Origin of the sequence: Microbulbifer marinus (genome assembly GCF_900107725.1) — a bacterium.
In the GTDB taxonomy this organism is placed as follows: domain Bacteria; phylum Pseudomonadota; class Gammaproteobacteria; order Pseudomonadales; family Cellvibrionaceae; genus Microbulbifer; species Microbulbifer marinus.
Genome location: NZ_FNQO01000007.1, coordinates 1 through 57,671 on the forward strand (window position 1 = coordinate 1; position 57,671 = coordinate 57,671).

The window sequence follows — 57,671 nt, forward strand, 5'->3', positions numbered from 1 at the left end:
CAGTTTAAAGAGTCGCCTTTCATAAGAACCGGAATATGGTCCCTAATCAGGCTTAAGTCTTGCTCGGAATTAAAACGTAATTCATTGACATGAGTTACTTACTTCCGATAAATCGTTTTCTGGCCGAAGCCAGATGTATCGATTCATCGCCCCGTAAGCACCCACACATATTGCTTGATCGAATTTTTAAACAACTCAGTTGAGCGCTAGGCCCTAACTGCGGGACGCGTATTCTACACATCCGGGCTGCTGAAGCAAGTGCTTTTTTGCAGCTTTTTTCGAGGTTTTCGCAGCGGCTCGAGAGCCTCTTTCCAACCTCGCGAAACCGCTTCCGGTTCCGCTTGAAGTGGCGCGCATTATAGCGACCTCTTCGACCCTGACAAGCTCTTTTTCAGAACTTTTTCGCCACCAAAAAACACTGTAAATATAGGGTTTTTGGAGCGGCGAATCCGTTGCCGGCTTCGCTCAAGGTGGCGCGCATTATAGCGAGCTCTTCTGTCCCCGCAAGCACTTTCTCAACTATTTTTGAGAGCCGCTTTCGAGGCAGTTTGCAGAGCATTTTTTCAGCTCCGCGACCCTAGGCAACAGTGCCGAGAGTCAAAAAAAACACCCTCTCAAGAGAGGGTGTTTCTTAGATGGCGGTGAGAGAGGGATTAGCTTCGCCCGGCTCGCTGGTCTACGGTGCTGCGCACCTTCGACTCGAACCAGCGGGTTCTCACCCTCTCCGACCCTTCCAAATCAAAAGGCCCTGCCAGCAGGGCCTTTTGATTTTGTATGGCGGTGAGAGAGGGATTCGAACCCTCGATGAGTGTTAACCCATACGCCCTTAGCAGGGGCGCGCCTTCAGCCACTCGGCCATCTCACCTTGTAATCTTTTGCCCTGCACCGGACTCCGGTTCCCCAGGGCGACCTCTCTGCGAGGCCTTCTGTCAGCCGCCATCTCACTGAGTGGTGACCGCTGAAAGTGGACGGCATCATACCAACGGCGAGACAAAAATCAATGGGGAATCAATAACTTTTTGACACCCAAAGGCCGATCGGTCACTAATTGAACAACTGGCAAATGGCGGTCGAGACTACCGTTGGCTGGAGCAAACATCGACGGCCTTTCGGCACCAACAAAAAAGGCCGGGAGCCCCGGCCTTTTTCCATCGCACAGCGCGTTTACTCGTTGCCACCCTCCTCGGAGGATTGCTTTTCGCGCTGAATACGCTGGTAGATCTCTTCACGGTGCACGGCGACCTCTTTAGGTGCATTTACACCAATGCGCACCTGATTGCCCTTCACCCCCAGCACGGTAACCGTCACATTGTCACCAACCATCAGCGTTTCGCCAATCCGGCGGGTTAAAATCAACATTACCTACTTCTCCTTGATCATCCTGTGATAGAGCGCAGCGGGATGCTCCCTGGAGCTGCGCTTATGGTCATCATAACCGGACGGCGGCGCAAAAGGTCGAAAACAGCCCATCACCTTATTCAGTATTGACCAGTCGATCAAAATCTCAACAGGTTGGACTCTACGCCAAATGACCAAATTGCTATGGAAGGGTCGCGGCCGCCTTCACTCTGGTTATAGCTTCTCGCTCGCGTCCCTCGGTTCCGACAGCTCAAATTCGCTGTGCAATGCCCGCACCGCCAGCTCAAGATAGCGCTCATCGATAATCACCGAGATCTTGATCTCAGAAGTGGTGATCATCTGAATGTTGATATTGTCTTCACCCAGGGCACTGAACATACGGCTCGCGACGTTGGCGTGTGAGCGCATCCCCACACCGACGATGGAAACCTTGGCGATCTTGTCGTCGGTGACCACTTCTCTCGCACCCAGCTCTGACGCGACCCGCTCGAGCACTTCTCGCGCTTTGCTGAGGTCATTCCTGTGTACCGTGAAAGTGAAGTCCGTAGTGCCATCGACAGAACTGATGTTCTGGACGATCACATCCACCTCGATATTCTCGGCTCCTACAGGAGCCAGGATGCGGCAGGCCACGCCGGGAGTATCCGGCACACCGCGAATTGTCAGCTTGGCTTCGTCGCGGTTAAAAGCTATGCCGGAAACGACTGGCTGTTCCATCTCGTTGTCTTCCTCATCCAGACTGATCAGTGTGCCCTCACCCTCTTCAAAGGTGGAGAGGACACGCAGGGGTACTTTGTATTTGCCGGCGAATTCCACCGCCCGGATCTGCAGCACCTTCGATCCGAGGCTGGCCATCTCCAGCATTTCTTCAAAGGTGATCCGATCCAGTCGACGCGCGCTGTCAACGACGCGCGGATCGGTGGTATAGACGCCGTCCACATCGGTATAGATCTGGCATTCGGTGGCATCCAGCGCTGCCGCCAGCGCCACACCGGTGGTATCGGAGCCGCCGCGGCCGAGAGTCGTGATATTGCCCTCTTCATCGACACCCTGGAAACCGGCCACTACGATCACCTTGCCGGCATCCAGGTCCCGGCGCATGCGCTCGACGTCGATACGCTGAATACGGGCCTTGGTGTGGGCATTGTCGGTGAGAATCTTGACCTGCCCCCCGGTGTAGGAACAGGCGTCATAGCCGCGTTTTTTCAGCGCCATGCTGAGCAGCGCAATGGTGACCTGCTCGCCGGTGGAGACCAGCACATCCAGCTCCCGCGGATCCGGTTTTTCCTGGATCTGGTAAGCGAGATCGATAAGACGGTTGGTCTCGCCGCTCATTGCGGAGAGCACCACCACCATCTCGTGACCCTTGGCGCGAAACGCGGCCACCTTATCGGCGACTGCCTCGATGCGCTCGATCGAGCCCACCGAAGTACCACCGTATTTCTGCACGAACAAACTCATAGGTTCCAGTCTTTCCTTACCACTGCCGTGTATTGCGCTCGCAGTACCAATTCGCGCAAGCCGCGCACTAAATCACCAAATATCGGCGAAATCAACTTGATATTTGGCAGATGGTGCCAATTTGGCCGAAATTAACTAGTTCAGGTGTTCTTCCACCCAGCCCGGCACTTCTTTCAGCATGGCCGGCAGTGCAGCGACATCGGTACCGCCGCCCTGGGCCATGTCCGGACGGCCGCCGCCCTTGCCGCCGAGCTTGGCCGCCGCAAACCGCATCAGGTCACCCGCGGACACGCGACCGGTCAGATCCTTGGTCACTGCGGCGACCAGCGCCACCTTGTCGTCCCCGGGCGCGGCCAGCAGGACCACGCCACTGCCGAGCTTGTTCTTCATCTGGTCGGCCAGGTCGCGCAGGGACTTGGGATCGGCGCCTTCGATGGACACCGCCAGCAGTTTCAGCCCGGCCACTTCCACCGCCTGACTGGAGAGATCGCCACCGGCACCACTGGCCAGCTTGGTCTTCAGTTGCGCGATTTCTTTTTCCAGCCTGCGATTGTTGGTCAGCAACTGCTCGACCTTGTCGGCCAGGTTATCGGGGCGCGCCTTGAGCAGAGTGGCCACATGCTCCAGTCGCTGCTGAGCCTGGTCGAACAATGCCAGCGCGTGGGCGCCGGTTACCGCTTCGATACGGCGCTGGCCGGAAGCGATACCGCTTTCACCGACAATGCGCAGCAGGCCGATATCACCGGTGCGCTTGACATGGGTACCACCACAGAGCTCTACCGAGAAGGCACTGCCGTCATCGATTTCACCCATGGATAGCACGCGCACTGTATCGCCGTACTTCTCGCCGAACAGCGCCATGGCGCCCTTCTGCTTGGCGGTTTCAATATCGGTTTCCTCGGTGTGCACCGGCGTGTTGGCACGGATCTGCGCATTTACCAGTGCTTCGATGGCATGCAGCTGCTTGGTCGTCACCGCTTCCGGGTGAGAGAAGTCAAAGCGCAGCCGCTCGGAATCCACCAGGGAGCCCTTCTGCGTCACATGCTCACCGAGCACCTTGCGCAGCGCCGCGTGCAGCAGGTGGGTCGCGGAGTGATTGAGCGCGGTGGACTGGCGCACATCGGCGGACACGTCTGCAGTCACCGCATCGCCTACGGCAATTGCACCCTGCAATACCTTGCCGACGTGCAGGTGATGGGCGCCCTGCTTGGTGCAGTCGCTCACTTCAAACCGGTTGGAGCCGGCACTCAGGTAGCCACTGTCGCCAACCTGGCCCCCGGACTCCGCATAAAACGGGGTGCGATCCAGGACCACGGCGCCCTCGTCGCCCTCTTCCAGGCGCTCAACCTGTTCGCCGTCTTTGACGATGGCGACGACCCGTCCATCGGCCTCGGTCGTCTCATAGCCTAGGAACTCGGTCGCGCCTTCCAGATCCAGGGTACCGGTGTAATCCTGCTTGAATTTACCCGCGGCGCGCGCACGCTGCCGCTGCGCTTCCATCGCCTGTTCATAACCGGCCATATCCAGGGTCAAGCCGCGCTCGCGGGCGATATCCTGGGTGAGGTCGGTGGGGAAGCCGTAGGTGTCGTGCAAGGTGAATACCAGCTCACCGGGAATCTCACTGCCCTCGAGTGAAGACAGCGCCTCCTCCAGCAGTGCCATGCCCTTGTCCAGGGTCTTGGCGAACTGCTCTTCCTCCTTGCGCAGCGCATTTTCGATAATCTGCTGCTTCTCGCGCAGCTCGGGGTAGGCATCGCCCATCTGCTCCGCCAGCGCCTCGACCAGCCTGTAGAAGAAGATGTCCTTGTGGCCCAGCTTATGGCCGTGGCGCACCGCGCGGCGGATGATGCGGCGCAGCACGAAACCGCGCCCCTCGTTGGAGGGCATAACGCCGTCGGCGATCAGGAAGGAGCAGGAACGGATATGGTCGGCGATCACCCGCAGAGACTTCTCTTCCAGGTCGTCACAGCCGACGGTCTCAGCGGCGGATTTCAGCAGCGCCTGGAACAGGTCGATCTCGTAGTTGGAGTGCACGCCCTGCATAACGGCAGCGATACGCTCCAGCCCCATGCCGGTGTCCACCGAGGGCTTGGGCAGTGGGTACAGCTCACCGTCGGCGGTGCGCTCGAACTGCATGAATACCAGGTTCCAGATCTCGATGTAGCGGTCGAGGTCGTCGTTGTCCGACCCGGGCGGGCCGCCGGGTACATCGGCGCCATGGTCATAGAAGATCTCGGAACTGGGTCCGCAGGGGCCGGTGTCGCCCATCTGCCAGAAGTTGTCCTCGTCGAGGCGCGAAAAGCGCTCGGCGCTGACGCCCACTTCCTTCAGCCAGATATCCGCGGCTTCATCATCGCTGATATGAACGGTCACCCACAGGCGCTCTTCCGGCAGGTTCAGTACCTTGGTCAGGAACTCCCAGGCGAACTGGATGGCCTCACGCTTGAAGTAGTCGCCGAAGCTGAAATTGCCCAGCATCTCGAAGAAGGTGTGGTGACGCGCGGTATAGCCGACGTTCTCCAGGTCATTGTGCTTGCCACCGGCGCGCACGCAGCGCTGCGAGCTGACCGCGCGGGAATAGGGGCGCTGCTCCTGGCCGAGAAAGGTGTCCTTGAACTGCACCATGCCGGCATTGGTGAACAACAGGGTCGGGTCATTGCCCGGCACCAGGGAGCTGGAGGGCACAATGGTGTGGCCCTGCTCGGCAAAGTAATTCAGAAAGGCGTCGCGAATCTGTGCGCTTTTCATCCGGCGTAATTCCACTTCGTTAATTGAGATTGGTTCGGTCGGCATCGCCAGGGCGATGCTTCGGCAATTCGGTTATTCGGCCAGCCCCTGTTCCGGCATCTTCTTCTGCGCCAGCAGGTGAATGTGCAGATGAAATACCGTCTGGCCCGCGCTGCGGCCGTTATTGACCACCAGGCGATAGCCCTCCAGGCCCAGCTTTCTGCCCAGCTCCGCCGCCACCCACAGCAGGTGCCCCAGCAGTGGCTTGTCACCGGCCTCTGCATCGGCCAGATTGGTCAGCGGTTTGCGCGGGATAATCAGCAGGTGGGTCGGAGCCTGTGGCGAGCGGTCCCTGATGACGATGCACTGATCGTCCTCGAAGACACGCTCGACGGGAATTTCTCCGGAGATGATTCGGCTGAAGACGCTGGGCTCGGTCATCGGACTACTTTTTTTCCAGCTTTTCCTCGGCGGTCAGCTGACGCGCCTCGGATTCGAGCATCACCGGAATACCGTCGCGCACCGGGTAGGCCAGGCCGCTGGCCTTACATACCAGTTCCTGGGTGTCCTCGCGGTACTCCAGTGGCGCCTTGCTCACCGGACACACCAACAGACTCAGCAACTTTTTATCCATGTTCCACCCCACAAAACGGCCGCAGCCCTGTGCCCGCAGCTCAAAAATGACCGCGTATAGTACAACGGTTGATGGGGTTTTTCACCGTATCCGCAGCAGCTTCTGCGGCTCCGGGCCGCCGCACTCAGGTGAGCGCGGCGGCCACCGGTGTCGGCAACAGGGAATGGAGGTGCTGCAACAGCAGTTCGCGGGCGCGCACGCCCTCCTCAACTTCGTTGAATACCTCGTGGTAGGCGCCCGGGAAGACATGCAACTGCTTGGCCCGACTGCCGAGGCGGTCAAACCAGGCACGACTGGTGGCCACATCCACCAGACGGTCGCCCTCCGGCAACAGCATCAGGCAGGGTTCGGTGATCTGCGATAGGCGCGGGTAGAGGAATTCCCGCTCGCGCAAAAACGTGCTGAACCACTGTAGCGACACCCGGTCGTGCACCAGCTCATCAGCCTGATAAGCCGCGATTACGGCTTCATCGCGACATATCCCGCGAATATCGAGTCGATTCGGCAGAGCCAGGCTCGGCAACAGCTTCACCAGCCGCTGCAGCAGCCACAGCTCCAGGCCGCCGGGCTCGGTGGCGCCGCGAAAGCCGGGGGCCGACAATACCAGGCTGTCGATACCGCCATGCCGGACGGCGCAGCCAGTGGCGATGACGCCACCCATACTATGTCCCAGCAGGTGCAGGCCGCAGCCCGGGTTGTCCTGTTTTACCAGGCGGATAAAGTTGTGCAGGTCTGCGCTGTAATGGGCGAAGTCGTCGATATGGCCCCGCTTGCCGTCCGACAGTCCGTGGCCATAGTGATCCAACGCATAGACACTGTATCCCGAACGGTTCAGATCGCGTGCCAGCTGACGATAGCGACCGCTGTGCTCGCCGAGGCCGTGGGAAATCACCACGACACCGAGCGCCCTTTCCACCCACCAGCGCCGGAAGTGCAGGCGGTTCCCGCGTGTGACAAATTCCATCGCTTTCTCCGATCAAGTGCTTGTTATTCTTACCAACCGAATTCGCGTTATTCGCGCTCCATGCTCTCCTTGTAATCGCCCAGCATCGCCAGGTGATTCAGCCGCGCGCGCTTGAGGAGCGCTTGCTGCAAGGCCGGGCGATTCTCGGACTTACCCTGCCAGGCCTTCAGCGCCGGCTCCTGCAGGGCGCGGCCATAGGAGAAGCTCAGCTGCCACGGTGCCTGCCACAACTGGTTGAGCGCATTCAGGTTGGCGGTGGCCTCCTCCGGCCCCTGCCCGCCAGACAGGAAGTTGATACTCGGCACCGCCGCCGGCACGGCGCGGCGCAGGCTGCGCATGGTGTATTCCGCCACTTGCTCCGGCGGCGCCGGGTCGCGATCCTTGCCCGGCGTCACCATGCTCGGCTTCAGCAACATCTGCTCCAGCACGACACCATGCCGGTGCAGCGCGTGGAAGACTTCGTGCCATACCTGCTCGTTGACTTCGGCACTGCGCTCGATGCTGTGATCGCCGTCCATCAATACCTCGGGTTCCACGATGGGCACGACGCCGTGGGACTGACAGACCGCCGCGTAGCGCGCCAGCATTTCGGCGTTGGCGGTCAGACCGAGTCGCGTCGGGTTATCGGGGCTGATCGGATAGACTTCGCGCCACTTGGCGAAACGCGCCCCCTGCTCCTTGTAGCCCGCCAGTCGCTCGGCGAGCCCGTCCAGGCCGTAGGTGATCATGTCGCCGCTGGCGCCGGGCAACGGCCCCTTGCCCTTATCCACCTTGATACCGGGAACTATCTTTTGCGCCGCCGCCAGCTCGGGCAGCGGTGTGCCTGCGTCATCGACCTGGCCAAGTGTCTCCTCGAACAGGATGACACCACTGACATACTCGCCCAGCCCCTCGGCGGACAACAGCGCGGCGCGGTAGAAACGCCGGTTTTCCTCGGTGGACTCAACGCCGATCGAATCGAACCGCTTGGCGATGGTGCCGCTGCTCTCGTCAGCGGCCAGGATGCCCCGCCGGCCATCCACCATATCGGCGATAGTCTGTTGCAGCTCTTCGTTAACGGACATGTTATTCACCTCCTTTGCTTAGAGGATAGGTCGTCCCACGGATAGGCCGCCCCACGGATGGCCGCCCCCTTAAAACGCCCGACAGGCAGTCACCGCCCTGCGCCAGCCACTGAGCAATTCCTCCCGTTTCTCCGCGGACATCTGCGGCAGGAAATCCCGCTCTATCTCCAGCAGGCTCTCGGGTAAATCACCCGGAGACCAGATACCGGCACCGATACCGGCCAGTAACGCCGCGCCGACGGCCGTGGATTCAATTTGCCTGGGCCGCTCCACACGCAGCGCGGAGATATCGGCCTGGAACTGCATCAGGAAATTATTGGCGCTGGCACCACCATCGACGCGCATATGGCTGATCGACAGCCCCAGCGCCTCACTCATCAGCTGTGCCAGCTCGTCGCTCTGGTAGGCGATGGACTCCAGCGTGGCGCGCACCAACTCCGCGCGGCCGGCACCGCGGCTCAGGCCACAAATAGTCCCGCGCGCGGATGGATCCCAGTGCGGCGCGCCGAGGCCGCTGAACGCGGGCACCAGATAGACACCGCGGGTACTCGGCACGCTCTGCGCGATCATTTCCGTCTCCGCTGCCTGCTGGATCAGCCCCATCTCGTCGCGCAACCACTGCACCGCGGAACCTCCGGTGAAGACCGCCCCCTCGACCGCATAGGCGGGAGCGCCGCTGGTATCACAGGCGATGGTCGCCAGCAGCCCCCGGGGCAATTGCGGTCGCTCGGCACCAGCATAGGCCAACATAAAGCAGCCGGTACCATAGGTATTCTTGATATCCCCGGGACGGGTACAGCCCTGGCCGAACAGCGATGCCTGCTGGTCGCCGGCCACACCGCAGATAGGCGCCGTCGCGCCGAGGAATGCCGCCGGATCCGTGTCGGCGAAGTGGCCGGCGGACGGCATGATTTCCGGCAGCAGCGACTCCGGGCAGCCAAACAACTCCAGCAGCTCGGGATCCCAACCGCGCTGCTCCAGGTTGTACAACAGCGTGCGGCTGGCATTGGTGTGATCGGTGAGATGGGCGCGACCGCCGCTCATATTCCAGATCAGCCAGCTGTCCACGGTACCGAAACACAGCTCGCCGGCACGGGCGCGGTCCAGCAGTTCCGGGCGATCGCGAAACAGCCACTGCAATTTGCTGGCGGAGAAATAGGCATCCAGCACCAGACCGGTCCGCTCGCGCAGCCAGTCGCCCTGACCGGCGCGGGCCAGTTCAGTACAGATATCCGCCGAGCGGCGACACTGCCAGACAATGGCCGGGCACACTGGCTCGCCGGTCTTGCGGTCCCACAGGATGGTGGTCTCCCGCTGGTTGGTGATGCCGATCGCGGTCAGGTCGGTCGCGCTGATGCCGGCGCGCTCCAGCGCCGCGGCGCAGACGCGCAGCGTGACCTGCCAGATCTCATCGGCCTGCTGTTCGACCCAACCGGGCCGGGGATAGTAGTTCGGAAGTTCGGAGTAGCTGCGGCCGATCAGGGCGCCGCTGGTATCGAAGACAAAGGCGGTGGTGCCGGTGGTGCCCTGGTCGATGGACAGGATCATAGGACGTCTCGCGCTTATTATTTTTGCTCTCATCATCCGCGGGAGGGCCCCTGCCGCAATCGAGTGCGCACTGCTCCGATCGCTGCCGGCCGCTCCTACAGGTCAGAGTATAAGTCGGATTCGTCTGCGTCCAGCGCCCAGTTGATGGCATCGGCGGGAAAACCGCGGTAAGCGAGATAGCGGCTCCGCCGCGCACGCTCCTTCAGCTGCCGCTCACGCGGCAGGGCGGCGCTGACCGGCGAGCGGAACTTGCGCTGCAACTGCTCGGCGGCGAGCGCAAACCAGTCGGCCTCGACCTGCTCCAGCGCAGCGGCGATCAGCTGATTGTCGATGCCGCGCTGTTGCAGCTCGCGGCGGACGCGCAGCGGCCCTTGGCCGCGCTGCACCCGCGAGCGGGCGAAGACCTCGGCGAAACGCTGGTCGGACTGGTAGTTGAGTTCGCGCAGGCGCTCGAAAAGCGCGTCGAAGTCGGCGTTGGGGAATTTGTCCGCGAGCTTCCGCCTCAGTTCGAGGCGCGAGTGCTCGCGACGGGTAAGCAGCTCAAGCGCCGCGCCAAACAGCGCCTGAGCATTCTCGGTCGCGGGGGAACTGTCAGAAAAAGACACTTATCCTTCCGGGCCTGTTATTCCGGTATTGCTCTACCGGGCTTACTCTTCCGGGGATTCCAGGGCCGCTTCAGGCTTGGCCGGCACCAGATCGCCCAGCAGCTGCGCGCGCAGTTGCCCCTCGATCTCGTCGCGGATCTCCTGGTTTTCCTTCAGGAACTTGACCGCATTGGCCTTACCCTGGCCGATCTTGTCGCCCTTGTAGCTGTACCAGGCGCCGGCCTTGTCGATCAGGCCCAGCTTGACGCCGTAGTCGATGATCTCGCCGAGCAGATTGATACCCTGGCCGTACATGATCTGGAACTCGGTCTGCTTGAACGGCGGCGCCACCTTGTTCTTGACCACTTTCACGCGGGTCTCGTTGCCCACCACTTCATCGCCCTCTTTGACCGAGCCGATACGGCGGATATCCAGACGCACGGAGGAGTAGAACTTGAGTGCATTGCCGCCGGTGGTGGTCTCCGGGGAACCGAACATCACGCCGATTTTCATGCGGATCTGGTTAATGAACACACACAGGGTGTTGGTGTTCTTGATGTTACCGGTCAGCTTGCGCAGCGCCTGGGACATCAGGCGTGCCTGCAGGCCCACGTGGGAGTCACCCATCTCGCCCTCGATCTCGGCACGCGGAGTCAGTGCGGCCACCGAGTCGACCACGAGCACATCCACGGCACCGGAACGTACCAGCATGTCGGCCACTTCCAGTGCCTGCTCACCGGTGTCCGGCTGGGACACGATCAGTTCATCCACATTCACGCCCAGCTTTTCCGCGTAGATCGGGTCCAGCGCGTGCTCGGCGTCGACGAAGGCACAGGTGCCGCCCTTGCGCTGGGCTTCGGCAATCACCTGCAGGGTCAGGGTGGTTTTACCAGAGGATTCCGGGCCGTAGATCTCGACGATACGGCCGCGCGGCAGGCCGCCGATACCGAGTGCCACATCAAGGCCCAGGGAGCCGGTGGAGATCGCGGGAATACGCTCGCGCTCCTTGTCCCCCATACGCATGACGGTACCTTTACCGAACTGGCGCTCGATCTGTGACAGCGCCGCCTGCAGTGCCTTGTCTTTGTTGGAATCCATGACCCTTCCCGTGTATTTGAATGTTGTTAGTTGCGGGCAAGCTTAACGAAGGATTACTGTATAAGCAACCAGTAATCGGCTATGCCGGATGTGCCTGCACCAGCGCCAGCATCCCCCGCAGCGCCTCGGCTATCGTCTGCGCCTGCACCCGGGCGCGATCGCCGGAAAAATGGAAACATTTCGCGTCGATATCCACCGGTTCCTGCCCCTCGGCGTGGGCCCAGGCGATCCACACGGTGCCCACCGGCTTCTCGTCACTGCCCCCTTCGGGGCCCGCGATACCGCTGACCGCCACCGCCACATTGGCGTCCATCAGCGCCAGTGCACCGCTGGCCATCTGCCTGGCCACCTGTTCGCTCACGGCGCCGAAGGTTTCCAGATCCTCCGCGCACACCGACAGCAGGTCGCACTTGATGCGATTGGCATAGCTGACCACCGCCCCTTCAAACCAGTTGGAAGCCCCTGCCACCGCAGTGATCGCCGCGGCAATGCCGCCCCCGGTGCAGGACTCGGCCGTAGTACAGAACCAATTCCGCTTCTGCAATTCCTCGCCGAGCGACTGCGCCAGCGCGGGTACATCCAGTTCACCACCCATCTACCTGCCTCCGTCAAAGCGAATGGCAAGGATAGCGCCTTCGGCAGAGGTCGGGCAAAGCCGCCCGGCCACTGGGCCGCAATGCTGTTGAGGCGCTCCCAGCCAGGAGCACAGATAATCACTGAAAATAATGACGCATCACCCTAATAAATTACAGAAATACCAATACAGGCCTTATTCTCGCCTTCATCAGGGGTTCTCCGACCAGGTCCATAGACCAGCAATGGCTGCCTGACACCGGTTCGGAGCCCCACCTTGAATTGCAAATTAAGGAGCCAGGCCATGAGAGAAGCTGTCATCGTATCCACCGCGCGTACCGGTATGGGCAAAGCGTTTCGTGGATCTCTCAACAACACCAAGTCCCCGACCATGCTCGGCCACTGTATCAAACACGCCGTTGCTCGTGCCGGCGTCGACGGTGCCGAGATCGATGACGCGGTGATGGGCTCCGTGCTCTGCGCCGGCACCGCCGGCATGAACGTCGCTCGCAATGCAGTCATTGCCGCCGGCCTGCCGAATACCGTTTCCGCCCAGACCATCGACCGCCAGTGCTCGTCCGGCCTGATGGCCATCGGTATGGCGGCCAAGCAGATCATCGTCGACCAGCAAAACATCGTGTTGGCCGGTGGCCAGGAAAACATCACCGCGGTGCAACCGGACTACTTCAAGTGGGTGGGCGAAGCCAGCGATGAAAACGTGATCCGTCAAGAAAAGCACGCCTATATGCCGATGCTGATGACGGCGGAAAATGTCGCCAAGGCCTACAACATCAGCCGTGAAGCCCAGGACGAATTTGCACTGCTGTCACAACAGCGCACCGCGGCGGCACAGCAGGCCGGCAAGTTCGACGACGAAATTGTCCCGTTCACCACCACCATGGCGGTGCAGGACCGCGAGACCAAAGAGGTCTCCTATCGCGAGGTCACCCTCGATCGCGATGAGGGCAACCGCCCGTCCACCACACTGGAAAGCCTGCAGAGCCTGAATCCGGTGATCGACGGCGGCGTGATTACCGCCGGCAACGCCAGCCAGCTGTCAGACGGCGCCTCCGCCTGCGTGGTCATGGAGCGCAAGCTGGCCGAGCAGCGCGGCCTCGAGCCGCTGGGCATCTACCGCGGTATCGCCGTGGCCGGCAATGCCCCCGAGGAGATGGGTATCGCACCGATCTACGCGATTCCGAAGCTGCTCAAGCAGCACGGCCTGCGCATCAACGACATCGGCCTGTGGGAGCTGAACGAAGCCTTCGCGGTACAGGCGCTGTACTGCCGCGACCACCTCGGCATCGATCCGGAAATCTACAATGTCAACGGCGGCGGCATCTCCGTCGGCCACCCCTACGGCATGACGGGTTCACGTCTCGTCGGCCACGCGCTAATCGAGGGCAAGCGCCGCGGCGCCAAATTCGTGGTGGTCAGTATGTGTATTGGCGGCGGCATGGGTGCGGCCGGCCTGTTCGAGGTCGCCTGACGGCGCCTCTCACTAGGTTAATCGAACGGCGGGGCTTCCCATGGCAGAGCTTTACCTTGTCCGGCACGGGCAGGCCTCGTTCGGCAGCCCCAACTACGATCAGCTGTCGGAACTGGGCTTTCAGCAGTGTCGCTGGCTCGGGGAGTATTTCCGGCAGCGCGATATCACTTTCGACCGTGTTATCTGCGGCGAGATGGTGCGTCATCACCAGACCGCCGAGACAATCTGCGCGGCGCTCGAGCAGCCGCCGCAGCTCGAAACCCACGTCGGTTTCAACGAGTTCGACTTCAAGGCGCTGCTGCAACGCTTTGGTGACGCCCACCCGGATCAGGCGGTCGATGACTGGGGTGACCTGCGGCAGGTCTATCGCTGCCTGCGCGCGGCGATGCTGGCCTGGGCCGAGGATCGCCTGCCGCCCTGCGACTCGCAGGAGAGCTGGCACGAGTTCCGGCAACGGGTCGCCGAAGCGCTCGACTTCGCCCGCCGGGGCGGTCGCACGCTGGTCTCAACTTCGGGCGGCGCCATCAGCATGGCGCTCAGCCAACTGATGGGGTTCGGTGCCGAAACGCTCGTCAACCTCAACATGCAGAGCCGCAATGCGGCGATCACGCACTGTTTTTATACCGCAAGCGAAACTTATGTGACCGGCTTCAATCAGGTTCCGCATCTGGACACACCGGAGCGCCTGCAGTCGATCACGCACAGTTAAACCGACCCTTTGAGGAGCTCGTGATGGATTTTGATTTTTCCCCAAAAGTACAAGAGCTGCGCCAACGTCTGCTGGATTTCATGGATGAGAACATCTACCCCAACGAAGCGCTGTGGGATCAGCAGGTTGCGGAGGGCGATCGCTGGGAGCCGCCGGCGCTGCTGGCCGAACTGAAAGAAAAAGCCAAGGCCGCCGGCCTGTGGAACCTGTTTCTGCCGCAGAGTTACGGCAAGTTCAGCCCCGGCCTGACCAACCTCGAGTACGCGCCGCTGGCCGAAATCATGGGTCGGGTCTACTGGGCTTCCGAAGTCTTCAACTGTAACGCGCCGGACACCGGCAATATGGAAGTACTGGCCAAGTACGGCAACGAGGAACAGCAGCAACAGTGGCTGACGCCGCTGTTGAACGGCGAAATCCGTTCCGCCTTTGCAATGACCGAGCCGGAACTGGCGTCCTCCGACGCCACCAACGTCGCCACCTCGATCGTGCGCGACGGCGATGACTATGTAATCAACGGTCGCAAGTGGTACATCTCCGGAGCCTGCAATAACCACACGAAGATCTACATCGTGATGGGCAAGACCGATCCGGACAATAGCAACAAGTACATCCAGCAATCGATGATTCTGGTTCCCGCCGACACCCCGGGAGTGACCGTCGTTCGGCCGATGAAAGTGTTCGGTTATGACGACGCTCCCGAGGGCCATGCGGAGATGGTTTTTGACAACGTGCGCGTGCCGGCCAGTAACCTGCTGCTGGGCGAGGGCCGCGGCTTCGAGATTGCCCAGGGCCGTCTCGGCCCGGGCCGCATCCATCACTGCATGCGCACCATCGGCCTGGCGCAGCGCGCGCTGGAACTGATGTGCACCCGCGCCGAGAACCGGGTCGCCTTCGGCCGCCCGCTGATCAAGCAGCAGTCCGTACGCGAAGACATCGCCCAGTCCGCCTGCGACATCGAACAGGCCCGCCTGCTGACCCTCAAGGCGGCGGCAAAAATGGATCAGGGTGGCAACAAGGCGGCCAAGGACCTGATTGCGATGATCAAGATTGTCGCCCCGAATATGGGCTGCCGGGTGATCGACCGCGCGATCCAGATCTACGGCGCCGCCGGTGTCAGCCAGGATACCTTCCTCGCCCGCGCCTATACCCTGGCCCGCTCGATCCGCCTGGCCGATGGCCCGGACCAGGTGCACATGATGCAGCTGGGTCGCAACCTGTCCCGCGATATCTGTGAACGCAACGAATCCGGAGAACAAGCATGACCCGCGCCGTTGAAAACCTGGATCTGGCCGCGCTGCAGCCCTATCTGGAAGCACATATCGAGGGCTTCAAGGGACCGATCAGCGCGGAGAAATTCTCCGGTGGGCAATCCAACCCCACGTTCAAGATTACCGCCGCATCCGGCGTCTACGTATTGCGCCGCCAGCCTCCGGGCAAGCTGCTGAAGTCCGCCCACGCGGTGGACCGGGAGTACCGGGTACTGAAGGCACTGGCGGATACCGATGTACCGGTCGCCAAGGTGTATCACCTGTGCGAGGACCGCGACATCATCGGTTCCATGTTCTACGTGATGGAATTCCTGGAGGGCCGCATTTTCTGGGACGCGGCGCTGCCGGAAGTGAGCAAGGAGGAGCGCACTGCCATCTACGACGAACTGAACCGCGTACTCGCCGCGCTGCACCTGGTCGACGTCGACAAGGTCGGGCTCGCTGACTACGGCCGGCCCGGCAATTATTTCCAGCGCCAGTTCGATCGCTGGAGCAGCCAGTATCGCGCCTCCGAGCTGGAGCGTGTCGAGCCGATGGAACAATTGATGACCTGGCTCGCCGACAACATTCCCGAAGACGACGGCCGCGTCTCCCTGGTACACGGCGACTACCGCCTCGACAACCTGATGCTGCATCCGACCGAGCCGCGCGCCATCGCCCTGCTCGACTGGGAGCTGTCCACCCTCGGCCACCCTTTCGCCGACGTCGGCTACCTGTGCATGCAGATGCGCATGCCGGCGATCGGTAAGGTATCGGGCCTGCTCGGCAAGGATCTGGACGCGCTCGGTATTCCGTCCGAGCAGGAGTATGTCGCGACTTACTGCAAGCGGATGGGCATCGAGAAGATCGACAACTTCAGCTTCTATGTGGCGTTCAGCTTCTTCCGCCTGGCGGCAATCATACAGGGCGTCGCCAAGCGTGCAGTCGACGGCAACGCGTCCAACAAGAACGCCGCCGAGATGGGCAAATATGTCGGCCCACTGGCCGAGCTCGCCCTCGAAGCGATCGCCGAGCAGCAATAACGGCCTGAACCGCGGGCCAGTGTCGGATGCCCTGCCGGGCCTCACCGCAGGTTGCTGTTCGAGCTGGCCCCGAAAAGAAACCGGCTACTCAGGACGAGATGGTCGATGTATCGCTGCGGGAGTTCGCGCCGGGTAACCCTGTTATCCGGACGAAGCTCACGCGCGCAGTATCGGTGCCCCGGCAGCAGCCGGCACACCCGATCAGACAGTAGTGAATGCAGTACCATGAGTAACGCCTCCCTGTATCAGATCCGCGGCCGGACCGCGGTAATCACGCTCAACCAGCCGCCGGTCAACGGCCTCGGCCAGGCTCTGCGTCAGAGCCTGCTGACTAACTTGCAGCGCGCCATCGATGACGACGGGGTCGATACCATTGTGCTGGCTTCCAGCGGCAAGGTTTTCTGCGGCGGCGCCGATATCACCGAATTTGCCACCGGCGGTGCCCTGCGCGAGCCCGACCTGCCACAGGTGTGCAATGCCATCGAAGCCGCACCCAAACTCGTCATCGCCGCCATCAACGGCTTAGCACTCGGCGGTGGCTTCGAGCTGGCGCTGGCCAGTGATTACCGCATTGCGCTCCCGACTGCCAAGCTCGGCCTGCCGGAGGTCAATCTCGGCCTGCTACCGGGTGCCGGCGGCACCCAGCGTCTGCCGCGCCTTACCGGCGTGCCGCTGGCGTTGGAAATGATCACCAGTGGTCGCCCTTACAGGGCCGCGAAGCTGCGCGACGCCGGCGTGATCGACCGTCTGCACGATGCCGAAACCGATTTTGTCGAGGCGGCCGCAACCTATGCCGGGCAACTGTTTGCCGAGTCCGCACCCAAGCGCCGCTGCGCGGACATGGCCGTCGATACCAGCGAGCTGGCGGACAACTATTTCGCCGAATACCGCGCTTCAATCGCGCCCCGGATCCGCGGCTACTACGCGCCCGAACGCTGCATTCAGGCGGTAGAAGCGGCCTGCGAATTGCCACTGGCGGAAGGACTGCAACGGGAAAACGCGCTGTTTATGCAGTGCCTCGACACGCCCCAGGCCCGCGCGCAGCAGCATCTGTTTTTCGCCGAGCGCAGCGTCGGCAAGGTCCCCGGTATCGATGCCAACAGCACGCCGGTGCGCGATATCCGCAAGGTAGCGGTGATCGGTTCCGGTACCATGGGTGGCGGTATCGCGATGAATTTCCTCAATGCCGGTATCCCGACGATCATCCTCGATCTGAACGCAGAAGCACTGCAACGCGGCATCGGCGTTATCCGCAAGAATTACGAACACACCGTGAAGAAGGGGCGCCTGTCGAGCGAACAGCTGGACCAACGCATGGCACTGCTGCAGACCACCACCGATTACGCCGACCTGGGCGATGCCGATCTGGTGATCGAGGCGGTATTCGAGAACATGGACATCAAGAAAAAGGTATTCCGGGCACTGGAGCAAAGCTGCAAGCCCGGCGCGATCCTCGCCACCAATACCTCGACGCTGGATGTGGACGAAATTGCAGCCGTCACCAATCGCCCACAGGATGTCATCGGCCTGCACTTCTTCAGTCCCGCCAATGTCATGAAACTGCTGGAAATCGTCCGTGGTGACCAGACCGCGGACGATGCGCTACTGACCGCCGTGCAGCTGGCGCAACGAATCAAAAAAGTGCCGGTAGTCTCCGGCGTGTGCTGGGGCTTTATCGGCAACCGCGCCACCGAACCCTACGTGCGCGAATCCATGGCGCTACTGCTCGAGGGCGCCACACCGGCGCAGATCGACCGGGTGCACACCGACTTCGGCATGCCGATGGGCCTGCCATCGGTGGTCGACCTGGCCGGGATCGATATCGTCGTGCAGACCCGCGCCGACCGCAAAGCGCACACCGTCGATCTGGATCCGACTTACTGTGCGGTGCCGCGCAAGCTGTTCGAGCTGGAGCGCTTCGGACAGAAAAGCGGTCGCGGCCTGTATCTCTACGAGGGACGGTCTCGGCATGAAGATCCGGAAGTGCTGCAGATCGCCGCCGCTGCCGCCGAAGAATTTGCTATCGAACAGCGCGAACTGGGTGACGAAGAAATTCTCGAGCGCACCATCTATCCGATCATCAATGAGGGCGCCCGCATTCTCGAGGAAGGCATCGCCGCGCGCTCCGGCGATATCGATGTGGTGCTCGCCTACGGTTTCGGCTTCCCGCTGTATCACGGCGGCCCGATGCAGTACGCCGACGAAATCGGCCTGGACAGAGTACTGGCGGGTCTGAACAAGTACCGCGAACAGCTGCGCTATGGCGAGACCTGGTTCAAGCCCGCACCGCTGCTGGAAAAATTAGCCACTGAAGGCAAAAAGTTTCGGGACTATCGGCCGTAGGTTCGGCCCCTTGCCCGAAAAGGCGTGCCTGGGCACGCCTTTCTTAACAACCCAACCCTGATTCCCACTTTCCCAAAGCATAAAAAAGAGGTGTTCTATGGGAGTTTTCGGACTAGTCATCGCCCTGCTGGCGCTGATCCTGATGGCCCTGCGCGGCGTCAACATTATCGTCGCCGGCTTGATCAGTACGCTGATCGTTCTGGTCACCAACAACATCGATGTCGCCACGGGGCTGAATGAATATTTCGCCTTCGGCAAGCTGGGTGCCTTCACCTTCTTCGGGCGATTTTTCCTGCTGTTTGTCGCCGGAGCAGTGTTCGGTGCGCTGATGTCGCACAGCGGCGCTGCATCCAGTATCGCGCACACGCTGGCAGAAAAACTAGGCGCACACCGCTCGCTGTGGATCATCGCACTGGCCTGCGCCGTGCTGACCTACGGTGGCGTTTCCGCGTTCGTGGTACTGTTTTCCGTCAACGCCCTGGGCCAGCAGCTGATCCAGCGCGCCGGGATCCCGAAGCACCTGATGGTCGGCGCAGTGGCGCTGGGGGCCGGCACCTTTACCCTGACTGCCATGCCGGGCACGCCGTCGCTCAATAACGTGCTGGCCGCCGCGGCGCTCGAAACTGACCTGTATGCCGCACCGGTCATTGGCTTTATCGGCAGCCTGGTCATGTTTGGACTCGGCATGTGGTATCTGGAAAGCCAGCGCAAGCGCCTGGCGCTGAGCGGTGGCGGTATTGGGGCAGACCTGGCGCCGCAGGACGACCAGGTGCCGCACGATGATCGCCTGCCGCACTGGCTGCCGTCATCACTGCCACTGCTCGTGGTACTCGGGTTGATCGCACTGCCAACCGTGCTCGGCAAGTTTGTCGATCCGCAGTCCGGCTCGCTGGTCGCCAGCGTGGTCACCTATGCCAAACAACAGCCGATTTTCTGGCCGGTAATCTGCCTGGTGGTGGGCTGGTTCGCCATCATCCTGCTGCTGCCGAAGGCGCGCCAGTCTGTGGTCAGCGTGATCGGCGAAGGTGCCAACAATGCGGTAATGCCGGTACTCAATACCGCGATCGTGATCGGCTTCGGCAGCGTCGTGTCGCAGACCGAGAGTTTCCAGTGGTTCGTCGACACCATGCTCAATCTGGATATGTCGCCGCTGCTGTCACTGTTGAGTTCGGTCAGTGTGATTGCCGGTATCACCGGTTCCTCTTCCGGCGGCCTGCAGATCTTCCTGCAGACGATGGGGCAGTCCTACCTGGAGCTGGGCATCCCCGCCGACGTACTGCACCGGCTGGCGGCAATGGCTTCCGGCGGCCTGGATTCACTGCCGCACTGTGGTGGCGTGATCGCCTTCCTGACCATTATGGGCTCCAACCATAAGGAGTCTTACAAGGAGATCTTCATCGTATCGGTGTTGATCCCGATCTTCGCCGCACTGATCGGCATCGCCATGGCCGGTGCATTCTATCTGTAACCGGCCACCGCGGCCGGCGCGCGACGCGACACCAAGCGTCGCGTGTCGGCATCGCTTTATCAGGCGTCGGCAGCAACGGTAACCGGCTGGGGTTCGAAGCCCCGGCACAGCACCTCGACCACCTCATCGTAACTTTTCTTGAATCCCTCCGCCGTGGCCTGCTCGTCCGGCAGCGCCAGCCACCGCTGCACGACATCGACACGCAGCCAATCGTACATGTCACACACCAGCTCGGCGGAAATATCGGGGCGGATGATTCCCAGTGACTGGGCTTTCTGCACCCGCTCCATCCTCGGTTTGCGATACGACGGCGGGAACAACAGGTTTTTGCCCGCAGGGGCATCGCCGGAAAAATAGACTGAAGAGAACAGGTCCGTGTGATACATGATCATCTGCAATATGCGGCGGTGCTTGACTATCCAGTCCTGAATCTCATCAATGTTCGGCGGCACTATGGCCGATTTCAGGTTGAGTTCCAGTTCGCTTTCGTGGCTCCAGACGTTGACTTCCCGCAACCAGTTCAACAGCAGCTCTTCGAGCAGGTAAGCCTTGCTCGGAAAGTAATTGAAAAAGGTCTTCTGGCTGATATCGGCCCTGGCCACGATCTCGTCGATCATCACCTCTTCATACGGCAGCTCTGAAAACAGCTGTTCGGCTATTTCCAGCAATCGCATCCGGGTCTGCTGCTTCTTGCGCTCGCGTAAATTCATTGCCCCAACCTAAAAATAAATGACCTGAAGCCTGTGCGGATTCACTTTTATTGCAATTCTGACCACGACCCCGACTCCAGTCACCATTATTGACGGAACCGCACACAGTGCGCGAGAGACTTAGCCAAAAAATCAATAATAAGGCGCCGCGCGCAAAGGTTAAAAGCCGTGTCAGCCATTTTTAGTCTAAAGCAGTCACGGCCCACTTACACCAGGCACAGAATTCCTGTTGACACATATTTACAGTAACTGTACTTTTAGGCCGTGTAATAGCCTTGCGCACCAGTGTCAGCGCCAGATTCTACCTCTGGTCTCCCCTGCTATCGGGCGGGATATCCGACCCTGGGGCGCAATGCGTTTAAACCACCGAACGACGGGACCACTAACGTCCTTCCACATTCAGGTACTTCCCCCCAGATCGGAAAGTACTGCGAGACGGCTAATAGGCAATGGAGGGCTTACAGTCCATAAAGTGAGGTTAACTGCAATGAAGATCCAACTTCAGCGCATATAAATAAGAAGAGGCCGATGATGAACGAACAAGCCTACCTGCAACAGGTCCGTGAACTGCACCAGGCCAACTGGCCGCAAGGCGCCCCCCAGACTCCGCTGTACCCGCACGGCGAAAAGCCGGTTACCGAATACCTGGCGGAATGGGCCAGGGTAAACCCGAACAAGCCCGCCATCCATTTCTACGGCTACGATCTCAGCTACGCCGAACTGGATGAGCTCAGCACCCGCTTCGCCAATCTACTGCGCAGCTACGGCATTCAGCCCGGTGACGGCGTGACCGTATTCATGCCCAATTGCCCGCAATTCCATATCGCCTACTTCGGCATCCTCAAATGCGGCGCCGTGCACATTCCGGTCAGCCCGCTGTCAAAGGAAATGGAGCTGCTGCACCAACTGGGCGATAGCCAGCCGAAAGTCGCGCTCTGTCTCGATGCGCTGCTGCCGATCATGCAGCCGGTGTGCGAAAAGCTGGGTATCGAACACCTGCTCGCCACCAGTTATGCCGAGCTGACCCCGGAGAACCCGACCGCCACCCTGCCGGACCTGTTCCTGGCGCCGAAAGTGGAACTCGTTGACCCGATCGTCGATTTCCTGCCGGCCGTAAAAGCCGCTCCGGCCGAGCCGCTCGATTACACCCCGGGCCTCGATGACCTGGCCGCGCTGAACTACACCAGCGGCACCACCGGCCTGCCGAAAGGCGTCATGCACACCCAACGCAACATGATCGGCACCATGGCCGCCTTCTACCCGATTGTGTTCGGCGAGGTCGGCCCCGAAGGCACCGATCAGGTGATGCTGAATTTCCTGCCGGAATTCTGGATTGCCGGCGAGAACACCGGGCTGCTGATGCCGATCTATAGCGGCGCCACCCTCGTGCTGATGGCCCGCTGGGATGCAGTGGCATTTATGGAGCTGGTGCAGCACTACAAGGTCAATCTCTCCTGCGTGCTGGTCGACAGTGTCGACGAGATCCTGAATCACCCGGATCACGACAAGTACGACCTGAGTTCACTGAACACCACGCCTTGTATTTCGTTCATCAAGAAGCTAAACCACGACTACCGGCAGCGCTGGCGCGCACTGACGGGGGCAACCCTGTTCGAAACCGCGTACGGCATGACCGAAACCCACACCTGCGACACCTTCACCGCCGGGTTCCAGGACGACGACTTCGACCTGTCGATCGAGCCCGCCTTCCTCGGCCTGCCGGTCCCGGGCAACGAGATCAAGATCTGCGATTTCGAGACCGGCGAGCTGCTGCCGCTGGGCAGCGAGGGCGAGATCCTGGTGCGCACGCCGACGATGATGAAGGGTTACTGGAACAAGCCCGACGTCAATGAAACCCTGTTCCTCGACGGCGGCTGGTACCGCACCGGCGACCTCGGCATGCTGACCGAGCAGGGCTACTTCCGCTATCTCGGCCGCCGCAAGGAGATGCTCAAGGTGAACGGGATGAGCGTGTTTCCGACCGAGGTCGAGGCTATGCTGGGTCAACACCCAGCGGTGGGCGCCTGCGGCGTCGTCGGCCGCCCGGACGAGAAAAAGGGCCAGGTGCCGGTTGCCTTCCTTACCCTCAAGCCCGGCTTCGAGGAGACCGAAGAGTCACTGCGCGATTGGTGTAAAGACGCCATGGCAATCTTCAAGGTGCCGGAAATCCGCATCAAGGACCAGCTGCCGATGACCCCGACCGGCAAAATCCGCAAGGTGGAGTTAGAGCAAGAAGTATGAGTAAAGTTTTCGAAAGGATCCTGATCGCCAACCGCGGCGAAATCGCGATCCGCATCGCTCAGACCTGTGCCGATATGGGGATCGCCAGCCTGGCGGTCTTCGCTGAAGACGACAGCCAGTCGCTGCACACCAAGAAAGCCGATCAGGCGGTGCAGCTGAGTGGCCGTGGCGTAAAGGCCTATCTGGATATCGAGCAGCTGATCGCCGTCGCCAAACAGCACGGCTGTGATGCGGTCCATCCCGGCTATGGATTCCTGTCCGAAAACAGCGCCTTTTCGCGCCGCTGTGCCGATGAGGGTATCACCTTCATCGGCGCGTCCGCCGAATTGCTGGACCAGCTCGGCAACAAGGCGATCGCGCGCGAAATGGCGATTCGCTCCGATACACCGCTGACCAGCGGCATCAACAAGAGCTGTTCCCTCGCAGAGGTACAGGCTTTCTTCAAGTCGCTCGGTGACGGTGCCGCGGTGATGATCAAGGCGCTCGCCGGCGGCGGCGGTCGCGGCATGCGCCCGGTCACCGACTACGAGCAGCTGGAAACCGCCTACAACCAGTGCCGCGAAGAGGCGACCATCGCCTTTGGCAGCGGCGAGCTGTATGTCGAACAGTTGGTACAGCACGCCCGCCATATCGAGGTGCAGATCCTCGGCGACGGCACCGGCGAGGTGATCCACGCCTGGGAGCGCGAATGCACCCTGCAGCGACGCAACCAGAAGCTGCTGGAAATTGCCCCCAGCCCGAGCCTCGACGACGACACGCGCATGCCGATCATCGAGGCGGCACTGCGCCTGGCCAGCGACGTGAAGTACCAGGGGCTCGGCACCTTCGAGTTCCTGCTCGACGCCGACGACCACAGCAATTTTTATTTCATGGAGGTCAATCCGCGGATTCAGGTGGAGCACACCATTACCGAGGAGATCACCGGACTCAACCTGGTCAAATACCAGATACTGCTGGCTGCCGGCAGGACCCTGTCAGAGCTGGGACTTACCCAGGCGCCGCCGAAGCTCGGCTGTGCCATCCAAGCGCGTATCAACCTGGAAAAAATGCTGCCCGACGGCAGCGCCAAGCCCGCCTCCGGCGTCATCAAGTCTTACCAGGTGCCGAACGGCCACAATATCCGCGTCGACGACTATCTCTACGCCGGCTACAAAGTGAGCCCCAGCTACGATTCACTCGGCGCCAAGATAATTGCCAAAGGCGAAGATTACGGCGCGGCGCTGAACAAGGTCTATCGCAGCCTGCAGGCGCTCAATATTGACGGCGTCAGCAGCAACAAGACGCTGCTGATGAACCTGCTGCTGCGCGACGAGGTGCAGGGCAACCGGGTCAACACCAAATTCGTCGAAGCCCATATCGCCGAGCTGTTGAGCGAGGGTGCGCACGACGAGCATTTCTTCGAAGCCGCCAGTGGCGCCGACGAAGAAGTACAGGCTGTGACGATTCCGGCCGGCTGTGAAGCGCTCAAATCGCCGACCGCCGGCACCCTGGTCTGCGTCAACGTCAGCGCCGGCGACGAGGTGCTGGCCGGCCAGGAAATCGCCGTCATCGAGGCGATGAAGATGGAGATCCCGGTCAAGTCCGAGCACGACGGCGTTATCACCGAAGTGCTGGTGCACGAAGCCGGCGATATCATCGACGAACATCAGCTGCTGGCGATCATCCAGCCGGGCGATGTATCTCTCGAGCGCGTCCACTCCGAGATGGAGATCGACCTCGACCATATTCGCGACGACCTGGCCGCGTTCTTCAAACGCCGCGACAAGACCCTCGATGCCAGCCGCCCGGAAGCGGTGGCCAAGCGCCACGATGTCGGCAAGCGCACCGCGCGCGAGAACGTCGATGATCTGGTCGATGAAGGCAGCTTCAATGAATACGGTCAGCTGGCCGTGGCGGCACAGCGGAAGAAGCACGGCGACGATCTCGACAAGCTGATCGAACTCAGTCCCGCCGATGGCAAGATTACCGGCGTCGGTACCGTCAATGCCGAACAGTTTGGCAGCGAAGCCGCCCGCTGTGCGGTGATGGCCTACGACTACTCCGTGATGGCCGGCTCCCAGGGCTTCGTCAACCACAAGAAAACCGACCGCCTGCTGGAAGTGGCGAAGAAGTGGCGTTTGCCGCTGGTGTTGTTCGCCGAAGGTGCCGGTGGCCGTCCGTCCGATACCGACTACCCCGGTGTTGGCTACCTGAACATCCACACCTTCACTGCCCTGGGGGAACTCAGCGGCCTGGTGCCCACCGTCAGCATCGTCGCGGGCAACTGCTTCGCCGGTAACGCCGCACTGTTCGGTGTCTGCGACCTGACCATCGCCACCAAACAGGCCAGCATCGGCATGGCCGGCCCGGCGATGATCGAAGGCGGTGGCCTGGGTAAATGCACCCCGGAAGAGGTGGGCCCGGTATCGGTGCAGAGCCCCAACGGCGTGATCGACGTGCTGGTGGAAGACGAAGCCGAAGCCGTGGCAGTGGCCAAACAGTACCTGTCCTACTTCCAGGGCGACCTGGACAGCTGGGAAAGCCAAGACCAACGCAAGCTGCGCCACCTGATCCCGGAAAACCGCATGGCGGTCTACGACATCCGCGAAGTGATCGAGACGCTGTGCGATGTGGGTTCGGTACTGGAACTGCGCAAAGATTTCGCCAAGAACATGATCACCGCGCTGGTGCGCATTGAAGGCAAGCCCTACGGCCTGTTCTGTAACGATTCGCGCATTATCGGTGGCGCCATCGATGCCCCGGCCGGCGACAAGTTGGCGCGTTTCATTCAGCTGTGCGATGCCCACGATATCCCGATGATTTCCCTGGTGGACACGCCCGGATTCATGGTGGGACCGGAATCGGAGAAAAACGCCACCGTGCGCCATATCTCCCGCATCTTCGTCCACGCAGCCAATATGACCGTACCGCTGTTTACCGTCGTTCTGCGCAAGTGTTACGGCCTCGGCGCCCAGGCGATGGCCGGTGGCGGTTACTCCGCGCCGGTATTCTCCGCCTCCTGGCCGAATGGCGAGTACGGCGCCATGGGCATCGAAGGTGCGGTGCGCATCAGCGCCAAGAAGATGCTGGACGCGATCGAAGATCCGGAAGAGCGCGAAGCCACCTTCCGCTCGATGGTCGACAAGATGTACCAGAACGGCAACGCAATGAACGCGGCCAGCCACCTGGAGATCGACGCCGTGATCGACCCGCTGGAGACCCGCGACTGGATCGCGCGTGGCCGGGCCTGCACGCCCACACCGTCCCGCCGCGATGGCAAGAAGCGCCCCTGTATCGATACCTGGTAAACGGAAAGTCCCAACCGGATTACAGTCCGTGCCGCTCCCATCGGTAATGGGATCTGAAACGCGCGATGCCACGGATGGCATCGCCGGCGGCAATTTCATGCCAAACCGCCGCCACCTCCTGCGCTATCTGCTGCGCCGCGTCTCTCCCCTAATCCCAACCCTAAAAACCTCGCTCGCAGTTTTTTAATCAGGCGGCAGGATAGTTACGCCCCGGAATCACCAAAACCCGACGCTATTCATGTCGAACCGGCGTCAGAACAAGCATCGCGACAATCGTGGCGACAATAAAAAGCCAGGTGCCGAGTGCCCAGTTTGCGTGGCTGCGGGAACACAGGATGATCAACAGGATCACCGCCAGTACCAGGTCCTCCAGGTTGCCGATAAACCAGTAGTCGACGCCGTAAAGACGGTGATTAATGACGATGGCCAACAGAAAAAAAAGCGCAAGAAACAGCAGCGCCCAGCGCCCGTCCCGTTGAAACTGTTCGAACAGACCGAGATTCTGATCCAGTGTCCGGGGCACCACGGTACAGGCCGCCGCAAACAGGAACAGGACGCCCAACAGCTGAATAACGAAATCGACGATATCCCAGCTCGACTCGAACTCCCTGAGCCCATAAATCGCCCACAGTGTCTGTACCAGCCACACCAACACCAGCAGTGCCCACGCCAGCGGCACCCAGTGCAGGCGCGAAGTGTGGCGATGGAGAAAAGCGCCCGCCACATCGCTGACGATTCGGGTCACGCCCAGCACGAGAATCAATACGAAGGTGATGGAGAGGTGTTCAAATGTATTCACGCTTTCAATAGCCCCCTGCCGGCCCAGCGGCTCAGCCAAGGCCGCGCCCCGGATTGTTCGGACATTGGACAAGCATAGCGCCTGCGGCCCGTAACAGATTGTGCAGCGCGTAACTGCAGTTACCTGGCGCAAAGTGAGTGCAACTCGAACAAATACTCAGGCAGTCTTTTCCCGACACCTGGCTCACGCGGAAGGCCGGCCGCGCCGATACCCGCTAGCCGCTCGTAAAACTATCCAGCCCGGCAATAGCATGAATTACAACGTCTGCGCGACGGGCTGCAGTCGCGCAGTAATGATCGGAGCTGTGTCGCGCTGATCCTTTGCTGCGCGAGCCCCGCACAATTTTTCTATCGCGGCGCTCCTTTGCCAAATAAACAGCTGAGACAATGGCGCTCTTCACGGCTCTCGATCGTATGATTCCTCTTCACTTCGCATCCTGCACATGGATCAGATCCCCGCAGAACAAACCGATTTGACAGGCTGCACGGCCAAAACTAGGTTGATTAGTCAATGTGCAGAACATCTTCCCACGGACGGGTTTCCGATGAGTCATTTTCTCGATCGTCTTACATTCTTTCAGCAGCGCAGCGAAAAATTCTCTGACGGGCACGGCATCGCCACCGACGAATCGCGCGACTGGGAAGACGCTTATCGCAAGCGTTGGGCCGCCGATAAAATTGTGCGTTCAACCCACGGCGTGAATTGCACCGGATCTTGTTCCTGGAAAATTTATGTCAAAGGCGGCATCGTCACCTGGGAAACACAACAGACCGATTACCCGCGCACGCGTCCGGACCTCCCCAATCATGAACCGCGCGGTTGCCCGCGCGGCGCCAGCTACAGCTGGTACCTCTATTCGGGCACCCGGGTGAAATACCCGCTGGTGCGCGCGCGACTGGTCGAAGCCTGGCGCGCCGCTCGCGCGACACAATCACCGGTTGCGGCTTGGCGTACCATCGTCGAACAAGCGTCCACCCGCGACAGCTGGGTATCGCGCCGGGGCCGCGGTGGTTTCGTGCGCATCGACTGGGATGAAGTGACCGAGCTGATTGCCGCAGCCAACGCCTACACGATTGAAAAATACGGGCCGGACCGGGTGGCCGGCTTCTCGCCAATTCCGGCGATGTCGATGGTTTCCTACGCCGCCGGCGGCCGCTACCTGTCGTTGATCGGCGGCGCGCTGTTGAGTTTTTACGACTGGTACTGCGACCTCCCGCCCTCGTCACCCCAGACCTGGGGCGAACAGACTGACGTTCCCGAAAGTGCCGACTGGTATAACTCCGGCTACCTGCTTGTCTGGGGTTCCAACATTCCCCAGACACGCTCCCCGGACGCGCACTTTTACAGCGAGGTGCGCTACAAGGGCACCAAGAGTGTGGTCGTCTCCCCGGACTACAGTGAAGCCTGCAAGTTTGCCGACCTGTGGCTGCATCCCAAACAGGGAACAGATGCCGCACTGGCACTCGCCCTCGGCCATGTAGTGCTGACCGAATTCTATGTGAAACGGCAGGTGCCCTACTTTATCGACTATGCGCGGCGCTACTCCGACCTGCCCTTCTTAGTGAAACTGGCTGAACGCGACGGTCGCCTGGTACCGGACCGCCTGTTGCGAGCCGCCGACTTTGCCGATGCACTGGGCGAAAGTAACAACCCGGATTGGAAGCCCGTTGCCTTCGACGAAAACAGCGGCGGAGTCGTTTGTCCCGCGGGCAGCGCCGGGTTCCGCTGGGGGCAACAGGGCAAGTGGAACCTGGAAGAAAAAGACGGCCAAGGCCGCGATACCAAACTGCTGCTGAGCCTTGAAGGGATCACCGACAGCAGAGAGGCCGTCGCCTTCCCCTACTTCGGTGCCGACGCACCGGAAACTTTTGTGGCGACGAATCACGATACGATTCTCAACCGCAATGTGCCGGTAGCAACCATCGACCTGAAAGATGGCCCTTGTCGTGTCGCCTCGACGTTCGATCTGTTCCTCGCCAACTATGGCGTGGATAGAGGCTTTGGCGGCGACAATGTCGCACAGAGTTTCGATGATGATGTGCCATTCACCCCCGCCTGGGCCGAGACAGTCTGCGGTGTCAAGCGCGACGCGATCATTCATGTCGCCCGCGAGTTCGCCGACAACGCGGAGAAAACCGAAGGCCGTTCGATGGTGATTGTGGGCGCCGGCCTGAATCACTGGTACCACATGGACATGAATTATCGCGGCATCATCTCCCTGCTGGTGATGTGCGGCTGCTGTGGTAAGTCCGGCGGCGGTTGGGCACATTATGTCGGCCAGGAAAAGCTGCGCCCGCAAACCGGCTGGTTGCCACTGGCGTTCGGTCTGGACTGGACGCGCCCGCCTCGCCATATGAACGGCACGTCCTTTTTCTATGCCCACACAGACCAATGGCGCTACGAATCGCTGAAGGTTTCCGACATCCTGTCGCCGCTCGCCCCCGAGGGTGACTGGGATCATGCGATGATCGACTACAACGTGCGCGCAGAGCGCATGGGGTGGCTGCCCTCTGCCCCACAGCTGCAGGCCAACCCGTTACAGGTCGGCAAAAAACTGCAGGAATCCGGCGTATCTGCGAAAGAGGCCATCCCGGATATGTTGAAATCCGGAGAGCTTACTTTTGCCTGCGAGGATCCTGACAATCCGCAGAACTGGCCGCGCAACATGTTCTTCTGGCGCTCCAATGTGCTGGGGGCCAGCGGCAAGGGACACGAGTATTTTCTCAAGCATTTTGTCGGCTCGCTGCACGGCGTCGTCGGCACCGAGGAGAGCAACGAGGTTGTGCGGCCCACGGAGGTGGCATGGCACGATGAAGCGCCCACCGGCAAACTGGATCTGATGGTCAATATCGATTTCAGGATGTCGACCACCAGCCTTTACTGCGACATAGTGCTGCCGACAGCGACCTGGTACGAGAAGCACGACCTGAACACCTCGGACATGCACCCGTTCATTCACCCCCTGACCGCCGCGGTGGACCCGGTCTGGGAGTGCCGCAGCGACTGGGATATTTTCAAGAGCATTGCGCAGAAATTCTCCGAAGTCTGCCCGGAGGTCCTCGGTGTCGAGCAGGATCTGGTGATGACGCCGATCCAACACGACGCCCCCGCAGAGATAGCACAACCCTATGAACCGCAGGACTGGAAGCGCGGCGACTGCGAACCCATACCCGGCCGCACCATGCCCGATGTCGCGGTGGTAGAGAGAAACTATCCCGCCACTTACCAGCGTTTTATCTCCCTGGGTCCGGCGCTTGAGGAAAAAGGCAACGGCGGCAAGGGACTCAACTGGAATACCGACACCGAGATCGCCAATCTTGGCAGTCTCAATGGAACCATCAAGGACGGCGAATGCGCTGGCCGCCCCAAAATCGAAACCGACATCGAAGCCTGTGAAGCCATCCTGATGCTGGCGCCGGAAACCAACGGCGAAGTGGCCGTCAAAGCCTGGCAGGCGCTGGGCAAGAGTACCGGCCGCGACCACCACCACCTGGCCGAGGGCAAGGAAGAAGAAAAAATTCGCTTCCGCGATGTCGTCTCCCAGCCGCGCAAGATTATCTCTTCACCCACCTGGTCCGGCATCGAGAGCGAGCATGTCTCCTATACGTCCAACTGGACCAACGTACACGAGTTGATTCCCTGGCGCACACTGACCGGACGCCAGCATCTCTATCAGGACCACACCTGGATGCGCGCGTTTGGCGAGGGCTTTGTCACCTGGCGGCCGCCTATCGACACCCGCTCGGTCAAGCAGGTACTGGGGAAAATCCCCAATGGCAACCCGGAAATTCAGCTGAACATCCTGACACCACATCAGAAGTGGGGTATTCACTCCACTTACACGGAAAACCTGATCCTGCTGAGCCTTAACCGCGGCGGGCCGGTGGTCTGGATTAGTGAGGTCGATGCCGAAAAGGCGGGTATCGAAGACAATGACTGGATTGAAGCGTTCAATATCAATGGCGCTTTGACTGCTCGCGCCATTGTCTCCCAGCGCATCATGCCCGGCTCCGCCATCATGTATCACGCCCAGGAAAAAATTGTGAATACCGTTGGCTCGGAGATTACCAGCCAACGCGGCGGCATCCACAACTCCGTGACACGGATCAACGTGAAACCGACCCACATGATCGGCGGCTATTGCCAGCTGGCTTACGGCTTCAATTACTACGGTACCGTTGGCGCCAACCGGGACCAGTTTGTCGTCGTGCGCAAAATGAATGAGGTCAACTGGTTCGACAAGGAAGTACACACCTAGCAGACCCAGACTCTACGCGGCAGGTGCCCCGGCACCTGATGGATTATCACTGCCGTCAAACGACATGAGAACCGCTCTTGAACGGCAGCAGTACAGGGACATGAGATGAAAATCCGAGCGCAGATCGGCATGGTATTGAACCTCGACAAGTGCATTGGCTGCCACACCTGTTCGATTACCTGCAAGAACGTATGGACCAACCGCGAGGGGGTCGAGTATGCGTGGTTCAATAACGTCGAGTCGAAGCCAGGTATCGGCTACCCGAAGGATTGGGAAAACCAGGAGCGCTGGAACGGCGGCTGGATCCGCAAGAAAAATGGCAAGCTGCAGCCCCGCGCAGGTTCCAAGTGGCGACTTCTCGCCAACATTTTTGCCAACCCGGATCTTCCGGAAATCGACGATTTCTATGAGCCTTACACCTTTGAATATGATTGGCTGCAGAAAGCGCCGGAACTGCAGGCGCAGCCCTCGGCAAAACCCCGCTCACTGGTGACCGGTGAAGCTTTGACCAAAATCGAGTGGAGCGGCAACTGGGAAGATGACCTGAGTGGCGAATTCAGCAAGCGCTCCAGGGACTACAATTTTTCCGGCGTGGAAAAAGAAATCTACGGCCAGTTTGAAGAAACTTTCCTGATGTATCTTCCGCGGCTGTGCGAACACTGCCTCAATCCCTCCTGTGTCGCCTCCTGCCCTTCGGGGGCCATTTACAAGCGGGAGGAGGACGGCATTGTCCTGATTGACCAGGATAAATGTCGCGGCTGGCGCATGTGTGTGTCCGGCTGCCCGTACAAGAAAATCTACTACAACTGGTCCACCGGAAAATCAGAGAAGTGCATTTTCTGCTACCCCCGGATCGAAGTCGGTATGCCGACGGTCTGCTCGGAAACCTGCGTCGGCCGCATCCGCTATCTGGGCGTCTTGTTGTACGACGCTGACCGGATTGAAGAAGCTGCCTCGGTTGAAAATGAAAAGGACCTCTACCAGGCGCAACGAAGTATTTTCCTCGACCCCAACGATCCAGAAGTGCAACGACAGGCACGCAGGGATGGCGTACCGCAAGCCTGGCTCGATGCCGCGAAAAAATCGCCCGTCTACAAGATGGCGATGGAATGGGAGGTGGCTTTTCCGCTGCACCCGGAATACCGGACTCTGCCGATGGTGTGGTACATACCACCGCTGTCTCCGATCCAGTCTGCGGCCGAAGCCGGCAAGATCGCCATCAATCACGGCATGCCGGACGTGAAGTCGCTACGGATCCCGCTGCGCTACCTCGCCAACATGCTGACCGCCGGGGACGAGGCACCTATTGCAAGGGCGCTCGAGCGTATGCTGGCAATGCGCGCCTACATGCGCGAAAAAACCGTAGGCGGCATGAGCAATGAGAAAATCCCGCAGAACGTAGGCCTGAACAGCGCAACCATCGAAGACATGTACCGCTACATGGCGCTGGCCGCCTACGAAGACCGCTATGTCATCCCCACCAATCACCGGGAGTTTGACGAGAACAGCTACCACCTGCGTGGCACCGTGGGATTCGGATTTACCGAGCCACGCCATGGCAGGACCAAGCACAAAGATGTGTTCGGTGGGCCGAAAAAAATGCCACCAAAACCCTACACGGATTCTCCCTGATGAGACGGACTCTACGCGCGTTGGCGCAACTGCTGGACTACCCCAGCGAGACACTGCGGGCACATATTACAGAAGTGCGGGAGGCAATAAAGACCGAGGCATTCCTGTCCCCGGGCAGTTTTGCCCAGCTGGAGCCGTTGCTGCAAAGGTTCGAGAGTGCCTCACTGCTGGATTTACAAATTCACTACTCGGAACTTTTCGACAACTCCCGCGCGTTGTCACTGCACTTTTTCGAGCATATTCACGGGGAGGGTCGCGAACGCGGCCAGGCAATGATCGACCTCGGCGAGGAATATGTCGAGCGCGGTTTTCTCATGACACGAGAGGAGCTTCCGGACTTCATGCCGATGTTTCTGGAGTTTGTTTCATGCCTCTCCATGGACGAAGCCCGTGACTGGCTGTCGCAACCGGCGCATGTATTTGCCGCCCTGAAGCAGCGGTTGGAGGAGCGGCAATCAGACTACGCAGGTTTATTCCACGTACTGCTCTGTCTGGCCGACGAACAGCCCGATCCGCAAGCAGTGCGCGAACTGCTCGCCCGGGACCAGGAGTCAGAGAATGCCTCCGTCGATGACACCTGGGAGGAACAGCCGGTGACTTTTATGGCGGCCCATCAGAACAGGCCCGCAAGTGGCATCGTGGCGAAGCTTAAAGCCGCGGGCAAACTCATCATCACTTCCAGTGATAACTGAGAGACGCACACATGAACAGCTTTATCAATTACCTACTGTTCGGCTGGTATCCCTATGTCGCCGTGACGGTGTTGATCGTGGGCAGCATCATACGCTTCGACAAGGGGCAATACAGCTGGCGATCCCAGTCGTCCCAGTTCCTGCGCCGCAAGCAGATGATGCTGGGATCGAACCTGTTCCATCTCGGGGTTCTGATTCTTCTGTTCGGCCATTTTGTCGGCCTGCTCACGCCGATCGGTTTTTTTGACTACTTCGGCATCAGTCACGGTTTCAAGCAGGTCATGGCGCTGGTTGTGGGGGGAATTGCCGGTGTACTGGCATTTGTAGGCTGCAGTCTGCTGCTGCACCGCCGGCTATTCGATCCGAGGATACGACGCAGCTCATCCAAGGGCGATATTCTGGTGCTCCTTTTGCTGTGGTTGCAGCTGGTCCTCGGACTGGCGACTACCATCTGGACCATCGACCACCTTGATGGCAGCGCCATGGTCTTGTTTATGGGCTGGGCACAGGGGGTGATCACCTTCAATCCGCAAGCCGCCGACCTGATCATCGATGCACAGCTCGTCTACAAACTGCATATTGTGCTGGGATTGACGCTGTTCCTGGTCACGCCGTTTTCGCGCCTGGTGCATATCTGGAGTGCGCCCATCGCCTACCTGCTACGACCCGGCTATCAGGTGGTTCGTTCTAGGCGGCTCGGCCGCGAAACCACCACTACCGCCAAGGTGAGCGCAGGCAATGAGTAAAGACAGCGCCATACGCTATGTCGAGATACCGGTAAATGTGGTTCCGGAAACCCACTCCGAGCCCGCGCTGCCATCTGCCTGCGAGACCGGTGGCTGTGGTTGCGCCACGCCAACAAGGCAACCCCCGCCGGTGCTCTCTTTCGGCAGGGTTAGCGTCAATGACGTGGAAATACCGGAAGATCAAATCGCCCGCGAGATGCAGAACCACCGCGCCGAGGATGCGGGCACCGCCTGGCAGTCCGCCGCGCGGGCCCTCGCAATCAGGGAGCTGTTGCTGCAGGAGGCTGCCCGGCAGCAGGTCGACGCCGAACCGGAGCACGGCGCAGGCGACCGCGTCGAGACTGAAGATGACGCCAGGGTGCGAGCACTGCTGGAGCGACAGCTGCCACCGGCAACAATCCTCGAAGATGAGTGCCGCCGCTACTACGATTGCCATCTCCATCGGTTCCGCACGCCGGATCTATTTGAGGCTGCGCATATCCTGATCGAACCCGCCGAAGACAGCGAAAGCGGCTGGCAGGAGGCAGAGCGGCATGCCCGCGCGCTCGCCGCGGAGCTCGGTGACGACGAGCAGCGCTTCGGCGAGGCCGCAAAGGAGTTTTCCAGCTGTCCCACGTCCACACAGGGTGGCTCTCTGGGCCAGGTGCGGCGCGGTGAACTGGAGCGGGCCCTGCACGACACGCTCGAAACCCTGTCGGAGGGACGCACTGCCCAGCACCCGGTGCGAAGCCGTTTTGGCTGGCATGTGCTGCGTCTACAGCGAAAAATCTGCGGACAGACGCTGCCCTTCGAGCTGGCCCGGGAAAAAATCTTTGACATGCTGGAAGCGCGGGCCTGGGTCAACGCCGCATCCCATTATATCGTTGAACTGGCGCGCCGCGCCAGTATCGAAGGCGTGCAGATCAATCCGCTGTCCATGGAAAGTGAGAACCCTGACCATGAATGAAAAAAAACCACCCAAGGATGCCCATTTGAACCCGGACCTGCACGCCGAGCGTGACGACACCTACGGTCCGGATCAGCAGGGACACGACCCGATGGACAACGTCTCCGTGAAGCCGGAAAAACATCGGGCCTGGCCGCTGATCTGGGCGATAGTGACCGTGCTATGCATATTAATGGCCCTTTATCTGTTTATTCCTTGAGCCGCTGACTTACGACAGGGACACGTCAACATGGATTCTTTGTCCGCAGTATCGAGATCCGATCAAACACGCGCGCTGACTCTGAGCACCATTGCGTTTACCGCCTGCTTTGCGGTCTGGACAATTTTCTCGATTATTGGCATCGCCATCAAGGAAGAGCTGGGCCTCAGCGAGTCCGAGTTCGGCATACTGGTTGCCACGCCGATCCTGACCGGATCAGTCACCCGCCTGTTTCTCGGTATTTGGACTGAAAGATACGGGGGCCGCATCGTTTTCTCACTGCAGATGCTGCTCACTGCCATCGCCACCTGGCTGCTGACATTGGTGTCGACATACCCGATGTATCTGCTGGCCGCACTCGTTATCGGTCTCGCCGGCGGTTCCTTTATTATCGGAGTTACCTATGTTTCACGGTGGTATCAGCCGGAACTCCAGGGCACCGCTCTGGGGATTTTCGGCGCCGGTAACGTGGGTGCGGCGGTAACCAAGTTTGTAGCGCCCTTCATCCTCGTCGCTTTCGGCTGGCACGCCGTGGCATATGTCTGGGCCGCAGGTCTCGCGCTGATGGCCGTGATCTTTTATTTGATGGCAAAGGATGAGCCGCAACTGATTGCCCAGCGCCAGTCCGGCGCACCGCCGGCGTCTTTCGCACAACAATTCGAGCCTCTCGAAGATATCAGGGTATGGCGTTTTTCCCTTTACTACTTTTTCGTGTTTGGCGGTTTCGTCGCTCTGGCACTGTGGATGCCCCACTACCTGGTCGATGTGTACGAAGTGGATCTGAAAACCGCCGGTATGGCTGCCGCCTCCTTCTCACTGTCGGCGTCACTGTTCCGCGCTTACGGCGGCCATCTCTCCGATCGCTATGGTGCTCGCTCGGTCATGTACTGGACGTTCGGTTTTTCTCTGGTACTGCTGCTGATGCTTTCTTACCCGCCGACGCAGTACATTGTCCAAACCAAGAACGGGCCGCTCACTTTCAGCACAGAAATGGGGCTGTGGCCATTCGTCGTTACGCTGTTCACGCTCGGTTTTTTCATGAGCCTGGGGAAAGCGGCGATCTACAAACACATCCCTATGTATTATCCGCACCATGTCGGCTCCGTCGGCGGACTTGTCGGCATGATCGGTGGCCTTGGTGGGTTTATCCTGCCGATCATTTTCGGTATGGCGCTTGATTTGACCGGTATTTATACCAGCTGCTTCGCCATCCTGTTTGCCATAGTGGTGTTCTCGTTCCTGTGGATGCATCTGGCCATTCAAGCGGAAGAGCGGCGCGACGAGAAAGGTCTTGTTGGGATAGCTGGGGAACCGTCAGAGGTACAGGTAGAAGATACCTTTGCGGAGGTGAAGAGCGCCGCCGGGGAAAAGGTACTGGAAGACTGGCGCCCGGAAGATCCGGAATTCTGGGAGACCAAGGGTCGTGCCATCGCCCGTCGCAATCTGTGGATTTCGATCCCGGCGTTGCTGCTCGCCTTTGCGGTGTGGATGGTCTGGTCGGTAGTGGTCGCGCGCCTGCCTGCCATCGGCTTCGACTTCACTGCCTCCCAGCTGTTCTGGCTGGCGGCTCTGCCGGGATTGTCCGGGGCCACCCTGCGGATCTTCTATAGCTTCATGGTGCCCATCTTCGGTGGGCGCATGTGGACGACCTTATCCACCGCGTCTCTGTTGATCCCGGCCATTGGCATGGGCTACGCCGTCCAGGATCCAAAGACGCCTTTCCTGATATTCCTGATCCTCGCCCTGCTGTGCGGCTTCGGCGGCGGCAACTTCGCCTCCTCGATGGCGAACATCGCCTTCTTTTTCCCGAAAAAGGAGAAAGGGCACGCGCTGGCAATGAACGCCGGGCTGGGAAACCTGGGCGTGTCGGTGATGCAGTTCCTGGTGCCGCTGGTGATTACCATCGGTGTATTCGGCGCGGTCGGAGGCGCCCCGCAGACCACCAGCGAGGGTACCCAGTTGTGGATGCAGAATGCGGGCTTCATCTGGGTACCCCTGATCATCGCATCGACTGCCGCCGCCTGGTTCGGCATGAATGATATTGCCAACGCCCGTTCCAGTTTCAAAGACCAGGCCATCATCTTCAAGCGCAAGCACAATTGGCTGATGTGTATTCTCTATACCGGCACCTTCGGCAGCTTCATCGGCTATTCCGCCGGCTTCCCGTTGCTCACGCGGCTGCAGTTCCCGGAAGTGGATGCGCTCAAACTGGTGTTCCTGGGGCCGCTGGTCGGAGCCCTGAGCCGCGCAGGCAGCGGCTGGGTATCCGACAAATATGGCGGCGCGCGGGTCACTTTCTGGACCTTCGCCTTGATGATTGTCACCGTTTTCGGCGTGATCTACTTCCTGTCGAACAACCAGATGGCCGGCGCCTTCTGGGGATTCTTCGCCTGCTTTTTGGCCCTGTTCTTCCTCACCGGTGTGGGGAACGCTTCTACCTTCCAGATGATTCCGGTCATTATGGGCAAGGAGATCCCCCGCCTGATGCCAAGTTTGTCCGGGGACGATCGACAACGGCAGGTCGACCGGGAGAGCGCCGCCATCATCGCCTTCACCAGCGCGATCGCGGCGTATGGGGCCTTCTTCATCCCCAAAGCTTACGGTACCTCGATCGAGCTGACCGGGGGCCCGATGGCCGCGCTGTGGGGCTTCCTCGCCTTCTACGTTGTCTGCCTGGTCATCACCTGGCACTTCTATTCCGCCCGCCACGGCCTGCTTTACGATGTCGAGCGGCGCAGCGCGAAGGCATCGCCCTGATAGCTCACCCTAAAAAGCAGGCTGGCTAGACTTCTCCACTGGCCGACCAATACGGCGAGAGGCAGGGACAAATCGAGCACGATAGTGACTCGGTTTGTCCCGGCGGTATTGCGGATCCGAGCGATTCAAGCGAATTGCAAAATCACCCAGCGACGTAATCGGGACACGCTGCCTTCGTGTTACAGATTGCCAGCGGCAGGTGCGCCAATTACCGGCGGCTTCCTCGGCAGACCGGCAAACAACCAGTGACTCACCGAGGCTCCCGCCCCCTCCGAAGCCAATTCGACCAAATGGTCAGATAGTGATTTTCCAGGCGCTTTGGTATTCTGCCGCGCTGATGCCTAGCCTAGGCCAATAACAATCCAGCCCAGAAGTAGAATGAATTCCAAGACCAGCCCGGCCGCCGCACAAAAATCCGAACACACCCCGATGATGCAGCAATACCTGCGCATCAAGGCCCAGCACCCCCAGGAGCTGGTGTTCTACCGCATGGGGGACTTCTACGAGCTGTTCTACGACGACGCCAAGCGCGCGGCGGAGCTGCTGGATGTGACCCTGACCGCCCGCGGCAAGTCCGGCGGCCAGCCGATTCCGATGGCCGGTATCCCCTATCACGCGGCCGAAGGCTACCTGGCGCGCCTGATCAAGGTCGGCGTGTCTGTGGCCATCTGCGAGCAGATCGGCGACCCGGCCACCAGCAAGGGCCCGGTGGAACGTCAGGTGGTCCGCATCGTCACCCCCGGCACCGTCACCGACGAGGCGTTGCTGAACGAGCGCCGCGACAACCTGCTGGCGGCCACCAGCCAGCTGGGGGACCAGTTCGGCCTCGCTTTGCTGGACCTGGCCACTGGTCGTTTCGTGGTGCAGGAAGTCGATAGCCTGGAGACCCTGTCCGAACAGGTACAGCGCCACAGCCCGGCGGAACTGCTGGCACCTGAAGACCTGAGCCTGCCACCCGAGATCGAACGCCGCCCCGGCCTGCGCCGCCGCGCGCCGTGGGAGTTCGAGCTGGAAACTGCGCTGCGCCTGCTGAACCAGCAGTTCGGCACACTCAATCTGGAGGCCTTCGGCTGCAGCCACATGCACGCGGCGGTGGTCGCCGCCGGCTGCCTGCTGCAGTACGCCCGCGATACCCAGCGTACCGAACTGCCCCATATCCGCAGCCTGCAGACCGAGAGCAGCGACGAGACCGTCGCGCTGGACGGCGCCAGCCGCCGCAATCTGGAAATCGATCTGAATCTGAACGGCGGTGACCAGAATACCCTGCTGTCGGTATTCGACAGCTGCAAGACTGCGATGGGCAGCCGCCTGCTGCGCCGCTGGCTGAACAATCCACTGCGCCAGCTCACCACGCTGAACAACCGTCAGGACGCGGTGGCTGCGCTGATCGACGGCTATCTGTTCGAGCCGCTGCGCGACGCACTGAAGCCGGTCGGCGATATGGAGCGTATTCTCGGCCGCCTGGCGCTGCGCTCTGCGCGTCCGCGGGATCTGGCGCGCCTCGGCCAGTCCCTGGCGCAGTTCCCGGAAATCCAGCAACAGCTGGCGAGCACCAATGCGGTTCTGCTCCAGGAACTGATGCGGGAAATCGGCGAATGGCCGGAAACCGTGGAACTGCTGGAACGCGCATTGGTGGACAACCCGCCGGTGGTGATTCGCGAAGGCGGCGTGATCGCCGGCGGCTACGACAGTGAACTGGACGAGCTGCGCGGGATCAGCGAAAACGCCGGCGATTATCTGGTGCAGCTGGAGCAGCGCGAGAAGGAGCGCACCGGTATTCCCACGCTGAAAGTGGGCTACAACCGCGTGCACGGCTACTTTATCGAGATCAGTCGCGGCCAGAGCGACAAGGCACCGGCCGACTACATCCGCCGCCAGACACTGAAGAATGCCGAGCGCTTCATCACCCCGGAGCTAAAAGAGTTCGAAGACAAGGCGCTGTCGGCAAAAAGCCGCGCCCTGGCGCGGGAGAAAGCCCTCTACGAGGAACTGATCGACCAGCTGAACCAGTCACTCGCCGAACTGCAGACGGCCGCCGCCGGCATTTCACAGCTGGATGTACTCGCCTGCCTGGCCGAACGCGCCGACAACCTGCGCCTGTGCCGCCCGCAGCTGGGCACTGAACCGGGCCTGGATATCACAGCCGGCCGTCACCCGGTGGTCGAGCAGGTACTGGACGAGCCGTTTGTCGCCAACGATATCGAACTGCGCGACGACCGCCGCATGCTGGTGATCACCGGCCCGAACATGGGCGGTAAGTCCACCTATATGCGCCAAACCGCGCTGATCGCGCTGCTCGCGCACTGCGGCAGCTACGTGCCGGCGGACTCAGCCCGTATCGGCCTGCTGGATCGCATCTTTACCCGTATCGGCAGCGCCGACGACCTGGCCGGCGGCCGCTCCACTTTCATGGTGGAAATGACCGAGACCGCCAATATCCTGCGCAACGCGACCGCACACAGCCTGGTGCTGATGGACGAGATCGGCCGCGGCACCAGCACCTACGACGGCCTGTCTCTCGCCTGGGCCTGTGCCCACTACCTGGCCGATCAGGTGCGCGCCTTCACCCTGTTCGCCACCCATTATTTCGAGCTCACCGACCTGCCGAACCAGTGCCCTGAAGCGGCCAATATCCATCTGGATGCCACCGAACACGGTGACGGCATCGTCTTCCTGCACCGCATTCAGGAGGGGCCGGCATCGAAGAGTTACGGCTTACAGGTGGCCAAGCTGGCCGGCATCCCGGGCGATGTACTGGTGGAGGCCCGCACGCGACTGATGGCCCTGGAAGCCGGTGACAGACCGGTTATCGACAGCCCCGCAGAGGCAGAGCCAAGCGAACCTGCGCCGCAGGGGGCGCAGTCACCGGCCGCGGGGGGCTCACCGCTGCAGGTGGATCTGTTCGGCACCGCCAGCCATCCAGCAGTGGAGGCTCTGGAAGAGCTGGATCCCGACGACCTGACGCCGCGGCAGGCACTGGAAAAACTCTACGCCCTGCGGCAACTGCTAAAGTGACCGGCACCGGGCCCACGGCCGAACAGGAACCGGGTAAACGGTTATAAACAGCAAACCAATTCAACTGAAAAGCCACTACAATTCGCGCCAGTAATTGCTAAAATCCGCTGCTCACCGAATCAGTGGCACTAACTCAGTAGGATTATCGAGGGACAAGCATGACATTCGTAATTGGGGAAAACTGCATCAAGTGCAAATACACCGACTGTGTGGAAGTTTGCCCGGTGGACTGCTTCTACGAAGGCCCCAACTTCCTCGTGATCCACCCCGACGAATGCATCGACTGTGCCCTGTGCGAACCCGAGTGTCCCGCCAACGCAATCTTCTCCGAGGACGAGGTCCCCGATGACCAGCAGGAATATATTGAGCTGAACGCGGAGCTGGCCGAAATCTGGCCGAATATTACCGAGAAAAAAGATCCGCTGCCGGACGCCGAAGAATGGGACGGTAAGAAGGGCAAGCTCGAGCTCCTCGAACGCTGAGCACCTTTTTGACCTGATTTGACCTGATACCGAAAAGCCGTCACCGACGGCTTTTCTGCTTTTGGCCCCCCTGACTAACAGACAATGCCGAGCCGAGTCGACCGTTTAGTCATGCTCTCGGCGCCAGCCGGCGAGTTGCCATTGCCACGCCCGCACACTACTACTTTGGAACCCTGGGCTACCATTTCAAAAGAAGGAGTAAATGGTGGCCCGTAGATACGGGCTCAATGAAGCCTTCTTTCCAAAGCCACAATGGGAGTTACTACCATGTTGCGCTGGGCAATTATCTTTCTCGTAGTTGCGATAATCGCCGCGGTCCTCGGATTTGGCGGTATCGCGGGAGCGGCAACAGAGATTGCGAAGATTCTGTTCTTCGTCTTTATTGTGCTGTTCGTGCTGGCACTGATATTCGGAAAAATACGAAAACCCTAGCCGAGTTCCCGGGTTTCAGTCCCTTCGATTGGCAAACCAGCGGCCAAAGCCGCTGGTTTGCTTATCCCGTATATATCGGTGATGCAGCGTCGAACTGCACGTACCGATCACTACCTGTCCCTGTGTGGCTCCAGCCCCAGCACGTCGGCAAAATGGTTGGAACCCGACACCAGTTCCATCACCACCAGAGCCTCGACGATTTCATCGTCTCGGGCACCCAGTTTCTGCGCTTCCGCAATAAACCGCTCGCTATGGTCGTTGGGTGCGGCATTGGCATGGCGGGCCAGGTCAAACAGCGCCTGCTCCTTTTCCGAAAAATGCAGGTGTTTGGGATCGGTGCGAATACGCATGACTTCCTCCGCCTCGACACCGAGATTCTGCAGGGTGGCGCTGTGGTGATAGATGCCATAATCACAGCGATTGTCTGCGGAGATTACCAGCCCCATGCCCTCTTTCAATTGTGGCGACAGCACGCCGTGGAGCATCGTCGCCTTGTACTGGTGCCAGATGGCCTCCAATAGCGCCGGGTGATGGCCGAGGGCGAGAAACAGGCTGGGCACGGCGCTCAACTCATCCTCGATTTCGCTCAAGACCGCTTCTACCCGATCTTCCGCGGGGCGTTCCACCAGTGGAATATGGCTCATGGTTCACCTGTCCAATCTGTTTCCAGCAATTTTCTTTTCCCTAAAGTCTACTTTTCGCCATGCCCGGATACTGTATATAATCCCAGCATGCGAAAAATCATCCACTGTGACTGCGACTGTTTCTACGCTTCGGTCGAAATGCGCGACGACCCGAATCTGCGCGGTCGTCCCCTGGCAGTGGGTGGCGCCAGCGACCGGCGCGGGGTCATCTCAACCTGTAATTACGAGGCGCGCAGCTACGGCGTACGCTCCGCCATGCCGACCGCCCAGGCGAAAAAACTCTGTCCTGATCTGATTGTAGTACCCGGTAACATGAAAAAATATCGGGAGGTAAGCGCTCAGATCCGCGATATTTTTCTGGAATACAGCGAGACTATAGAACCTCTATCCCTGGATGAGGCCTTTCTGGATGTCAGTGACAGCAGCCGCTGTCACGGCAGCGCGACACTGATTGCCGAAGAGATCCGCCGGCGCGTACACGACAAACTGGGCATTACTATTTCCGCGGGTGTGGCACCGAACAAGTTCCTGGCAAAAATCGCCAGTGACTGGCGCAAACCCGACGGTCTCACGGTAATCACTCCGGAAGCCGTCGACCAATTCGTACTGCGCCTGCCGGTGGCGAAGATTCACGGCGTGGGCCGCGTGACGGCGGAAAAGATGCACCGCCAGGGTATTCGCACCTGTGCGGATCTGCGCCGTTTTTCCCAAATTGAACTGACCAAGGCCTTTGGTAAATTCGGCCGCCGCCTGTATGAGTTGTGCCGCGGCGTCGATGAGCGTCCGGTTAACGGCGATGGCTCCCGCAAGAGCGTCAGTGTCGAGCGTACCTTCAGCGAGGATCTGTGCACCCAGGAAGAGTGGCTGGAACAGCTCACTGCGCTGTATATGCGACTGCTCGAACGGCTCGAAAACCTGGATCCGCGCTATCAGATCAACGGCGCCACGGTAAAGGTAAAATACGGTGACTTTTCCATCAGCACCCAGGAACGGGCCAGCCACGCCGGCCGCATTTCTGAATTCAGGCAGCTGCTGCAGCAGTGCTGGGACAGGCGCCCCGCCCCCATCCGCCTGCTTGGTGTTGGGGTGAAACTCAGGGATTTACGCGCCGAACTGGGTCCGGAACAGCTGCCCCTGCCACTGCCCGAGTGGAAGCGCCTGTCCGCTTAACGTCAGGATTTCCCTGCAAACCGCTGAACACGTACCAGTCAGTAAATCTGGCGTCGCCCCATACCCATCCGCCGGAGTCCGGTAGCCCCGCCGACTATAATCCCAGAACCGACAGATAAGAGCAGGCCGATGAAAAGAGTGCTGCCCAGTGCCCTCGTTGGCTGGTTCCTGAGTTACGCCCAGAGGCTGGAGCACCCGCAGTTATTCAAGTGGATCTGCGCGATTTTCCTGGTGGATTTGTTTATCCCGGACCTGCTGCCATTTGTCGATGAATTTCTTCTGGGGCTGGCCACACTCTACCTGGCAAGTAGAAAAAAGCGTCGCCCCGAAAAACCCGGCCAGCACCAACAAGAAAAGTTTGCCGGCAAGGGAAAGGGTGAGCGGGTTAAGGAAGATCCGCGAACTTAGGAGCGCGACCTTGTGTCGTGGCCATGATCAGTCGGCAGCATCACTAGATCATAAAGAAAGCTCGCTACCCAGCCGTTCGAGCCGGCATTCGCAGCGCACGGAGGCGCGATACAGTGTCGTGGAAGGATTTTCATCACTTGGATGACGAGTCGTTGCTCGAGTACTACCACTCTACCCGTAGTCCCAACGCATTCCGCCAGCTCTATGCGCGCTACAAAGACAGCCTCTACCGCTACTGCACACAGATGAACCTCACCGGTGCCGACAGCGTACTGGAAGCGCTGTGGAGCAGCCTGCTTGAGAGTCCACCACAGCTCCACGGCCGCCGGCTCCGCAGCTGGCTGTTTATCCGCACAAACAGTTTACTGCGCAACTATGCGGGGCAGGATCCTGACTCGTCGCAACCGGCCCCGATGCAGGACAACAAGCTGCTCGCGGGTATCCAGCAATTGCCGAGAATTGAACGCAACATACTGCTGCTACATATGGAGTGCGAACTGCCGCTCGCGACGGTAGCCGACATCGAAAAACTATCACTAAAGAAATGCCGTGAACTCTATCACCAAGGCAAGGAAAGACTCGAAGAAATTATCCATGGTTCACACAGACGACCCTGGCGAATCGAAGAGGTAGAAGAGGTAACTATATGAGTGTTTGGGAGCGCCAATACCGGGACGCAGTAGCTAGCATTACCTCCCCGGTCACCCTGGACGACAAGATCCTGCTACAGGCTCGACAGTTCAAACCAGTCCGTTCAGATAACCGCTGGCTATCCAAGGCAGCCAGCAGTTGTGCGGCAATCGCGGTCCTGGTCCTGTTGATGCACCCGGCGCAATACCTCGGTGCCCTGACACCGGGGCTGCAATCGACAAATGGTGCACAGCAACATCCACTGCGCAACTGGCAGCACAAGCCGTCGCAGCCGGCACAGGGTATCGATCCGTGGTTTGAGTTGCGCAGCCAGGTGAATGCCGGCAGTTACATAGAACTCTGTAACCAGTGGCGTCAGCAGCAGCGAGGCTCCATCAGGGAAAAATTGCCTCGCGACCTGGAAAGCAAAGCGCGTGCACACTGTCGGCTATTGCCCTGAAGCACTGTAGCAACAGCGGCTTTCGCGCGTGAACCGGAGCTTGCACCAGATTATTCCGTTGCGGGCCGAATGCCTCGCAGACCACTAGCCGAGTGTAAAAATCACCTTGCCGCGTGCACGCCGCTCAGTAATGGCGGCGAATGCCTGCACATATTCCTCGAACGGATAGATTTCGGTTGTCAGCGGATTCAGTTTGCCCTCTTCCACCATCTGCAGCAGCTCGGCAAAATTCCGCAGATTGGCTTCCGGATCGCGCTGCGCCCAGCTTCCCCAGAAAATGCCCATGATGTCGCCGGCCTTCAGCAGCGGCAGGTTCATTGGCAGCTTGGGAATATCGCCAGAAGCGAATCCGATCACCAGGTAGCGTCCGGACCAGGCAATCGAGCGATAGGCTTCCTCAGTGAAATCACCACCCACCGGGTCAAAAATCACATCGGCGCCGCGGCCATTGGTCAATTCCTTGATGCGCTCTTTCAGGTTCTCTGTCGAATAGTTAATCAGTTCGTCCGCACCGACCATTTTACAGAATTCGAGTTTTTTATCCGTCGAGGCACAGGCTATCACCCGGGCACCCATCGCCTTTCCCAGCTGAATCGCGGTAACACCTACGCCACCGGCAGCGCCGAGCACGACCAGCGTCTCGCCTTTCTTAATCGCCGCGCGCTGCTTGAGGGCGTAGTAAGAGGTGGCATAGGTGATGCAGAAACCGGCCGCCTGCTCGAAGCTGAGCTTGTCGGGCATAGGCACCAGCAGGTGCTCTTTGACATTGACCTTCTCGGCAAATGCCGCCATACCCGGCATGGCGATGACCCGGTCGCCGACCTTGAAATCCTTCACCTTGTCACCGACTGCGCTGATCACACCGGCGCATTCGCCACCGGGGACAAACGGCAGCGGTGGTTTTACCTGGTACTTGCCCGCGATCATCAGCGAGTCAGGAAAGTTGATACCCGCTGCACGAACGTCGATACACACCTCGTCGCTTTTCAGCTCCGGAAGCTCCCACTCCGCGATGACGAGCAATTCCGCAGAGCCATATTCTTCGCAGATCAATGCGCGCATAGTTCTCTCCAAACACCTCAAGCGGGCGCTAGCGCTGGCGAGACGCTGTCTCAGAGTAAAACCAACGGTAGCTCCGACACTGTTCTTTATAGCGATTTACTCAGGCCGCCTCGACTAAGCCGACTGCCGGCTCAGCACAATGCTGCATATCGATACAGGGCTACATTTCCTGTCCTGCAGCAGCCGCGCCCGCCCAATCTTTACCCGTCTCGCCTGCTCCCTTGTCGAGCCGCTAAACGAATTGCATTACCAGCCATTCGGCTATCAATGCTGGCTTCTCCTCACCTTCGATCTCCAAGGTCACTTCCAGTTTCAGCTGGTACTGACCCGGTTTCTTCTCCAGTATACCCATTACTCTGGTACGAGCCCTGATATTGCTGTCCACCTTGACCGGATTGATAAAGCGCACCTTGTCGAGGCCGTAGTTGACCCCCATCTGCACACCTTCGATACCAATCTGCAGCTGCTCGGCAAAATGGGACAGCAGCGAAAGAGTCAGAAAACCGTGTGCGATAGTACTCCCGAAAGGCGTAAGCTTGGCCGCCTCCGGATCGACGTGGATAAACTGCCGATCCAGCGTGCATTCGGCAAAAGCGTCGATCCGGTGCTGATCTATATGCAGCCAGCCGGTGGGCTCGGTTTCGAAACCGACAAAGTCCCCAATCCTGTCGCGCGGAATCAGTGTTGGCATTTCGTACTCCTGGTTATTATCTTTTATCTAATCGGAGCCATATGCTGCGCTTAGCGGTGATCACATAGCGGACATGCCACCATCTACAGCGAGCGCCTGCCCAGTCACGTACGTCATCTTGGGCGACAGCAGCATCAGCATCGCCGCAATCACCTCCTCGGGCTGGCCGAGACGCCTCATCGGACAACCCGAAGCGAGGGACGCCTGGAAGTCCTGCTGGCTCACCCCCGGAGTTTCGATATCAGTCACCATTGGCGTCAAGGTAAAGAAAGGACAGATTGCGTTGACCCGCACACCGTATTTGGCGCTTTCCATGGCAGCGGTTTTCGTCAACCCGATGACCGCATGCTTGGCCGCCGCATAGGAGGAGATCTTCGGCGCACCGCCGAGCCCGGCCATTGAGGAGACATTGAGGACTGCACCGCCACCGCTCTGCTTCATCAACGGAAGCTGGTACTTGAGACCAAACAGTACGCCCTTGGTGTTGACGTTATACTGACGATCCATCTCCGCCTCGCTGGTCTCTTCCACGGACATCATCGGCGGCGCAATACCGGCATTGTTTACTGCAATATCCAGCCCGCCAAATTCCGCCTGCGCCAGCTCCACCAGCGCGGCGCAGTCTCGCTCGGAGGAGACATCGCAACGGCGCGCGCGCGCCTCGATGCCGGCACCGCCGAGCTCGTCCGCCAGGGTCATCAGATCCGTTTCATTGATATCGCCCAGCACCAGTTTGGCTCCGCGCTCACCTAGTTCGCGCGCGAGCAGCTTGCCGAAACCGCTGGATGCCCCGGTAATCAGGGCGACCTTACCGGTAAAATCGAGAATCGGATCCATTGTCAGATACCCCCGCAGGAAGTCATGCCGCCATCGACCACGACGCATTCGCCGGTGGTATAGCTGGAGGCGTCAGAAACCAGGTACAGAACGGTACCGGCCATTTCTTCCGGTTCCGCATGGCGGTGCATCGGAATGTGGCCGATTGCGGTGTTGTAGATCTCTTCGTGAGTAAACAAAGCACCGGCGAAGTTGGTCTTGGTCAGGCCCGGCAGCAGCGCGTTGACGCGAATATTGAACTGCGCACACTCCTTGGCGAAGGCTTTGGTCATATTCACTACGGCCGCCTTGGTAATGGAGTAGATCCCCTGACCGACACCCGGCTGCAGCGCGTTGACCGATGCAGTGTTCACGATACAGCCGCCACCCTGCTCCCGCATCAGCTTGCCCGCCTCAACGGACATAAAGAAATAGCCGCGAATATTGACATCGACGGTCTTCTGGAAGGCACCGAGGTCCGTATCCAGGATATGGCCGAAATAAGGGTTGGTAGCGGCGTTGTTGACCAGGATATCCAGGCGGCCGTGTTTCTGGCGAATCTCGCCGAACACCCGCTCGATCTCTTCCATATTGCCGATATGACAGGGAGCCGCTTCCGCAGAACCGCCAGCGTCGACAATAGCGTCCGCCACCGCCTGGCAGCCCTCGATCTTGCGGCTGGAAACCATTACATGCGCGCCCTGCTCCGCCAGCAGCTTGGCGATGGCCTCGCCAATACCGCGACTCGCACCAGTCACCAGTGCGATCTTGCCGGTCAGGTCAAAAAGATTCGTTGCCATGATTTTTTCCTCACTAAGTTTTGATGTTCAATGTTCTTTGTCAATCACGTCCAGTGCCATCAGCGCCAGCGGTTCGACAAAGGCACCGACCTGCGCCGCATTCTTACTCGATGCATTGCCATCGTGAGCGCGCTTGGCGACACCCTGGACGATGGCCGCCAGGCGGAAAAAGCTGAACGCGAGATAGAAAGCCCAGTTGTCGATACATGCGATTCCCATCCGCTCACAGTAACGGGCGACGTAGTCCTGCTCGGAAGGAATACCGAGTGCGCTGCGATCCCTCCCCATCAGCCCGGAAATATTCCCGGCATTGGCTGGCATGCGCAGCTGCATACACTGATAAGCGAGGTCGGCAAAGGGGTGGCCCAGGGTCGAGAGTTCCCAGTCGAGCACGGCAATGGCGCGGCTCTGCGTCGGGTGAAACATGATGTTGTCGAGGCGGTAATCGCCGTGTACCAGGGACAATCGGCCATCGTCTTCAGGCAAGGCGCCGGCCAGCCAGTCGATCAGTTTGTCCATGGCCTCGATGGGCTTCAGCTCGGAGGCCCGGTACTGACCCTGCCAGCGATCGAACTGCCGCTCGAAATAGTTTCCCGGTTTGCCGTAATCGATCAGCCCGGCGGCCTCCAGATCCACACTGTGCAGTGCCGCCAATACGCGGTTCATTTCTTCGTAGCAGGCACCGCGCTGGGTGTTGTCGAGTTCCGGCAGGGCCGCATCCCAGAAGATGCGACCATCGCAGTATTCCATCACGTAGAACATCGAGCCGATCAGGTCGCGGTCCTCGCACAGGTGCAGTACGCGCGGTACCGGCACGTCGCTGCCCGCGAGCGCCTGCATGACACGGAACTCGCGGTCCACCGCGTGGGCAGACTTCAACAGCTTGCCCGGCGGCTGCCGACGCAGTACATAGGTCCCGGACGCAGCCTGTAATTTAAACGTCGGGTTTGACTGCCCGCCGGCAAATTTGCTGATCGCCAGCGGCCCACTAAATCCTTCGATATGCGCAGCCAGATATTTTGCCAATACTTCCACTGGCAACTGCTCTACAGCATCCTTCTTTTCTGACACAGCCTCTGTGGTCATCGTCGCCTCCAGTTTACTGCTCGGCGCCGTAACGCGCGGCCAGGTTACGGCCCAGCTGCATCATATGGACCTGATCGGGCCCGTCCGCCAGGCGAATGGTGCGCGCGTAGGCATAGTGTTGCGCAAGGTTGTAATCCTGACTCAGTCCGGCGGCGCCATGAATCTGGATTGCGCGATCGATCACGGTACACGCCATCTGCGGCGCCACTATCTTGATCATCGCGATCAGATCCTTGGCTGCTTTGTTACCGTACCTGTCCATCTGGTCCGCGGCTTTCAGGGTCAGCAGGCGCGCCTGCTCGATTTCGCAGGCAGATTTCGCGATATCTTCACGCACGGATTGCTGCTTGATCATCGGCCGGCCGAATACGACCCTTTGCTCCGCGCGCTTGGCCATCATTTCCAGCGCACGCTGGGCCTGGCCGATCAGGCGCATACAGTGATGAATGCGGCCCGGGCCGAGGCGCCCCTGGGCGATTTCAAATCCGCGCCCCTCTCCAAGGATCAGATTGCCTGCCGGTACGCGCACATTGTCAAAAATCACTTCCGCGTGACCTTCCGGCGCATCATCGTAGCCAAACACGGTCATCGGGCGCACAATCTTGACGCCCGGCGTATTGGTGGGCACCAGGATCTGTGACTGCTGCTGATAGCGATTCGGATTGTCCGCGTCGGATTTCCCCATCACGATCATGATTTCGCAGCGCTTGTTCATCAGGCCACTGATGTAGAACTTGTGGCCGTTGATGACATAGTCATCGCCGTCGCGCACGATCGAAGTTTCGATATTGGTGGCGTCCGAAGAGGCGACTTTCGGTTCAGTCATCGCGAATGCCGAGCGGATTTCACCGGCCAGCAGCGGCTGCAGCCAGCGCGCCTGCTGCTCTGCATCGCCGTACTGTGCCAACACCTCCATATTGCCGGTATCCGGCGCGCTGCAGTTGAAGATCTCCGAGGAGAACAGCACCTTGCCCATTTCCTCGGCCAGCGGCGCGTACTCGAGATTCGAAAGGCCGGCACCAAAACGCGGATCCGGCAAGAACAGGTTCCACAACTCGGCCTCGCGCGCCCTGGCTTTCAGCCCCACCATTATTGGCGGCTCACCCCAACGGTCTTCCTGCAGTTGCTGGTGATATGTCTGCTCCGCGGGATAGACATAGTCAGCCATAAATCGCTGCAGGCGCTCGAGCAGTACTTTCACCTTGTCTGAGTATTCGAATTCCATGGTTAGCCGCCTTTATTAAGTTATTCTCAGCTGTAGGTAATGAATTCGTGCCGCTGTTCGTGTTCCAGGTGCGGCACGTGATTGAAACTGTGCAGGCTGAAGCTGTCGGCGCCGACGAAGAAGCGGCTCACCGCCGTGTTCTTGATCTGCATGTTGAGTTTGATTACGGTCTCCGCCTGGGCACCGAGCACCTGGCGGACCATCATCGCAATGGCGCCGCCGGAGCTGACCACCAGTGTCCTGCTGCCGCGAGGGCTGTCGCCGATCAGGCCCAGCGCGTCCTCGATACGCTGCTCGAACTCCTGCCAGGATTCCGAACCGTTTATCTCACCAGCCGCCCAGGCCAGCATCGCTTTTTTCAGGAAGCGGTAATATTCAGGCTTGCCGGCACCCGCTTTTGGCACCGACTGTGGGTCGTGCTCGCCGTACCTCTGCAGCAGGCTGTGAAAGTCGAATTCATTCAACTGGGGGCAGATCTGCACCTGACCGGCATCCAGCGCCATCCCCGTACAGATGCCCTGCGCGGTTTCCCGGTGGCGCAGCAGACTGCCGCAGAGGATGCGGTCGAACTGCATACCCGCGGCCTGCCAGTGCTCACCCAGCCAGCGCGCCTGGCGCATGCCGAGCTCGGATAGCTTGTCGTAGTCTGCGGCGCCGTATGAGGCCTGTCCGTGACGGACGGTGTAAAACTCTGCCAATGCCTATCTCCTACCAACTAGGCCAATACCCTAGCGCTCCCGAATAGATCATCCAAGTTTATTATGCGAATATCTAATCATTCACAGCGTCAAACATGGGGTTGATCATGGTGCAGCTGCAACAGATGGATATGAACCTGTTCCTGGTACTGGAGGCGATCTACAACGAGCGCAACCTGACCCGAGCCGCAGAGCAGCTCCATATCACCCAGCCCGCGGTCAGCAACGCCCTCGCCCGCCTGCGCCGCACGCTGGATGACCCGCTGTTCACACGCACGACGGGAGGCATGAGCCCGACGCCGCTGACCGAGCGCATCATGCCCAAGGTGCATGAGGCGCTGGTGCTGCTTGGCGGCAGCCTCCGCGAGCAGCGCCATTTCGACCCCGCAACGGCGGAAAAGACGCTGCGCCTGTCGATGAACGATATGGCGGAGACACTGCTGCTCCCCCGGCTGCTGGAACGACTGCAGCAGGTTGCGCCGGGCATTGCGGTCGAGTCCTACTATGTGCCGCGCAACGAGCTGGTAAAGGAACTCTCGGCAAACATGCTGGATTTCGGCCTGGATATCTCTCTCGCCACTACCACCCAGCTGCAACAGCAGCGCCTGATCAACGATCGCTACCTGTGCATGCTGCGCGCCGACCACCCCCTGGCGAAGCAAGACAGCCTGACGCTGGAGCAATATCTGGCACTGGACCATATCCATGTTTCCAGTCGGCGCGCCGGACCGGGTGTCGTGGATATCGCGCTGAATAAGGTCGGGCGACGCCGCAATATCAAACTGCGCGTGCAGCATTACCGCGTGGCGCCATTAGTAGTCCTGCGCACCGATCTGGCGCTGACGATACCGGCGAGTCTCGCCAACCATTATCAGGCGCGCCTGTTTGAGCTGCCGTTCCAGGTACCGCGCCTGGACTGGCACCTGCTGTGGCACAACAACCAGCACGACGACCCGGCCAACCGCTGGTTGCGGGAACAGCTCCTGGACATGTTCGCGGCAGTAAAATAGCCAAGCGCACAGGAGCCCAAAAGCGGCCCTACCGGAAATTGATCACTGATTTCGACCGGATTGGTCACTGCCCACTATTGTTCCTGCTTGTTATTCTCCCCCAATCGATATGCAACTCGTTGCATATACAAGAACACCCTGATTGGTCACAAAAAGAGAGTTTCGCCATGTCCCAAGCCTACCCCCACCTGCTGGCCCCGCTGGACCTGGGCTTTACCACACTGAAAAACCGGGTGCTGATGGGCTCCATGCACACCAACCTGGAAGAACACGCAGGCGGATTCAGCCGCCTGGCGGCTTTCTACGCCGAGCGCGCCCGCGGCGGTGTCGGCCTGATTGTGACCGGCGGTATCGCGCCCAACGAGGAAGGCGGCGTGTTTATGGGCTCCGCCAAGATGACCACCGCAGAAGAGGCGCAACAGCACCGGGAAATCACCGATGCGGTCCACGCCGAGGACGGCAAGATCTGTATGCAGATACTGCACGCGGGCCGCTACGCCTATAACCAGAACCTGGTCGCGCCGTCGGCCATACAGGCGCCGATCAACCCGTTCACGCCGAAGGAACTGAACGGCGAGGAGGTCGAAGCACAGATCGATGACTATGTGCGCTGCGCGACCCTCGCCCGCGAGGCGGGTTACGACGGCGTTGAGATCATGGGCTCGGAAGGTTATTTCATTAACCAGTTCATCGTCTCCCGCACCAACAAGCGCACCGACGAGTGGGGCGGCAGCTTCGAAAACCGTATCCGCCTGCCGATCGAAATCGTGCGCCGCGTACGCGAGGCCGTCGGGCCGGACTTCATCATCATCTACCGCCTGTCCATGCTCGACCTGGTGGAAGACGGCAGCACCTTCGAGGAGGTGATCACGCTGGGCAAGGCCATCGAAGAGGCCGGCGCCACCATTATCAACACCGGTATCGGCTGGCACGAAGCGCGCGTCCCGACAATCGCCACCAGTGTGCCGCGCGCCGCTTTCACCGAAATCACCGCCAAGGTGAAACAGCACCTGACGGTGCCGGTAGTGACCAGCAATCGCATCAACATGCCGGCAGTCGGTGAAGAAGTACTGGCCAGCGGCCACGCAGACATGGTTTCCATGGCGCGGCCGTTCCTGGCGGATGCCGAATTCGTCAACAAGGCCGCGCAAAACCGCGCTGACGAGATCAACACCTGTATCGGCTGTAACCAGGCCTGCCTGGACCACACCTTCGAACTGAAACTGACCTCCTGCCTGGTCAATCCGCGCGCCTGCCACGAAACCGAGCTGAACTATCAGCCGGCCGCCGCCCGGAAAACCATCGCAGTAGTCGGCGCCGGCCCCGCCGGTCTGGCCGCTGCCACAGTGGCAGCCGAGCGCGGACACAAAGTGACCCTGTTCGAGGCGGACGGAAAGATCGGCGGCCAGTTCAATATTGCCAAGCAGATCCCGGGCAAGGCCGAATTCGAGGAAACCCTGCGCTACTTCAAGCGCCGCCTGGAAATCACCGGCGTGACCGTCAAACTGAATACGCGCGCCTCCGCCGCAGACCTGGAGGCCTTCGATGAGGTGGTCATCGCCACCGGCATCGAGCCCCGCACCCCGCCGATTCCGGGGATCGAGAACGAGAAAGTGCTGAGCTATCTGGACGTGCTGAAGCACAAGAAACCGGTGGGCAAGCGAGTCGCCATCATCGGCGCCGGCGGTATCGGTTTCGATACGGCGGAATACCTGACTCACGAGGGCGACAATTCCCAGGAGCTGATCGCCAGCAGCAAGCAGGAGTTTTTCGATGAGTGGGGCGTGGACATCCAGCTCGAAAACCGCGCCGGCCTGAAAAAGGCCGCACCGGTGGCCACACCGCGTCAGGTCACCCTGCTGCAGCGCAAAGCCTCCAAGGTGGGCGCCGGCCTCGGCAAGACCACCGGCTGGATTCACCGCACCAGCCTCAAGCACCGCGACGTACAGATGATCGCCGGTGCCAGCTACGAGAAGATCGATGACCAGGGCCTGCACATTCGTGTCGGCGACGAGCAGCACCTGCTCGAAGTGGACAATATCGTGATCTGCGCGGGGCAGGAGCCGGCGCGTGAACTGTACGAGGCACTGCAGGCGGGTTCCGTCAAAGTCCACCTGATAGGAGGCGCCGACGAGGCCGCCGAGCTGGATGCCAAACGGGCCATCGATCAGGGCTCACGACTGGCGGCGGAAATCTAATTACCGCGTCCACAGCGAAAACTCTGTGTATTCCAGTCTGAGCGCTAGCAGTGGCCGATATCCGCCAGGATATCGGCCACTTTTCCACTCGCTGTACAAAAAATTGAGGTGGAGCCGCGCGCGCGCCGCTAGCTCCTATGTTGTCACGCCCGGAATAAAAAAGGCCCCGAAGGGGCCGAAAAAAACAACGTAGACTACAAACGCTTATGGTGCCGGAGTCGCATCAGGCTGCAATTCCAATACCTGCTCCCGCTCCGGCCACTGGGGCCTGGATAGGCGCGCTGTCAACCGGTAGAGCGCGAACACCACTCCGCACAGGACGAACATCATCCAGTAGAGTGCGGGGCCGCTCCACCATTCGATCACGATACCGCCGATCAGCGGCGCCAGCGACCAGCCCAGCGAGTAGAAAGACGAGGCCCCAAAATAACTACCGCGCAAGTGATCCGGTGCCAGCCGGTCTATCTGTACACTCATGGTCGGAAACAGCACCGCTTCCGCGAGACTGACGACAAAGGTGGCCCCCAACCAGCCCACAAACCAGCCAACTGGGTTGAGCGCAAACCACACCTGCCCCACGGCCAATACAGCCAGGCCGACAATGATGCGTCCGTTGACATCGATATTGCGCATCATCTGCAGCAACGGAAACTGCAACAGCACGATGGTGGATGCATTCACCAGGATCATGCTGGAGATCAGTTCCACCAGCCGGGGAGCCTCGGCGCGCGTCAGGTACTGCACGAGACTGGAATCCATGTGGGCATAGATGAACAGCGTCAGCACATTGGCGATAATCACCACCAGAAAAACCTGATCCCTGCGCAGGACTGCGAGTGTGCTCGCCAGGGTCACGCTGGTGTCCCGGCGTTTGTGGGCCAGCCGCCCGCTTTCCGTGCGCGCGAAGCCCCATACAAATGCCAGGCTCAGCAACAGATAACTGAGCGCGGTCAACCCAAAGGTCGACTGCTGTGCACTCAGACCTGCCCAGACACCAACAATCGGACCCAGTGCCGCCCCCACGTTGATCAGGAAATAGCGAAACTGCAATGCCAGCTCGCGACTGTTCTTCTCCGGAATAAGATCACCGATCAGCGCGCTGGCCGGCGGTTCCCACACCGCGCGACCAATTGAGCAGAAGGTCATCGCGAGAATAAATACTGGCAGCGTCTGTGCCACGGCCAGCAGCGCAAAGGCGACAAAGTTAATGGCGGTTCCCGCCAGCAACATATTGCGGCGACCGTAGCGATCCGACAGGGATCCCACGTAAAACCCCAGCAGCGCTGCGCCAACGGCAGAGGCGCTCAGAATCAAGCCGATCTGCGCCGCACCGAGTTGAAACTTCTCGTATAACAGGATCGCCAGAAACGGCCACACCATAAAATAGGTGCCGCGACCAAAAAAACTGCCGATCAGAATTATCCAGATTAAAGGTGGAAAGCTGTGCAGCCGCTGCCACCACTGCCTGTCCATTGCACTACTCCTTGTCGATCATTACTCTCTTCGTAAATTGCCGGCAAAAAAAAACCCGGAAGGCCAGCCTTCCGGGTTTTCTCTGTGGAGGAAGGCTTTACACCTTCCATCGCTTATCGCTCTGTCAGGTGTGCGGGGTGATCACTGCGGTCACCGGGCGCATTGTGTGAGCCGCACATAGGGCGCGATTTTCCTGAACGCCACACCACAGGCGAGCGGTGGCCGGCAGCTGGTGCTGCAGAGCGGAGCGCATACGCGGTGACGTGTGGAGGTATCGGGAACTCATCGGAAACAATCGCCATTGACTTAATGGCATCAATAGTATCTGACCAATTGGCGTTTGCAAGCATAATTTGCGGTTAATGCCAGACATGGGGAAAAGCACCTCACGCAAGCGTGGATATGTGCACAGTACAGTCAACCGACAACATTCATTTGCACGTCTATACTCCACTGTGGCAATAGCCATAAGTAACGCGGGTCAATCACAACCCCACGGATGAAAGTGACCAGACGCCGAAGCTGGCGTCGCGAATGATTTGCAAGCCATGTCTTTATCAAACCTCCTAATGCAAACCCGACCAGCCGTAGAAGAAGAACTTTTCGCTCTGGCACCGCCCTATACCCTGTTCATATCCATTTGCGACGGCAAGCGCAGGGCCAAGGTTCGACACGCCACCGCAGACGACTTCTCCACTGCCTGGCGATCGGCGGCATCCATGGCACGCAGAGCGGCAAAGGATGCCAAAATGAATGTCTGCTGGCTCAGGGTGGATTGGGTCACTGGTATCGA

Annotated in this window: 47 protein-coding genes and 1 tRNA gene (1 of these 48 running past the window's edge); 25 read left to right on the forward strand and 23 right to left on the reverse strand. The window is 60.0% G+C overall.

The annotated features are described in order from the left end of the window. Positions 1–775: 775 nt before the first annotated feature. The 12 genes from BLW36_RS16620 to BLW36_RS16675 all read right to left on the reverse strand — a co-directional run bounded on the left by BLW36_RS16620 (position 776) and on the right by BLW36_RS16675 (position 12,034). A tRNA-Ser gene (locus tag BLW36_RS16620) sits at positions 776–865 on the reverse strand. Positions 866–1,164: 299 nt separating this feature from the next. Further along, the gene (gene csrA, locus BLW36_RS16625) at positions 1,165–1,359 is read right to left on the reverse strand and encodes a carbon storage regulator CsrA (RefSeq protein WP_091391203.1); all 195 of its coding nucleotides are present in this window, start codon (positions 1,357–1,359) and stop codon (positions 1,165–1,167) included. 213 nt (positions 1,360–1,572) lie between these two features. Then, the gene (locus BLW36_RS16630; protein WP_091391204.1) at positions 1,573–2,820 is read right to left on the reverse strand and encodes an aspartate kinase; all 1,248 of its coding nucleotides are present in this window, start codon (positions 2,818–2,820) and stop codon (positions 1,573–1,575) included. A gap of 135 nt (positions 2,821–2,955) precedes the next feature. Continuing rightward, a complete protein-coding gene (gene alaS, locus BLW36_RS16635; RefSeq protein ID WP_091391205.1) occupies positions 2,956–5,568 on the reverse strand; it encodes an alanine--tRNA ligase in 2,613 nt (870 codons plus the stop codon). 72 nt (positions 5,569–5,640) lie between these two features. Beyond that, positions 5,641–5,988 (reverse strand): histidine triad nucleotide-binding protein, encoded by a 348-nt coding sequence (locus BLW36_RS16640; RefSeq protein WP_091391206.1) that lies wholly within the window; start codon positions 5,986–5,988, stop codon positions 5,641–5,643. A 4-nt stretch (positions 5,989–5,992) separates the two neighbouring features. Then, positions 5,993–6,181 carry a Trm112 family protein gene (locus tag BLW36_RS16645; protein ID WP_091391207.1) on the reverse strand — a complete coding sequence of 63 codons (189 nt, stop codon included), beginning with the start codon at positions 6,179–6,181 and terminating at the stop codon, positions 5,993–5,995. A gap of 124 nt (positions 6,182–6,305) precedes the next feature. Next, the gene (locus tag BLW36_RS16650) at positions 6,306–7,145 is read right to left on the reverse strand and encodes an alpha/beta hydrolase (protein ID WP_091391208.1); all 840 of its coding nucleotides are present in this window, start codon (positions 7,143–7,145) and stop codon (positions 6,306–6,308) included. 47 nt (positions 7,146–7,192) lie between these two features. After that, positions 7,193–8,209, reverse strand: coding sequence for a class I fructose-bisphosphate aldolase (locus BLW36_RS16655; protein WP_091391209.1), 1,017 nt, complete (start codon positions 8,207–8,209; stop codon positions 7,193–7,195). Between the two features lie 69 nt (positions 8,210–8,278). Continuing rightward, positions 8,279–9,757 carry a glycerol kinase GlpK gene (gene glpK / locus BLW36_RS16660; protein WP_091391210.1) on the reverse strand — a complete coding sequence of 493 codons (1,479 nt, stop codon included), beginning with the start codon at positions 9,755–9,757 and terminating at the stop codon, positions 8,279–8,281. A 95-nt stretch (positions 9,758–9,852) separates the two neighbouring features. Further along, positions 9,853–10,362, reverse strand: coding sequence for a regulatory protein RecX (locus tag BLW36_RS16665; protein WP_091391211.1), 510 nt, complete (start codon positions 10,360–10,362; stop codon positions 9,853–9,855). 42 nt (positions 10,363–10,404) lie between these two features. Beyond that, positions 10,405–11,439 (reverse strand): recombinase RecA, encoded by a 1,035-nt coding sequence (gene recA, locus BLW36_RS16670; protein ID WP_091391212.1) that lies wholly within the window; start codon positions 11,437–11,439, stop codon positions 10,405–10,407. Between the two features lie 79 nt (positions 11,440–11,518). Beyond that, a complete protein-coding gene (locus BLW36_RS16675; RefSeq protein WP_091391213.1) occupies positions 11,519–12,034 on the reverse strand; it encodes a CinA family protein in 516 nt (171 codons plus the stop codon). A 282-nt stretch (positions 12,035–12,316) separates the two neighbouring features. Between BLW36_RS16675 and BLW36_RS16680 the strand changes: the two genes are divergently transcribed. The 6 genes from BLW36_RS16680 (at position 12,317) to BLW36_RS16705 (ending at position 20,311) form a co-directional block, all read left to right on the forward strand. Then, positions 12,317–13,501, forward strand: a complete 1,185-nt coding sequence (locus BLW36_RS16680) for an acetyl-CoA C-acyltransferase (protein ID WP_091391214.1) — start codon at positions 12,317–12,319, stop codon at positions 13,499–13,501. A 40-nt stretch (positions 13,502–13,541) separates the two neighbouring features. Further along, on the forward strand, positions 13,542–14,210 hold the full coding sequence (locus tag BLW36_RS16685) for a histidine phosphatase family protein (protein WP_091391215.1): 669 nt from the start codon (positions 13,542–13,544) through the stop codon (positions 14,208–14,210). Positions 14,211–14,233: 23 nt separating this feature from the next. Next, positions 14,234–15,472: an acyl-CoA dehydrogenase family protein gene (locus tag BLW36_RS16690; protein WP_091391216.1), complete on the forward strand. Its 1,239-nt coding sequence runs from the start codon at positions 14,234–14,236 to the stop codon at positions 15,470–15,472. Next, a complete protein-coding gene (locus tag BLW36_RS16695; protein ID WP_091391217.1) occupies positions 15,469–16,500 on the forward strand; it encodes a phosphotransferase in 1,032 nt (343 codons plus the stop codon). The genes BLW36_RS16690 and BLW36_RS16695 overlap by 4 nt, the downstream gene beginning before the upstream one ends. A 225-nt stretch (positions 16,501–16,725) precedes the next feature. Next, entirely contained in the window at positions 16,726–18,843 is a 2,118-nt protein-coding gene (locus BLW36_RS16700) for a 3-hydroxyacyl-CoA dehydrogenase NAD-binding domain-containing protein (protein WP_091391218.1), read from the forward strand. 97 nt (positions 18,844–18,940) lie between these two features. Next, entirely contained in the window at positions 18,941–20,311 is a 1,371-nt protein-coding gene (locus BLW36_RS16705; RefSeq protein WP_091391219.1) for a GntP family permease, read from the forward strand. 59 nt (positions 20,312–20,370) lie between these two features. Here BLW36_RS16705 and BLW36_RS16710 read toward each other — a convergent pair whose 3' ends face one another. Then, positions 20,371–21,021 (reverse strand): TetR/AcrR family transcriptional regulator, encoded by a 651-nt coding sequence (locus BLW36_RS16710; RefSeq protein ID WP_091391220.1) that lies wholly within the window; start codon positions 21,019–21,021, stop codon positions 20,371–20,373. A gap of 528 nt (positions 21,022–21,549) precedes the next feature. Between BLW36_RS16710 and BLW36_RS16715 the strand changes: the two genes are divergently transcribed. Next, positions 21,550–23,262 (forward strand): AMP-binding protein, encoded by a 1,713-nt coding sequence (locus tag BLW36_RS16715; RefSeq protein WP_211567242.1) that lies wholly within the window; start codon positions 21,550–21,552, stop codon positions 23,260–23,262. Further along, a complete protein-coding gene (locus tag BLW36_RS16720; protein WP_091391221.1) occupies positions 23,259–26,549 on the forward strand; it encodes a carboxyl transferase domain-containing protein in 3,291 nt (1,096 codons plus the stop codon). Before BLW36_RS16715 ends, BLW36_RS16720 begins: the two co-directional genes overlap by 4 nt. Positions 26,550–26,781: 232 nt before the next feature. Here the strand turns inward: BLW36_RS16720 and BLW36_RS16725 are convergent, their stop codons facing one another. Continuing rightward, the gene (locus tag BLW36_RS16725) at positions 26,782–27,348 is read right to left on the reverse strand and encodes a hypothetical protein (RefSeq protein WP_139304930.1); all 567 of its coding nucleotides are present in this window, start codon (positions 27,346–27,348) and stop codon (positions 26,782–26,784) included. A 544-nt stretch (positions 27,349–27,892) separates the two neighbouring features. Between BLW36_RS16725 and BLW36_RS16730 the strand changes: the two genes are divergently transcribed. From BLW36_RS16730 to BLW36_RS16775, 10 genes are all read left to right on the forward strand, one after another. Next, the gene (locus BLW36_RS16730; protein ID WP_091391223.1) at positions 27,893–31,606 is read left to right on the forward strand and encodes a nitrate reductase subunit alpha; all 3,714 of its coding nucleotides are present in this window, start codon (positions 27,893–27,895) and stop codon (positions 31,604–31,606) included. 105 nt (positions 31,607–31,711) lie between these two features. Continuing rightward, positions 31,712–33,238 (forward strand): nitrate reductase subunit beta, encoded by a 1,527-nt coding sequence (narH, locus tag BLW36_RS16735; protein ID WP_091391224.1) that lies wholly within the window; start codon positions 31,712–31,714, stop codon positions 33,236–33,238. Beyond that, on the forward strand, positions 33,238–33,930 hold the full coding sequence (narJ, locus tag BLW36_RS16740) for a nitrate reductase molybdenum cofactor assembly chaperone (RefSeq protein ID WP_091391225.1): 693 nt from the start codon (positions 33,238–33,240) through the stop codon (positions 33,928–33,930). The genes narH and narJ overlap by 1 nt, the downstream gene beginning before the upstream one ends. Before the next feature lie 11 nt (positions 33,931–33,941). Further along, on the forward strand, positions 33,942–34,676 hold the full coding sequence (gene narI / locus BLW36_RS16745; protein ID WP_091391226.1) for a respiratory nitrate reductase subunit gamma: 735 nt from the start codon (positions 33,942–33,944) through the stop codon (positions 34,674–34,676). Then, the gene (locus BLW36_RS16750; RefSeq protein ID WP_091391227.1) at positions 34,669–35,622 is read left to right on the forward strand and encodes a peptidylprolyl isomerase; all 954 of its coding nucleotides are present in this window, start codon (positions 34,669–34,671) and stop codon (positions 35,620–35,622) included. Before narI ends, BLW36_RS16750 begins: the two co-directional genes overlap by 8 nt. After that, the gene (locus BLW36_RS16755; protein ID WP_091391228.1) at positions 35,615–35,821 is read left to right on the forward strand and encodes a hypothetical protein; all 207 of its coding nucleotides are present in this window, start codon (positions 35,615–35,617) and stop codon (positions 35,819–35,821) included. Before BLW36_RS16750 ends, BLW36_RS16755 begins: the two co-directional genes overlap by 8 nt. A gap of 30 nt (positions 35,822–35,851) precedes the next feature. Beyond that, the gene (locus tag BLW36_RS16760) at positions 35,852–38,578 is read left to right on the forward strand and encodes a nitrate/nitrite transporter (protein ID WP_091391229.1); all 2,727 of its coding nucleotides are present in this window, start codon (positions 35,852–35,854) and stop codon (positions 38,576–38,578) included. A gap of 378 nt (positions 38,579–38,956) precedes the next feature. After that, positions 38,957–41,593, forward strand: coding sequence for a DNA mismatch repair protein MutS (gene mutS / locus BLW36_RS16765; protein ID WP_091391230.1), 2,637 nt, complete (start codon positions 38,957–38,959; stop codon positions 41,591–41,593). A 158-nt stretch (positions 41,594–41,751) separates the two neighbouring features. Next, positions 41,752–42,075 carry a ferredoxin FdxA gene (gene fdxA / locus BLW36_RS16770; RefSeq protein ID WP_091391231.1) on the forward strand — a complete coding sequence of 108 codons (324 nt, stop codon included), beginning with the start codon at positions 41,752–41,754 and terminating at the stop codon, positions 42,073–42,075. 267 nt (positions 42,076–42,342) lie between these two features. Next, entirely contained in the window at positions 42,343–42,507 is a 165-nt protein-coding gene (locus BLW36_RS16775; protein WP_091391232.1) for a DUF1328 domain-containing protein, read from the forward strand. A gap of 110 nt (positions 42,508–42,617) precedes the next feature. Here the strand turns inward: BLW36_RS16775 and BLW36_RS16780 are convergent, their stop codons facing one another. Continuing rightward, positions 42,618–43,151 (reverse strand): carboxymuconolactone decarboxylase family protein, encoded by a 534-nt coding sequence (locus tag BLW36_RS16780; protein WP_091391233.1) that lies wholly within the window; start codon positions 43,149–43,151, stop codon positions 42,618–42,620. 87 nt (positions 43,152–43,238) lie between these two features. Here BLW36_RS16780 and dinB point away from each other — a divergent pair, with 87 nt between their 5' ends. From dinB to BLW36_RS16800, 4 genes are all read left to right on the forward strand, one after another. Next, the gene (gene dinB / locus BLW36_RS16785; protein WP_091391234.1) at positions 43,239–44,321 is read left to right on the forward strand and encodes a DNA polymerase IV; all 1,083 of its coding nucleotides are present in this window, start codon (positions 43,239–43,241) and stop codon (positions 44,319–44,321) included. A gap of 129 nt (positions 44,322–44,450) precedes the next feature. After that, positions 44,451–44,729: a DUF6116 family protein gene (locus tag BLW36_RS16790; RefSeq protein WP_211567243.1), complete on the forward strand. Its 279-nt coding sequence runs from the start codon at positions 44,451–44,453 to the stop codon at positions 44,727–44,729. A 113-nt stretch (positions 44,730–44,842) separates the two neighbouring features. Further along, on the forward strand, positions 44,843–45,379 hold the full coding sequence (locus BLW36_RS16795) for an RNA polymerase sigma factor (RefSeq protein WP_170833259.1): 537 nt from the start codon (positions 44,843–44,845) through the stop codon (positions 45,377–45,379). Then, complete coding sequence (locus BLW36_RS16800) at positions 45,376–45,819, forward strand: hypothetical protein (protein WP_091391236.1); 444 nt, start codon at positions 45,376–45,378, stop codon at positions 45,817–45,819. Before BLW36_RS16795 ends, BLW36_RS16800 begins: the two co-directional genes overlap by 4 nt. An 84-nt stretch (positions 45,820–45,903) precedes the next feature. Here the strand turns inward: BLW36_RS16800 and BLW36_RS16805 are convergent, their stop codons facing one another. From BLW36_RS16805 to BLW36_RS16835, 7 genes are all read right to left on the reverse strand, one after another. Next, positions 45,904–46,881 carry an NADPH:quinone oxidoreductase family protein gene (locus tag BLW36_RS16805; protein ID WP_091391237.1) on the reverse strand — a complete coding sequence of 326 codons (978 nt, stop codon included), beginning with the start codon at positions 46,879–46,881 and terminating at the stop codon, positions 45,904–45,906. A gap of 232 nt (positions 46,882–47,113) precedes the next feature. After that, positions 47,114–47,572, reverse strand: a complete 459-nt coding sequence (locus tag BLW36_RS16810) for a MaoC family dehydratase (RefSeq protein ID WP_091391238.1) — start codon at positions 47,570–47,572, stop codon at positions 47,114–47,116. A 60-nt stretch (positions 47,573–47,632) separates the two neighbouring features. Continuing rightward, entirely contained in the window at positions 47,633–48,409 is a 777-nt protein-coding gene (locus BLW36_RS16815) for an SDR family NAD(P)-dependent oxidoreductase (RefSeq protein ID WP_091391239.1), read from the reverse strand. Between the two features lie 2 nt (positions 48,410–48,411). Continuing rightward, positions 48,412–49,188, reverse strand: coding sequence for an SDR family oxidoreductase (locus BLW36_RS16820; protein ID WP_091391240.1), 777 nt, complete (start codon positions 49,186–49,188; stop codon positions 48,412–48,414). Positions 49,189–49,215: 27 nt separating this feature from the next. Then, positions 49,216–50,274, reverse strand: coding sequence for a phosphotransferase (locus BLW36_RS16825; RefSeq protein WP_091391241.1), 1,059 nt, complete (start codon positions 50,272–50,274; stop codon positions 49,216–49,218). A 13-nt stretch (positions 50,275–50,287) separates the two neighbouring features. Next, positions 50,288–51,499, reverse strand: a complete 1,212-nt coding sequence (locus BLW36_RS16830) for an acyl-CoA dehydrogenase family protein (RefSeq protein ID WP_091391242.1) — start codon at positions 51,497–51,499, stop codon at positions 50,288–50,290. 26 nt (positions 51,500–51,525) lie between these two features. Next, positions 51,526–52,197 carry a histidine phosphatase family protein gene (locus tag BLW36_RS16835; protein WP_091391243.1) on the reverse strand — a complete coding sequence of 224 codons (672 nt, stop codon included), beginning with the start codon at positions 52,195–52,197 and terminating at the stop codon, positions 51,526–51,528. 107 nt (positions 52,198–52,304) lie between these two features. Between BLW36_RS16835 and BLW36_RS16840 the strand changes: the two genes are divergently transcribed. Both BLW36_RS16840 and BLW36_RS16845 read left to right on the forward strand, forming a co-directional pair. Next, a complete protein-coding gene (locus BLW36_RS16840; RefSeq protein WP_244506309.1) occupies positions 52,305–53,207 on the forward strand; it encodes a LysR family transcriptional regulator in 903 nt (300 codons plus the stop codon). 167 nt (positions 53,208–53,374) lie between these two features. Continuing rightward, a complete protein-coding gene (locus BLW36_RS16845) occupies positions 53,375–55,405 on the forward strand; it encodes an NADPH-dependent 2,4-dienoyl-CoA reductase (protein ID WP_091391244.1) in 2,031 nt (676 codons plus the stop codon). A 204-nt stretch (positions 55,406–55,609) separates the two neighbouring features. Here BLW36_RS16845 and BLW36_RS16850 read toward each other — a convergent pair whose 3' ends face one another. After that, entirely contained in the window at positions 55,610–56,878 is a 1,269-nt protein-coding gene (locus BLW36_RS16850; RefSeq protein ID WP_091391245.1) for an MDR family MFS transporter, read from the reverse strand. 569 nt (positions 56,879–57,447) lie between these two features. On the opposite strand from BLW36_RS16850, the gene BLW36_RS16855 reads away from it, so the two are divergent. Beyond that, positions 57,448–57,671, forward strand: partial view of a glycoside hydrolase family protein gene (locus tag BLW36_RS16855; protein WP_139304931.1) — the 5' end (the start) only. It continues 1,522 nt past the right edge of the window; the window shows 224 of its 1,746 coding nt (coding positions 1–224); it begins with the start codon at positions 57,448–57,450; its stop codon lies beyond the right edge, outside the window.

Excerpts from the sequence above, each read along its gene's own strand:
- csrA (WP_091391203.1), bottom strand. The coding sequence starts at position 1,359 with ATGTTGATTTTAACCCGCCGGATTGGCGAAACGCTGATGGTTGGTGAC.
- BLW36_RS16630 (WP_091391204.1), bottom strand. The coding sequence starts at position 2,820 with ATGAGTTTGTTCGTGCAGAAATACGGTGGTACTTCGGTGGGCTCGATC.
- alaS (WP_091391205.1), bottom strand. The coding sequence starts at position 5,568 with ATGAAAAGCGCACAGATTCGCGACGCCTTTCTGAATTACTTTGCCGAG.
- BLW36_RS16640 (WP_091391206.1), bottom strand. The coding sequence starts at position 5,988 with ATGACCGAGCCCAGCGTCTTCAGCCGAATCATCTCCGGAGAAATTCCC.
- BLW36_RS16645 (WP_091391207.1), bottom strand. The coding sequence starts at position 6,181 with ATGGATAAAAAGTTGCTGAGTCTGTTGGTGTGTCCGGTGAGCAAGGCG.
- BLW36_RS16650 (WP_091391208.1), bottom strand. The coding sequence starts at position 7,145 with ATGGAATTTGTCACACGCGGGAACCGCCTGCACTTCCGGCGCTGGTGG.
- BLW36_RS16655 (WP_091391209.1), bottom strand. The coding sequence starts at position 8,209 with ATGTCCGTTAACGAAGAGCTGCAACAGACTATCGCCGATATGGTGGAT.
- glpK (WP_091391210.1), bottom strand. The coding sequence starts at position 9,757 with ATGATCCTGTCCATCGACCAGGGCACCACCGGCACCACCGCCTTTGTC.
- recA (WP_091391212.1), bottom strand. The coding sequence starts at position 11,439 with ATGGATTCCAACAAAGACAAGGCACTGCAGGCGGCGCTGTCACAGATC.
- BLW36_RS16675 (WP_091391213.1), bottom strand. The coding sequence starts at position 12,034 with ATGGGTGGTGAACTGGATGTACCCGCGCTGGCGCAGTCGCTCGGCGAG.
- BLW36_RS16680 (WP_091391214.1), top strand. The coding sequence starts at position 12,317 with ATGAGAGAAGCTGTCATCGTATCCACCGCGCGTACCGGTATGGGCAAA.
- BLW36_RS16685 (WP_091391215.1), top strand. The coding sequence starts at position 13,542 with ATGGCAGAGCTTTACCTTGTCCGGCACGGGCAGGCCTCGTTCGGCAGC.
- BLW36_RS16690 (WP_091391216.1), top strand. The coding sequence starts at position 14,234 with ATGGATTTTGATTTTTCCCCAAAAGTACAAGAGCTGCGCCAACGTCTG.
- BLW36_RS16695 (WP_091391217.1), top strand. The coding sequence starts at position 15,469 with ATGACCCGCGCCGTTGAAAACCTGGATCTGGCCGCGCTGCAGCCCTAT.
- BLW36_RS16700 (WP_091391218.1), top strand. The coding sequence starts at position 16,726 with ATGAGTAACGCCTCCCTGTATCAGATCCGCGGCCGGACCGCGGTAATC.
- BLW36_RS16705 (WP_091391219.1), top strand. The coding sequence starts at position 18,941 with ATGGGAGTTTTCGGACTAGTCATCGCCCTGCTGGCGCTGATCCTGATG.
- BLW36_RS16710 (WP_091391220.1), bottom strand. The coding sequence starts at position 21,021 with ATGAATTTACGCGAGCGCAAGAAGCAGCAGACCCGGATGCGATTGCTG.
- BLW36_RS16715 (WP_211567242.1), top strand. The coding sequence starts at position 21,550 with ATGATGAACGAACAAGCCTACCTGCAACAGGTCCGTGAACTGCACCAG.
- BLW36_RS16720 (WP_091391221.1), top strand. The coding sequence starts at position 23,259 with ATGAGTAAAGTTTTCGAAAGGATCCTGATCGCCAACCGCGGCGAAATC.
- BLW36_RS16730 (WP_091391223.1), top strand. The coding sequence starts at position 27,893 with ATGAGTCATTTTCTCGATCGTCTTACATTCTTTCAGCAGCGCAGCGAA.
- narH (WP_091391224.1), top strand. The coding sequence starts at position 31,712 with ATGAAAATCCGAGCGCAGATCGGCATGGTATTGAACCTCGACAAGTGC.
- narJ (WP_091391225.1), top strand. The coding sequence starts at position 33,238 with ATGAGACGGACTCTACGCGCGTTGGCGCAACTGCTGGACTACCCCAGC.
- narI (WP_091391226.1), top strand. The coding sequence starts at position 33,942 with ATGAACAGCTTTATCAATTACCTACTGTTCGGCTGGTATCCCTATGTC.
- BLW36_RS16750 (WP_091391227.1), top strand. The coding sequence starts at position 34,669 with ATGAGTAAAGACAGCGCCATACGCTATGTCGAGATACCGGTAAATGTG.
- BLW36_RS16755 (WP_091391228.1), top strand. The coding sequence starts at position 35,615 with ATGAATGAAAAAAAACCACCCAAGGATGCCCATTTGAACCCGGACCTG.
- BLW36_RS16760 (WP_091391229.1), top strand. The coding sequence starts at position 35,852 with ATGGATTCTTTGTCCGCAGTATCGAGATCCGATCAAACACGCGCGCTG.
- mutS (WP_091391230.1), top strand. The coding sequence starts at position 38,957 with ATGAATTCCAAGACCAGCCCGGCCGCCGCACAAAAATCCGAACACACC.
- fdxA (WP_091391231.1), top strand. The coding sequence starts at position 41,752 with ATGACATTCGTAATTGGGGAAAACTGCATCAAGTGCAAATACACCGAC.
- BLW36_RS16775 (WP_091391232.1), top strand. The coding sequence starts at position 42,343 with ATGTTGCGCTGGGCAATTATCTTTCTCGTAGTTGCGATAATCGCCGCG.
- BLW36_RS16780 (WP_091391233.1), bottom strand. The coding sequence starts at position 43,151 with ATGAGCCATATTCCACTGGTGGAACGCCCCGCGGAAGATCGGGTAGAA.
- dinB (WP_091391234.1), top strand. The coding sequence starts at position 43,239 with ATGCGAAAAATCATCCACTGTGACTGCGACTGTTTCTACGCTTCGGTC.
- BLW36_RS16790 (WP_211567243.1), top strand. The coding sequence starts at position 44,451 with ATGAAAAGAGTGCTGCCCAGTGCCCTCGTTGGCTGGTTCCTGAGTTAC.
- BLW36_RS16800 (WP_091391236.1), top strand. The coding sequence starts at position 45,376 with ATGAGTGTTTGGGAGCGCCAATACCGGGACGCAGTAGCTAGCATTACC.
- BLW36_RS16805 (WP_091391237.1), bottom strand. The coding sequence starts at position 46,881 with ATGCGCGCATTGATCTGCGAAGAATATGGCTCTGCGGAATTGCTCGTC.
- BLW36_RS16810 (WP_091391238.1), bottom strand. The coding sequence starts at position 47,572 with ATGCCAACACTGATTCCGCGCGACAGGATTGGGGACTTTGTCGGTTTC.
- BLW36_RS16815 (WP_091391239.1), bottom strand. The coding sequence starts at position 48,409 with ATGGATCCGATTCTCGATTTTACCGGTAAGGTCGCCCTGATTACCGGG.
- BLW36_RS16820 (WP_091391240.1), bottom strand. The coding sequence starts at position 49,188 with ATGGCAACGAATCTTTTTGACCTGACCGGCAAGATCGCACTGGTGACT.
- BLW36_RS16825 (WP_091391241.1), bottom strand. The coding sequence starts at position 50,274 with ATGACCACAGAGGCTGTGTCAGAAAAGAAGGATGCTGTAGAGCAGTTG.
- BLW36_RS16830 (WP_091391242.1), bottom strand. The coding sequence starts at position 51,499 with ATGGAATTCGAATACTCAGACAAGGTGAAAGTACTGCTCGAGCGCCTG.
- BLW36_RS16840 (WP_244506309.1), top strand. The coding sequence starts at position 52,305 with ATGGTGCAGCTGCAACAGATGGATATGAACCTGTTCCTGGTACTGGAG.
- BLW36_RS16845 (WP_091391244.1), top strand. The coding sequence starts at position 53,375 with ATGTCCCAAGCCTACCCCCACCTGCTGGCCCCGCTGGACCTGGGCTTT.
- BLW36_RS16850 (WP_091391245.1), bottom strand. The coding sequence starts at position 56,878 with ATGGACAGGCAGTGGTGGCAGCGGCTGCACAGCTTTCCACCTTTAATC.